We start from the raw sequence: 56,696 nt of genomic DNA on the forward strand, positions 1-56,696 counted from the left end.
CCAACGCCATCAAGTTCACCGAGCAGGGCGCGGTGACGCTGCACGTCGAGCCGCGCACCAGCGGCGTCGCCTTCATCGTCAGGGACACCGGCATCGGCATCCCGGCCGGCCAGCAGCAGCGCGTCTTCGAGGCCTTTCACCAGGGTGACGGCGCGCTGAACCGGCGCTACGGCGGCACGGGCCTGGGCCTGTCGATCTCGCGCCAGCTCGCCGGCCTGCTGGGCGGCGACATCGAGCTCAGCAGCGTTGAAGGCGAAGGCAGCCAGTTCACGCTGCTGCTGCCCCTGCAGACACCCGCCGCGCTCGCGTCACCCGCCGAGCCGCAATTGCCGCCGCTGCCCTTGCCTGCGCCGTCGCCGCTGCCGGCATCGTTGGGCGAGAACGCCCCGCCCGCCTTCGCCGATGACCGCGCCGAACTGGGCAACGACATCGGCGTGGAGACCCCGCCGCGCCGCCTTGCCCTCGTCGTCGAGGACGACCCGGCCTTCGCGTCCATCCTCTACGACCTGGCCCACGAAATGCAGTACCGCTGCATCGTCGCAACCCAGGCCCGCGAAGCGCTGGAGCTGGCCTCGGCCCACCTGCCCCAGGCCATCCTGCTGGACGTGCGCCTGCCCGACGGCTCGGGCCTGGCGGTGCTGCAGCGCTTGAAGGAAGACCCGCGCACCCGCCACATCCCGGTCCACGTCATCGCCGGCGAGGACTTCCGCGACGTGGCGCTGCCGCTGGGCGCCGTCGGCACCACCATCAAGCCGACGACGCGCGAGGAGCTGATCGACGTCTTCCGCAAGCTGGAGCGCCACGGCGCCGACGAAGTGCGGCGCCTGCTGCTGGTGGAAGACGACCCGCGCCAGCGCGACAGCATCGCCCAGCTGATCGGCGACGACGGCATCGAGGTCATCGCCGTCGGCCTGGGCAAGGAGGCGCTGGCCCTGCTGGACGAGCAGCCCTTCGACTGCATGATCATCGACCTCAAGCTGCCCGACATGGACGGCACCGAGCTGCTGGCCCGCATGGCCGCGCGCGGCCCGGATGCGGCGACGCCGCCCGTCATCGTCTACACCGGCCGCAACCTCAGCCGCGACGAAGAGGCCGAGCTGAACCGCTACTCGCGCACCATCATCATCAAGGGCGCCCGCTCGCCGGAGCGCCTGCTGGACGAGGTGACGCTGTTCCTGCACCGCGTCGAGTCGCGCATGAGCGGCGAGCGCCGCGACATGCTGCGCACGGCGCGCAACCGCGAGCAGGTCTTCGAGGGCCGCAAGGTGCTGCTGGTGGACGACGACCTGCGCAACATCTTCGCCATGACCAGCCTGCTGGAACAGCGCGGCCTGGCCGTGGAGCCGGCGCGCAACGGCGTGGAGGCGCTGGAAAAGCTCGAGGCGCATGCCGACATCGACCTCGTGCTGATGGACGTGATGATGCCCGTCATGGACGGCCTGGAGGCCACGCGCCGCATCCGCGCCGACCCACGCTGGCACAAGCTGCCCGTCATCGCCATCACCGCCAAGGCGATGCGCGACGACCAGGAGCAATGCCGCCGCGCCGGTGCCAATGACTACCTGGCCAAGCCCATCGAGCTGGATAGGTTGATGTCGCTGCTGCGCGTCTGGTTGCCAGGTCTTGATCGAGCCTGATCCATGCCACAAGCCTTGCTGGATCTGGAGGTGCGCCTGCTGATGGAGGCCATCTACGCGCGCTACAGCCAGGACTTCCGCGAGTACTCCTTCGCCTCGCAGAAACGGCGCGTGCTGCATGCGGTGCAGCAGCTGGAATGCGAGTCGGTGTCGGCCCTGCAAGCCCTGGTGCTGCACGACCCGCGCGCCTTCGCACAGCTGCTGCAGATCCTGACCGTGCCGTTCACGGAGATGTTCCGCGAGCCGGAGTTCTTCCTGGCGCTGCGCCGCCAGGTCGTGCCGCTGCTGCACACCTACCCGTCTCTGAAGATCTGGGTGGCTGGCTGTGCCAGCGGCGAGGAGGTCTATTCGCTGGCCATCCTGCTGCACGAGGAAGGGCTGCTGGAACGCAGCATCATCTATGCGACCGACATCAATCCCGCCATGCTGGAGAAGGCGCGCCAGGGCATCTTTGCGCTGGCCGACCTGCAGCAGTACACGCGCAACTACCAGGCGGCAGGCGGCAGCAGCGGCTTTTCCGACTACTACACCGCCGCCTACGGCGCCGCCCGCTTCGACCCCGAGCTGCGTCGCCGCATCACCTTCGCCGACCACAGCCTCGCCACCGACCACGTCTTCTCCGAGACCCACCTGATCTGCTGCCGCAACGTGCTGATCTACTTCAACCGCCAGCTGCAGGACCGTGCCATCGGCCTGTTCGCACAGTCGCTGTGCCACCGTGGCTTCCTGGGCCTTGGCAGCAAGGAGACGCTGGACTTCAGCGCCCACGGCACGCAGTTCGAGCCCGTGGCCGCACGCGAACGCCTCTACCGAAAACGATGAAGCCGCGCCCACCCATCGAGCTCATCGTCATCGGCGCCTCTGCTGGTGGCGTGGCGGCGCTGCTGGCGCTGCTCGCGCCGCTGCCCGCCAGCTACGCCCTGCCCATCGTCGCGCTGCTGCACCTGCTGCCCCGCCACGACAGCCAGCTCGGCCATGTGCTGTCGCACCGCCTCGCCCTGCCCGTCAGGGAGCCGCAGGACAAGGAGCCCGTGCAGGCCGGCCATGTCTACGTGGCCAGCGCCAACTACCACCTGCTCATCGAGGCCGACCGCTGCTTCGCCTACAGCAACGAGCCGCCGGTGAGCTTTTCCCGCCCCTCCATCGACGTGCTGATGAGCTCCGCCGCCGACGCCTACGGCCCGGCGCTCGCCGGCCTGCTGCTGACCGGCGCCAACATGGACGGCGCCGAGGGCATGGCCGCCATCCGCGCGTGCGGCGGCCTCACCATCGTCCAGGACCCACAGGATGCCGACGTGCCCACCATGCCCGAGGCCGCCATCGCGCGCAGCCAGCCCGACCACATCCTGCCGCTGCGCGGCATCGCGCCCATGCTGCTGCAACTGGCCGCCGGAAGGAACGCCGCGTGACTGAAATGGCTGAAGTGGCTGGTGTGGCATCACTCGACGTCATCAACGTCCTCGTCGTCGACGACCTGCCCGAGAACCTGCTGACCCTGCAGGCGCTGCTGCGTGACGAGCCGCTGCGCGTGATCCCCGCCGCGTCGGGCGAAGAGGCGCTGTCGCTGCTGCTGGAGCATGAGTTCGCGCTGGCCCTGTTGGACGTGCAGATGCCCGGCATGTCGGGCTTCGAGCTGGCCGAGCTGATCCGCGGCAGCTCGCGCACCCGCCACCTGCCCATCGTCTTCGTCAGCGCGGCGGACCGCGAGCCGGCCTACACCTTCCGCGGCTACGAGCACGGCGCGGTGGACTTCCTCTACAAGCCGCTGGACGCGCATGCGGTGAAGAGCAAGGTACGCGTCTTCACCGAGCTGCACGCCAAGAGCCGCGAGCTGCGCCGCCAGCTCGTCGAGCTGGAGGCCGCGCGCGCCGCGCAGGAATGCCTGCTGGCCGAGCTGCAGCGCACCCAGGACGACCTGAAGCGCGCGCTGAAGCTGCGCGACGAATTCATGTCCATGGTCACCCACGAGCTGCGCACGCCGCTGGGCGTGATGGCGCTCGAAGTCATGATGCGGCAGCAGCGCCTGGACAAGGGTGACCTGGCCTACTTCAGCCCCGAGCGCCTGYAGGCCATGCTCGACAAGGACGGCCGCCAGGTGCGCAGCATGACCCGCCTCATCGAGGACATGCTCGACATCTCGCGCCTGCAGCACGGCATGCTGTCCATCCGCCGCCAGCGCACCGACCTCGCCGAGCTTGCGCGCCGCGTGGTGGCCGACTTTGAGGCCCAGTATCAACAGGTGCCGCTGAGCCTCGTGACCCTGCCCGGCATCGTCGGTGACTGGGACGACAGCCGCATCGCCCAGGTGCTCATCAACCTGCTCAGCAACGCGCTGCGCTACGGCGGCGGCAAGCCGGTGCACGTGGAAGTCGACCTCACCGATGACGGCATGGCTCGCCTGGCCGTCACCGACCAGGGTCCCGGCATCCCGGCCGAGGACCAGCAACGCGTCTTCCAGCAGTTCGAGCGCCTGCCCACGGCGGGCAAAGGACCGGGCATGGGCCTGGGCCTGTACATCAGCCAGCAATTCGTCCAGGCCCACGGCGGCCGCATCGCCGTGCACAGCGAACCCGGCCAGGGCGCGTGCTTCGAGGTGCTGCTGCCGCTGACGCCAGGCTGAGCACCTGCAGCAGCCCAACGTCTGTAGGGGTTTTGCCCCACAAATCACGGCAGCTCCGCCCGGGCGCGCCGCTCAGAATGTCTGGCGCCCAGCATTTCTGATGAAATTTCAGCCAGTTACATCCGTCTCCGCCCGACCCCTTCAGAACGACAACCCGGGCGGCTTCGCTGCACCTCCCTCCAAGGCTGCCTCCATGAAGTTTTTGTCGAACATGCGCATCGGTCAGCGCCTCACGGCCGGCTTTGCCGTCGTGATCGTCTGCCTGATGGCCATGGCCGGTCTGGGCTATGTCGCCATCCAGACGCTGAACGCCGAGATCAGCCAGCTCATCAGCGGCGACTACAAGGCCGTGGCGCTGGCCAACCGCGCGAAGGCGGAAGTCGGCGACGCGACGCGCAGCATGATGACGACGCTCATCATGACCGGCGACGAACAGATCAAGAAGGAGCTGGACAACGTCGCCACGCTGATGGCCTCGCACGAGAAGACCATGGCCGAGCTGGAGCCCATGCTGACCGACGAGGCCAGCCAGGAGCAGCTCAAGGCGGTCAAGGAGGCCCACGCCAAGTTCATGCCCGCCCAGGCCGCCTTCGTGAAGACGGTGTCCTCGGGTGACACCGAAGGCGCGCCGCTGAAGTTCCAGTTCTCCGTGCGCCCGGCCCAGGGCAAGTACATGGCCGCACTCAGCAAGCTGGTCGACACGCGCAACGCCGCCATGGAAGAGGCCGGCCACAAGTCCAACCGTGTCGCCGGCAAGACGGCACTGATGCTGGGGCTGCTGGCGGCGGCCGCCATCATCGCCAGCGTGCTGACCGGCGTGCTGATCACGCGCGGCATCGTCGTGCCGCTGCGCGGCGCGGTGACCGTGGCGCGCAAGGTCGCCTCGGGCAACCTGACCAGCGAGATCGAGGTGCGCAGCCGCGACGAGACCGGCGAGCTGCTGCAGGCGCTGTCGGACATGAACGAGAGCCTGAAGGGCATCGTCGGCCGCGTGCGCGAGGGCACCGAATCCATTGCGTCCGCGTCCAGCGAAATCGCCAGCGGCAACATGGACCTGTCCGTGCGCACCGAGGCGCAGGCTGCCTCGCTCGAACAGACGCTGTCGGCGATGAAGACGCTGACCGACGCGGTGCAGCAGAACGCCCAGAACGCGCAGCAGGCCAACCAGCTGGCGCAGGCGGCGTCCACGGTGGCCGGCGAAGGCGGTGCCGTGGTGGCCAAGGTCGTGACGACCATGAGCAGCATCGACGCCTCGTCCAAGAAGATCGTCGACATCATCAGCGTCATCGACGGCATTGCCTTCCAGACCAACATCCTGGCGCTGAACGCTGCTGTCGAGGCCGCGCGTGCCGGCGAGCAGGGCCGCGGCTTCGCGGTCGTCGCCAGCGAGGTGCGCTCGCTGGCCGGCCGCAGCGCCGACGCCGCCAAGGAGATCAAGCGCCTCATCGGCGACTCGGTCGAGAAGGTGGCCCTGGGCAACGAGCTGGTCGCCAAGGCCGGCAGCACCATGCAAGGCGTGGTGGCGAGCGTGCAACGGATGACCGACATCATGGGCGAGATCACCCACGCCAGCGCCGAACAGAGCACCGGCATCGAGCGTGTCACGCATACCATCCACGACATGGACAAGAGCACGCAGCAGAACGCCGCACTGGTGGAAGAAGCCGCCGCCGCCGCCGATTCGCTGCGCGCCCAGGCCAAAGGTCTCGAGGAAGTCGTCAGCCTTTTCAAGCTTGAGGCGGCACGCTGACATTGGTTCACCCATAAAAGCAGGAGACACCATGAAGACGCATCCAGTCACCCGCTGCATTGCCGGCTTGGGCCTAGCGCTCGGCATGGCTGGTGCGGCCCAGGCCATCGACGTCGGTGGCCTGAAGTTCGACGACACCGTCAAGGTCGCCGGCAAGGAGTTGAAGGTCAACGGCGCCGGCATCCGCACGCGCGTCATCATCAAGGTCTACGCGCTGGTGCTCTACCTGCCCGAGAAGAAGGACACGGCGGCCGGCGTGCTCGACAGCCCCGGCCCGCGCCGCTTCAGCCTGGGCCTGCTGCGCGAGGTGACGGGCGACGAACTGGGCCAGGCCTTCCTGGCCGGCATCACCGCCAACACCGACAAGGCCGAGCGCTCCAAGTTCGTCAACCAGCTCTCCCAGTTCGGCGAGGCCTTCGTCAACATCCCGCAGGGCAAGAAGGGCGATGTCATCACCGTGGATTGGGTGCCCGACACCGGCACCGTCATGTTCCTCAACGGCAAGCCCATCGGCGAGCCCATGAAGGACCTGGCCTTCTACAACGCCGTGCTGAAGATCTGGCTGGGCGACAAGCCGGTCGACTCCTCGCTCAAGCCGCAGCTGCTGGGCAAGGGCTGACCCCGGAGCCATCTGGCGAGCCCAGCACGGGCCCCTACCCTGGCCGCATGACCTCATCTTGAGCCGCAAGCCTTCGACCTCCCTCTTTGCCGCCCTGGCGCTTGGCGCCAGCGTCGGCCTGCTGGTGCCGGCCCTCATCGTGGGCGGGCTCTTCATCGGCCTGCGCGAGTCCAAGGTCACCGAGCAGGCGCTGCAGCGCGACATCGACGCCAAGCTCGACGTGCTGGCCAGCAGCCTGCCCGAGCTGCTCTGGAACCTCGACGCCGTGGCCGCGCGTGAGGTCGTGTCGGCCATCGTCAAGTCGCCCGAGGTGGTGCGCGTCAGCGTCAGCGATGCGTCGCAGGGCCTGCCCTTCATCGAGAACCACCTGCCCGAGCGGCGGCTGGGCAAGACGCTGACCGGCGAGCGCGACATCATGCGCGGCGCGACCCGCATCGGCCACATCCAGATCGAGATCGACGACCACCTCAGCACCGCCGCGCTGCTGCGCCAGCGCTGGCTCTACGGCGCCACGGTGGGCGGCCAGTTGCTGGTGTCGCTGGCGCTGGTGCTGTGGCTGCTGAACTCGCGGCTGTTCCGGCCGCTGCGCGTGCTGGGCGGCTTTGCCAACGACCTGGCCCAGGGCCGCTTCACCGCCAAGCTGGAGCACACCCGCCAGGACGAGATCGGCCTGCTGGGCGGCCACCTGGAGCACATGCGCGACGCGCTGCAGCAGCAGTTCGACGCCCAGCGCGCCCTCATCGAACGGCTGCGTGGCATGGCCGAGACGGTGCCCGGCGTCGTCTTCCAGCTGCGCCTGGCGGTGAACGGCGAGTTCGCGTTCGCCTACGTCAGCGAGGCGGTGCGCGAATACTTCCCCGTCGGCACCGCCGAACTGAGCCGCAGCGCCGCGCCCTGGTTCGAGCGCATCCACCCGGATGACCGCGCCGCCGTGCGCGAGAGCCTGCTGGCCTCGGCACGCAGCCAGAGCCCGTGGCAACAGGAGTTCCGCACGCCCCAGCCCGATGGTGCCGAGCGCTGGATCTACGGCAACGCCATCCCGCAGCGCGAGGCCGATGGCGGCATGCTGTGGCACGGCTTCCTGACCGACATCTCGCGCCAGCGCCGCGATGCGCTGGAGCTGGAGCGCTACCGCCACCACCTCGAAGAACTCGTCGAGGCGCGCACCGCCGAGCTGGCAGAGGCCTCGCAGGCAGCGCAGGCCGCCAGCCTGGCCAAGAGCGCCTTCCTGGCCAATATGAGCCACGAGATCCGCACGCCGATGAACGCCATCATCGGCCTGACCTACCTGGCCCAGAGCGACGCCGTCGCGCCCGTGCAGCAGCAGCGCCTGCAGAAGGTGGCCAACGCGGCGGAGCACCTGCTCAGCGTCATCAACAACGTGCTCGACTTCTCCAAGATCGAGGCCGGCAAGGTGCAGCTGGAGCAGCGCCCCTTCACGGTCGACGAGGTGCTGGACAACATCGCCAACATGACGACGCAGGCCGCCGCGGCCAAGCGCCTGCGCGTGGAGACCGACATCGCGCCGGCGCTCTCGGGCCGCGTGCTGCTGGGCGACCCGCAGCGCATCGCCGAGTTGCTGCTCAACTTTGCCGGCAACGCCGTCAAGTTCACTGAAGCCGGCTTCGTGCGGCTGGCCGTGCGGCTGGACGGCGAACCGGTCACCACCCATACGGGCACGCGGCTGCCGCTGCGCTTCGAGGTGCAGGACAGCGGCATCGGCATTGCCACCGAGGCGCAGGCGCGGCTGTTCCGCGACTTCGAGCAGGCCGACAGCTCCACCACGCGCCGCTACGGCGGCACGGGCCTGGGTCTGGCCATCTGCCGCCGCCTGGCCGAGCTGATGGGCGGCCGCGTGGGCGTGGACAGTGATCTGGGCCGCGGCAGCCGTTTCTGGTTCGCGTTGACCGTCGAGGCCACCGCCCAGGCACCGGCCGCACCGGCCGTCACGCTGCGGCCGCATTCGGTGCGCGAGCGCCTGGCCGAGCTGGCCGGCAGCCAGTCGCTGCGCATCCTGCTGGCCGAGGACAACGCGGTGAACCAGGAGGTTGCCGTGGCTCTGCTGGGCAGCGCCGGGCTGACGGTGGACGTGGCATCCGACGGCCAGCAGGCCGTCACCATGGTCGAGTCCGGCAGCTACGCCCTCGTGCTGATGGACGTGCAGATGCCCGTCATGGACGGCCTGGACGCAACCCGCGCCATCCGCCGCCTGCCCCAGGGCGCGGCGCTGCCCATCCTGGCCATGACGGCCAACGCCTTCGACGAGGAGCGCCAGCGCTGCCTGGACGCCGGCATGGACGACCACGTCGCCAAGCCCGTCGTTGCCGAGCAGCTGTTCGCGACGCTCTACGAGTGGTTGTCGGGAACACGCACCACGGCCAAAGGCCGCGACGCCTGAGCCCACCGGCTTACTGGGATTCCTTGATCAATCGGCCTGATCCGGCCTGCAGCGGCCGCGCATTCATCGGGTAAAGCCGCGAGAACACGCCGATCTGCTGGGCCGTCAGCGGCACCGGCTGGCGCAGCACCATCCACAGCACGCCCTCGCTGCAGGGCGGCGTCGTCATGGAGCCCATGTAGGTCGCGTAGCCGCGCTCGGCGGGCAACAGCTGGTTCAGGTCGATCTGCGCCTGCGCCTGCAAGGCCTCGCCCTTTTCCAGCGGCAGATTGGCCCAGACGGTCTGCAGCAGCGGCTGGGCCTTGTTGTCGGCGCCGCGCTCCAGCAGCACGGCAACGATGGCCTGGCGGCCCTGGCCGTCCTTGTGCACAAGGTGGGCCGACATGTCGAACTGCTTGCCGTTCAGGCGCTCCTCGCTCGGCCGGTGGAAGTGGAACTCCACCAGCTCGTAGCGCTTGCCCATGACCGTGATGCCGTTGCCCGGTGCGACGTTGACCTGCACCGTGTGGCCGTCGTCCAGCACCGAGAAACCGCTGGCGCGGTAGTCGAAGGTGATCGGCTCCAGGTTGACGGCGATGGCGTCGCGGATATCGATGGGGCTCTGGCGCGTGCCCACGCCGCAGGTCTTGTTTTCCGGCGCCAGGCTGGCCCAGTGCTCGGGGCCGAGGTCGCCCGCGTAGCCCCAATGCACAGGCTTTTTGACATCGGCCTTGGCCGGCTTGGCGGCGGCCTTGGACGTTGCCTTGGCCGTGGCGGCGCCTTCGCCCTTGGTGGCGAGGCGCTCCGCCAAGCGCTGGCGTAACAGTTCGACCGGCTCCTTGCCGTCCTGCGCCTGCGCGGCCAGCGCGAGCAGGCAGGCGCCAAGGGTCAGATGCTTTTTCATGCTCATCCTGCTGATTTCGGCCGACGCCGCCCCAGCTTGAGCCAGTCCGGCAGGGCAGCCGTCAGATATCGCTGCCGACCTCCTCAGACGACGCAAGCGATTGATGCGTCAGTTCGCGATAGACCGCCTGACACCGTACCAGGCCACCAGGCCCACGCACATCAGCCCGGCCGACGTGACGGCCAGGGCGATGGTGGAGTGCATGACCAGGGGCACCAGCACGCCGGCCACCAGGCCGTTGGCCGCCGAGCCTATGCAGGCCTGCAGCGATGAGGCCATGCCGCGTCGCTCGGGCACCTGGTCCAGCACCAGCAGCGTGACGACCGGCACCATCAGCGCCCAGCCGAAGGAGAAGATACCGATCAGCGGCAACGCCCACCAGGCGCTCAGCGGCACGAACAGGTTGCAGGCGACGTTGACCACCGACACCGCCACCATGATGCGGAAGCCCCGCATGATCTGGCGCTGCGGCGACATCTTGCCCGCCAGCCGGCCGCTGAACGCCGCGCCCACCATGATGCCGCCGATGGTGCACAGGAAGAACCAGAAGAACTGCGTCGGCGCGAACTGCAGGTGCTCGCCCAGGAACACCGGCGTGGCCAGCACGTAGAGGAACATGCCGTTGAACGGGATGCCGCTTGCCAGCACCAGCATCAGGAACTTGGGGCTGCTGCACAGCCGCCGGTACTCCCGCATCAGCGCCGGCACATGGAAGGGCTGCACCATGTCCGCGTGCAGCGTCTCGGGCAGCAGCCGCCAGTTGGCGACGAACAGCACCGTGCCGACGAAGGTCAGGAACCAGAAGATCGAGTGCCAGTCGGCGTGCACGAACAGGAAGCCACCGACCATGGGCGCGATGGCCGGCGCGACGCCGAAGAACAGCGTCACCTGGGACATGACGCGCTGGGCGTCCGCCGGCGGGAACATGTCGCGGATGATGGCCCGCGACACGACAATGCCGGCACCGGCCGACATGCCCTGCACCGTGCGCCAGAAGACCAGCTGGCCGACAGAGCCGGCGAGCGCACAGCCGACGCTGGCCGCCGTGAACACCCCCAACCCGATCAGCACCACGGGCCGGCGACCGAAGCAGTCCGATAGCGCGCCGTGGAAGAGGTTCATGACGGCGAAGCCGAACAGGTAGGCAGACAGCGTCTGCTGCATCTGCACCGGTGTCGCATCCAGCGCCGCCGCAATGCCCGAAAACGCCGGCAGATAGGTGTCGATGGAGAAGGGCCCGATCATGCCCAAACCGGCCAACAGCACGGACAGGGCCCAGCGGGGCGCGCGCCAGAGGCGGCTGGCTTCAGGATTCATCGGGGGGCGGTCTGGTGAGACGTGCGGGAGCCGCGGGTTGCGGCAGCGCGCCAGTGTATCGACCGGTCTCCCGGCGCGGCGCCTCAGGCCACGAAACCCCTGCGCGGCTGGGCCGTCTTGAACTGCGCGATGACGTCCAGCAGGCCGGCTGCCTGCTGCTGCAGGCTCTCGGCCGCCGCCGCGCTCTGTTCGACGAGGGCGGCGTTCTGCTGCGTGCCCTGGTCGATGGACGCGACCGACTGGTTGACCTGGCCGATGCCGCTGCTCTGCTCGTTGGCCGAGGCGTTGATCTCGGCCATCAGGTCGGTCATGCGGCTGACCTGGCTGACGATGTCGCCCATGGTCGTGCCGGCCTCACCGACGAGCTGGCTGCCCGCCGCCACCTTCTCGACGCTGGCGCCGATCAGGCTCTTGATCTCGCGCGCCGCCTGCGCGCTGCGCTGGGCCAGCGCGCGCACCTCGCCGGCGACGACCGCGAAGCCGCGCCCCTGCTCGCCGGCGCGCGCCGCCTCCACCGCCGCGTTCAGCGCCAGGATATTGGTCTGGAAGGCGATGCCGTCGATGGTGCCAATGATGTCGGCGATCTTGCGGCTGGAGTCGCTGATCTCGCCCATGGTCGTGACGACGCGCTGCACCACGTCGCCGCCGCGCCCGGCCACCTCGGTCGCCGCACTGGCGAGCTGGCTGGCCTGGCGCGAGCTCTCGGCCGTTTGCTGCACGATGGACGTCATCTGCTGCATGGACGCCGCCGTCTGCTGCAGCGAGCTGGCCTGCTGCTCGGTGCGGCTGGACAGGTCGTGGTTGCCGCTGGCGATCTCCTGCGAGGCCGTGGCGATGCTGTCGGCCGACTGGCGCACGCGGCCCACCATGTCGACGAGACCGTCGTTCATGCGCTTGAGCGCCGTCAGCAGCTGGCCGGTCTCGTCGGTGCTGTCGATGACGATGTTGGAGCTCAGGTCACCCGAGGCCACCGCCTCGGCCAGGTGCACGGCGCGCGCCAGCGGCCGCGTCACGGCGTTGCTCAGCGTCCAGCCCAGCAGCACCGCAGCGGCCACCGCGACGGCACAGACCAGCAGCAGCACGACGCGGTCGCTGCTGTAACCCTGCTCCGCCAGCAGCACGCGCTCACGGCCTTGCTCTTCCTCGTTGTTGATGAATTCGTTGGTCGCCTTCAACAGCGCGGCCAGCAGCGGCCGGCATTCCTTGTTCATCTTGGCGATGGCCTCGTCGCGCTTGCCGTCCAGCGCCATGCCGACGATGGCCAGCGCCACCGGGCCGTACTGGGCCTCGACGCGCTCGATCTCGGCGAAGACGGCCTTGTCTCGCTCGGCCAAGTCCGTGGCCTTCGCCATGGCGGCCCTGAGCGTGCCCAACGATTTCTGCGTGTCTTCGTGGGCCTTCGTGACCGCCGCCTTCTCGACGTCCCGGTCGGCCGCCTCGGTGACCAGCACCAGGTTGCGCGCCGCGATCGCACGCCGTGTGGCAAAGCCGCGCAGGTCGGTCGCCAGGCGCTCGCGCTGGCCGACGCTGGTCAGGTAATCGGCAAAGCGGTCATTTGATCGGCTCAGCGAGTTGAGCGCCAGCCCGGACACCAGCAGCACGACGGCCGCCAGCAAGGCAAAACCAAGCATCAGCTTGGACCGCAGGCGCAAATTCTTCAGATTCATGACAACTTCCCTTGCTTGGCCCAAACGCAGCGCGACATCACGCCGCGCAACTCGGGGCGCTATGGCTCATTCACTTTCGGCGACGCATCGGCGAATCTCAAGCAGACCCGCAGCAGGGGGCGTGACTTAGGGCCACAAGGTGGGCGAGCCGCCGCAGGGATGCGGCCGCGGGAGCCCACGCGTCGCCTCCGGGGCACCGCCGTTGGTGCCGGGCTCAGCTGCCGGGTCTTCGCCCGGTCAACTCGACTGTCGGCGCAATGGCGGCATCGCGCCATGCCCTAACGTCACATCAACGTGAAATCCAGCGCATTCGCCTGGATGAAATGAAGAAAGAGTGAAGCAAGCCGATAGGCCGGATTCTGTGCACCACCCTAACCTTGCGGTTGAGATGATGTGACCGCCATTCCTCTGGGCCGGGACTCACGCCCCGGCTCGGTGCCACCTACCCGCCAGCTCTGCGAGCCGCATCAACGCTGGCCTACTTGGTGTTGCTGCGCGTAGAGATTGCCCGTTGCACCCGGTCTCGGTGACTGCGTCTCCGATCCCGCAGGGCTTACGCCCTGCCCGCCCCGCGCCTCCTGCCAAGAGCAAGCTCTCCACAAGAAGGAACCTTTGCGAAGTGGCTTTCGCCCCTTCGCAGGTCCGGACGACCGACTCGTCTCTGTTGCTCTGATCCTCGGCTTTCGCCGGGCAGCCGTTAGCTGCTACGCCGCTCTATGCAGTCCGGACCTTCCTCCAGGGCCATGTTTCCATGGTCGCCCCAGCGGCGGTCTGGCTTGCTTCACCAGCGCATTGTCCCTCACGGCACCAGGAAGTTGCCGATCTCGCAAGGTGCCGCGCCTCGCGGGCCGCAGCGCAACGTGGTCAGCGTCGCGCCGCCGTTGCTGTAGCGCTGCCAGCTGCCGTCACGTGTCTGCTCGCCGGCGCCATCCGCCTGCCAGGCCGCAAGCAGCTGCGCCTGCGTGGCAGCCACCCACACACGCAGGCCGGTGCTGGGGTTGGGCGAGTCATCATCCAGATCGATGCCTGTCTGCCATTCCACGCGCTGCGTCGGCCACCGCGCGTAACGAGCGCCCGTCAGCTGCACTTGCACTTGGGCGTAGCGCCGCACGTGGCCGCGCGACTGCGACTGCAGCTCGCATTGCCAGCCGGTCAGCGTCACGTGCGCGCGCAGCCGCGCCGGCAATGGCGGCAGCACGCGCGCCTCGGTGCAGCGGCGGCCGCCCTGGTCCGCCGCGGCCGACAACCAAGCATTCAGCGCGACGGCATCCGCCTGCTCCGGCGCCACCTGCAGGCTCGCCAGCGCGACGCCCGGCACCGTCAGCAGCAACGCGGCCCATCCTCGTTTTGAAATCATCCCCATCCGCCCAGCATAGGCGGCCCGGCGGCTAGCATCCGCACCACGCCCAAGGAGCCCACCCATGAAAGCCACCAGCATCCTCGACACCATCGGCAACACGCCCCACATCCGCCTGCAGCGCCTGTTTGCCGGTGCGGAGGTCTGGGTCAAGTCCGAGCGCAGCAACCCGGGCGGCTCGATCAAGGACCGCATCGCGCTGGCCATGATCGAGGACGCCGAGGCGCAGGGCCTGCTCAAGCCCGGTGGCACCATCATCGAGCCAACCTCCGGCAACACCGGCGTCGGCCTGGCCATGGTGGCGGCGGTCAAGGGCTACAAGCTCATCCTCGTCATGCCCGACAGCATGAGCGTGGAGCGCCGCCGGCTGATGCTGGCCTATGGCGCGAGCTTTGACGTGACGCCGCGCGAGAAGGGCATGAAGGGCGCCATTGCCCGCGCCCGCGAACTGCTGGAGCAGCACCCGGGCTCGTGGATGCCGCAGCAGTTCGAGAACGGCGCCAACCCGGCCGTGCACGCGAAGACGACGGCGCAGGAAATCCTGCGCGACTTCCCCGATGGCCTGGAAGCGCTGATCACTGGTGTCGGCACCGGCGGCCACATCACCGGCTGCGCCCAGGTGTTGAAGGCGGCCTGGCCCGATCTCAAGGTCTACGCTGTCGAGCCCAGCGCCTCGCCCGTCATCAGCGGCGGCCAGCCCAGCCCGCACCCCATCCAGGGCATAGGCGCGGGCTTCATCCCGGCGGTGCTGGACACGGCGGCGCTGGACGGCGTCATCCTCGTCGAGGCCGAGGCGGCGCGTGAATACGCCCGCCGCAGCGCCCGCGAGGAAGGTCTGCTCGTCGGTATCTCCAGCGGCGCCACACTGGCCGCCATTGCGCAGAAGCTGCCCGAGCTCGCACCCGGCGCGCGGGTGCTGGGCTTCAACTACGACACGGGCGAGCGCTACCTGTCGGTGGACGGCTTCCTGCCAACCTGAGCCCACCCCGTACCGGCTTCGCCGGCCCCCTCAAGGGGGCGCCGCTGGCGGCCTGGCAAAGCCAGTTCCGCGGCGGCCACTCGGAAATTCAACTATTCGCCAGCGTCTTCCGCGTCGACACCCTCGTTGTCCTTGCGTGCCTGCTTGGCCAGCTCGGCCTTCAGCGGCTTCAGCGCCTCGATGAGGTCTTCCGGCGGCTTGGGCGAGGCCAGGCGCAGCGCCGGGGGCGGCAAGCTGGCCAGGTAAGGCGGGCCGAAGACGTATTGCTGCTCCTGGCGGCCGCCGATCTGCAGGCCCAGGCCCAGCAGCAGCAGGGCGGCGATGCCGATGTTCAGCGTGCGCCGTGCGCCCGGCCAGACTAGGCGGGCATGCCAGGCGATCAGCGCCGCGCCGGCCAGCGGCACCGCCAGGCCATCCAGCACCATCAACCTCGGCAGCGACAGCGAATAAGCCACGGCGGGCAACAGCCACTCCAGCACCTGCAAGCTGACGATGACGAGCAGGGCCCGGCGCAGATGCGTCGTGAACGGGAAGCGGTGCTGGAAGATCTGGCTGGCCAGCGACCACAGCCCGGCCCAGCCGAGCAAGAAGGCCAGCGGCCCAAGCAGCGTCGCGGCGTAGTCGACCCAGCGCGTGTCGGGGTCGGACTCGCTCCAGCGGTCCACCCACTGGAAGAACAACATGGCGAGGATCAAGGCCGGCAGCAGCGCCCAGTGGCGCACCGGGTGCACGACGAGGGTCTGCTCGGGCGCAAGCTCGTCGGCGCTGGTGCGCAGGCGCAGCGAGCTGCCGGCGAGCTGGAAGGCGCCGCCGGCGGGCAGCGCGGCCTCTTCGCCCGCGCCCAGGCGCCGGCCGGCGACCGAGCCGCCGTTGCGCGTGTCCAGCAGCCTGAGCACGACGCGGCCCTGGTCGCCGACGTGCAACTCGGCATGCTCGGCAGCAACATGGGCGTCGTCCAGCACGATGTCGCAGGCCGGCGAGCGGCCGATGCGCACCGGCCACTGCGTCACGCGCTGCACGAGGGCGACACGGCCGTCGCGGCCCAGCAGTTCGACGACGGCGGCGGCTGGCGTGGCGGCGGGCATCACTTGGCCTTCGAGCTGTTCGTCCACGCGAAGCCCTCCAGGTAATGCGCCGCGAGCTTGAGCGCGTTGTCAAAGCTGACGCCACGGGCGTCGAAGCGACCGAGCGCACCCTGCTCGGCAGCATCCACCGTCGTCACGAGGACGCTGAGGTCATGCAGGCCGTCGAGCTTGCGGTAGGCGCGCAGGCAGACGACGGCGCGCAGCGGCAGGCCGTCGCGATCGACGAACTGCTCCTTGCAGTGGGCTGCGGTGCGGGACTTGTCCGAGCCGCCCAGGCGTTCGTTGCGGAAGCTCTTGGAGTACTGGCGTGCAAAGCGCAGCGCGCCCAGCTTGGCGCCGTCATAGGCTTCGTGGGACATGTCCAGCCAGCCGGTCTGCAGGTTGCCACCGACGAACAGGGCATGGTCCATGCGGCATTGCGAGCGCTCGAACTCCAGGCCCTTGGTGTCGGCCGGCGTGCTGCTGCCCCAGCAGCGCATGAAGTCCTGCTTGGGCACCGGCAGGCGGTAGCGGTCGTGGTTGGCGCTCTCCCAGGGCAGGGCCAGGAAGCGCGTGACCAGTTCGTCCTGGTAGCGCGTGAGCTGGTCGCGCAGCCGGCTCCAGGCCGCCGTGCGTATGGGCTTGGCGGCCAGGCTGCGCTTGACGATGGCTTCAGCGAACTGGCCGGGCACGAGGAAGCTGACCTGCTGCGCGAACAGCATCGTCGACACGTTGACGCCGACGACCAGGCCTTCTTCGTCCAGCACCGGTCCGCCGCTCATGCCGGGGTTGATGCCGCCGGCGTAATAGATGAGCGGGTCGAAGCTGCGCTCCACCAGGCCGTTGTAGTTGCCCTCGACGACGGCGAAGGCGACGTCGTGCGGGTTGCCCATGGAGTAGATGCGCTCGCCCTTGGCCAGCGGTTGGCTCTGCGGCCGGAAGGCCAGCGCGCCGCGGCCCTTCAGGCCAGCGCCCTTGCCGTCGTCCACCGCGCGCAGCAGGGCCAGGTCGCGGCGGGCGTCGAAGTCCAGCAGCTCCAGTGCGCCGCTCTGGCCATCGGTCGTCGCGTAGCGCAGCCGGTAGCTGTCAGGCTCCAGCGCGAACTGGCTGATGACGTGGTAGTTGGTGACGACATGGCCGTCGTCGCTGACGAGAAAGCCCGAGCCGACCGAGGCCTGGCTGTCCTGGGTCTTGATCAGCGTGCGGATCTGCAGCAGTTGGCCCTTGCTGCGCTCGTACAAGCGCCGCGCGCTGGCGGACACGGTCGCCGGCGGGGCCGGCTGCGCCTGTGCGGCGCTCGCGGGCGCCGAGGCCGGAAGCCCAGGCCGGAGTGGTAGCGACTGCGCGCCGACCACGCAGGCCAGGCCCGCGAGGGCGAGGCCCAATAACGGCTTCAAACAGAACTTCATCAACAAACGACACCTCCCGGGGTGGGCGCCGATGCTAGCCGCTTTGCGCGCCGGGCCCGGTCGTCAGCCCCCGGAACGCGCGTGACGCATTCGCCGGCCCGCAGCCGGCTGCGCTCATCCGTGCCCGAAACGCACCTGGTTGGGCGTCTTCTCGGGCTGCAGCTGGAAGGCTTGCGGGTGCTTGCGGAACAGCTTGGTCGACGGCGCCGTCTTGGGCAGCAGGCCGGCCTCCTTCAGCGCCTTGGCGGCGGCGCCGAGGTCGTGCCACTGGCCGTCGGCCAGCTTGGGCAGCAGGGCCAGGATGGCGTTGACCTCCCTGGCGGCGGCGACCTTGGCGTCGACCGGTGCGGCAGCGACGGCCGGCTTGGGCGCGGGCGCCGGGGCCGGCTTCTGTACCGACGCCGGAGCGGGGGCCGGCGTCGGCTTGGGCGCTGGCGCCGGGGCCGCAGCCTTGGGCGGCGCCGCCTTCTTGGCGGCGGGCCTGGGCGCGGCAGCCTTCCTGGCCGGCTCCCGCCTGGGCGAAGGCTTGCCGCTGTCATGGGCCAGTTCGTTGAACTGGTCGTAGATCTGGATGACGCCGTCGCCCGTCTTGCCCTGCTGGCCGAAGCCGCGCAGCCAGGCGCCCTTCTCGCGCAGCCTCAGCACCAGCGGCGCGAAGTCGCTGTCCGACGACACCAGCACGATGACGTCGGGCTTCTCGGTGATGGCCAGGTCCATCGCGTCGACGGCCATGGCGATGTCGGTCGAGTTCTTGCCGATGGCCAGGTTGACGATGGCGCGCAGGCCCAGGCGCTTCAGGAAGCCCTGGTGGTTCTGCGCCTGCTCGGCATTGCAATAGGCGCGGCGGATATGGACGGCTTCGTAGTCCTTGAAGGCCATCTGTAGTGCCTGTTCGATGACGTCGGTGGCGACGTTGTCGAAGTCGACGAGGAAGGCAACTTTCTTCATCAGATCAGTTTCCAGTTCAGTTGTTCGCCGCCGCGCAGCGGCTTGAGTTGCGCCTCGCCAAAGGGCACGGCGCTGGGCAGCGTCCAGGGCTCGCGCTTGAGCGTGACGGTGCCGGTGTTGCGCGGCAGGCCGTAGAAATCGGGACCGTGGTGGCCGGCGAAGGCATCGAGCTTATCCAGCGCGCCGATGCCCTCGAAGGCCTCGGCATACAGCTCCAGCGCCGAGATGGCCGTGAAGCAGCCGGCGCCGCAGACCGAGTTCTCCTTCAGCTGGGCCGCGTGCGGCGCGCTGTCGGTGCCGAGGAAGAACTTCGGCAGGCCCGAGGCAACAGCCTTCAGCAGGGCCTGGCGATGCTCCTCGCGCTTGAGCACGGGCAGGCAGTAGTAATGCGGGCGCAGGCCACCGGTGAAGATGGCGTTGCGGTTGTAGAGCAGATGCTGCGGCGTGATGGTGGCGGCGGTGAAGCGGTCGGCGGCAGTCACGTACTGAGCCGCTTCCTTGGTCGTGATGTGCTCGAAGACGACCTTGAGCTCCGGCATGGCCGCGCGCAGCGGTTGCATGACACGCTCGACAAACACGGCCTCGCGGTCGAAGACGTCGATGTCGCCGTCGGTCACCTCGCCATGCACCAGCAGCAGCAGGCCCTCGCGCTGCATGGCTTCCAGCGTGGCATAGGTCTTGCGGATGTCGGTGACGCCGGCATCGCTGTTGGTCGTCGCGCCCGCGGGATAGAGCTTGAGGGCGACCACGCCGGCATCCCGGGCGCGCTTGATCTCGTCGACCGGCGTGTTGTCGGTCAGGTAGAGCGTCATCAGCGGCTGGAAGTCCAGGCCTTCGGGCACGGCTGCCAGGATGCGCTCGCGGTAGGCCACGGCCTGCGCGGCGGTCGTGACCGGCGGGCGCAGATTGGGCATGACGATGGCCCGTGCGAACTGGCGTGCCGTGTAGGGCAGCACGCTGGCCAGCGCCGCTTCGTCGCGCAGGTGCAGATGCCAGTCGTCCGGCCGGGTGAGGGTGAGGATGTCGGTCATGGGGCGCGATTGTCGTTCGCCCCATGGCTGAGCAGGGGCATGCATCCACGCGCCGGGGTCGGCGCGTATAAACCCACCGCCCCACCCCCCCGGAGATGTCATGACCCGCCCTGCCCTCGTGCTCGTCACCGCCACCGCGCTGCTCGCCGCCTGCGCCACCGAACCCATGGAGCCTCTCGGCCCGCTGGCCAAGGAGACGATCTACGCGGTCACGACGACCAACCAGTTGGTCCAGTTCAACGCCGGCCAGCCGCAGAAGACGCTGTCCACCAAGGCGCTGACCGGCCTGGCCGCCGGCGACACCTTGCTGGGCATCGACTACCGCGTCGCCAAGGGCCAGCTCTTCGGCCTGGGCGCCAGCGGCCAGCTCTACCGCATCGACACCAAGACCGGTGCAGCCAGCGCCGTCGGCACGCCCGTGGGCCTGCCCGTGGGCGCGACCGAGTGGGGTTTCGACTTCAACCCGACGGTGGACCGCATCCGCGTCGTCAGCGACAGCGGGTTCAACATGCGCCTGCATCCCGACACGGGTGCCGTCGTCGACGCCGACCCCAACACGCCCGGCCTGCAGCTGGACGGCCGGCTGGTGTTCGACGCGAGCGACGTGAACGCCGGCAAGGCGGTCAGCATCGTCGCGGCCGGCTACACCTACAACAAGGACAACGACAAGATCACCACCAACTACGCGCTGGACGGACGCCAGGGCGTGCTGGTGCATCAGGGCAGCAAGGAAGGCGTGCAGCCGCCCGTGTCGCCCAACACCGGCCGGCTGTGGACGGTGGGCTCCCTGGGCGTGGGCTCGTTCGACAAGGCGACGCTGGACATCTCGGACCTGTCCAACGCGGCCTACTCGGCCATCACCACCGGCGGCAAGTCGGTCTGGTATCGCGTTGATCTGGCCACCGGCAAGGCGACGCGCATCGGCAGCATCGCGGCCGGGCCCGTTGTGGGCGCAGCCATCGAGCCCTGATCAGGCGGCGCCGCGCGCCTGCTGGCTGGCGAAGTAAGCCACCTTGCGGGCGCGCATGACCTCACCCAGAGGCCGGTGCGCGGCGAGCGACTGCCAGGGGTCGAAGACACCAGCCTCGACGTGGGCGGCGAAGTCCGCGTCGGCCGACGGTGCCGCCAGCGTCAGCTCGGCCACGTCGACGAACGGCGCGACGGACTCGGTCCATTCGACGCTGGCGTCCTCGACGGGCGTGCGCGCCTCGTCGACAAAGAACTGCAGCTGCAGCCGGTACCTCAGCGGCCCGGCGGCGGCATGTGCGGCGAGGTCGCCAGCCCAGTCGCCGTTGACGTCGGCACGCGGCTTCAGCGCCGACGGCGGCAACAACCGCAGCTTGACGGCAGCAGGGCCGCAGCTGATGGGCAAGGTGCTGGCAAAAGCCTCGGTGGCAAAACCGCTGAAGGGCTTGCCGGCCGTCGCGGCCAGGCGTTTGAGCTGCTTGAACCCACCGACCAGGCCGAAGGTCTTGAACACCCAGGCCAGCACCGCCGCAGGACCGTTGCCGGCGGCCAGCACGAGGCCGAAGAAGTGGCGGCTGTCGGGGAAGGCAAAGGCCGTCTGGTTGATCAGCGACAGGTCCTGATGGTCGGTGCGGCCACCAAGGGCCGACTCGCCATCGACACCGAAGACACGCATCGCAAAGCCGCGGATGTCGGGCCGACGGTTGCTTTGCTTGTCCATCGCGCCGTTGGACAGGCGCACCCAAACTTCATGCTCGCCCGGCGTGGCGAAGAGACCGTGGCGGGCATGCGCGGGCAGGCCGTCCAGCACGCGCAGCCGGCCGCGCACGGCGGCCACCGCCTTGCGGTGCAGCGCGCGGCCGGCGCCGAAGTGCTCGTCCTTGCGCTTCTGCATGTCGGCCATGGCCCGCGCGGCTTCAGCATGACGGGCCGCCTCGTCGGCTGAAATGACTTCCTTCCATCCCGTGCCGACGCTGCTCATGGCGCGCTCCTGATCAGTGCTGAAGGATCTTGGCCAGGAAGTCCTTGGCGCGCGGCGAGCGCTCCTCGGGCTTGTTGAAGAAGTCGCTGCTGCTGCAGTCCTCGATGATCTTGCCCGCGTCCATGAAGATGACGCGGTGGCTGACCCGCTTGGCAAAGCCCATCTCGTGCGTCACGCACATCATGGTCATGCCCTCATGGGCCAGCTGCACCATCACGTCCAGCACCTCGCCCACCATCTCGGGGTCCAGCGCCGAGGTGGGCTCGTCGAACAGCATGACGATGGGGTCCATCGACAGCGCCCGCGCGATGGCCACGCGCTGTTGCTGGCCGCCCGACAGCTGACCGGGGAACTTGTCCTTGTGGACCGTCAGGCCCACGCGGTCCAGCATCTTCAGGCCACGCGTCTTGGCGTCTTCCGCCGAGCGGCCCAGCACCTTGATCTGGGCGATGGTCAGGTTCTCGGTCACCGACAGGTGGGGAAAGAGCTCGAAGTGCTGGAACACCATGCCCACGCGCGAGCGCAGCTTGGGCAGGTTGGTCTTGGGGTCGGCGATGGAGATGCCGTCGACGACGATGTCGCCCTTCTGGAAGGGCTCCAGCGCGTTGACCGTCTTGATCAGCGTCGACTTGCCGGAGCCCGACGGCCCGCAGACGACGACGACCTCACCCTTCTTGATGGACGTGGTGCAGTCGGTCAGCACCTGGAAGGCGCCGTACCACTTGGAGATGTTCTTGATGTCGATCATGGCGGACTCAACTCAATTCAACGAATGATGGCGATCTTCTTCTGCAGCCTGCGCACCAGTTGCGACAGGCCGAAGCAGATGACGAAATAGACGACGGCAGCGACGAGATAGGTTTCGACCGGGCGGTTGAAGTTCTTGCCCGCGACCTCGAAGCCCTTGAGCAGGTCGTACTCGCCGACCGCGTAGACCAGGGAAGTGTCCTGGAACAGGATGATGGTCTGGGTCAGCAGCACCGGAAGCATGTTGCGGAAGGCCTGGGGCAGCACGACCAGCTTCATCGTCTGGCTGTAGGTCATGCCGACGGCATAGCCGGCGTTGACCTGGCCCTTGGACACCGACTGGATGCCGGCCCGCATGATCTCGGAGAAGTAGGTCGCCTCGAACAGCGTGAAGGTGATGAAGGCCGACATCTGCCCGCCCAGCGGCCCGAGCAGCTTGGGGATCAGCAGGAAGAACCACAGGATCACCATCACCAGCGGGATGGAGCGCAGCGTGTCGACATAGAAGGCCGCCGGCACCGACAGCCACTTGTGGCTGGACAGCCGCATCATCGCCAGCAGCGTGCCGAGGATGATGCCGCCGATCATGGACACCAGCGTCAGCTGAATGGAGAACCAGAAGCCCTTGGCGACAAAGCTCTGGATGACCGCCCAGTTCAGGAAGGAATAGTCGAGATTGAGCATCACTTGGCTCCTGCCTGGCCAGGGATGCGCACACGCGCCTCGATGAACTTGGCGATGCGGTTTATCGCAAACGCCGAGATGAAGTACAGCGCCGTGACGGGGATGAAGATCTCCTCGAAGTGAGACGTTTCCTCCGAGGCCTGCTGCGCGAACTGCGCCAGCTCCGGGATGCTGACCGCAAAGGCCACGGCCGAGTTCTTGACGATGTTCATGCTCTCGCTCGTCAACGGCGGGATGACGATGCGAAACGCCATCGGCAACAGCACGTAGCGATAGGTCTGGGGCAGCGTCATGCCCACGGCCTGGCCGGCGTACCGCTGGCCGGTGGGCAGGGTCTTGATGCCGGCCTTCACCTGCTCGCCGATCCGGGCGCTCGTGAAGAAGCCCAAGGCAAAGACGATCAGCACCGACGGCGGCACCGCCTCACGCAAGGTCGGGAACAGCGCGGGCAGCACGTGGTACCAGAGGAAGACCTGCACCAGCAGCGGGATGTTGCGGAACAACTCCGTCCACGCCTCGCCGAAGCGCACCAGCCATTTGTTGGGCGCCGTCCGGATGATGCCGATCAGCGAACCCACGACCAGCGCCAGCAGCAGCGCCAGCAGCGAGACGCTCAGCGTCCAGCCCCAGGCGCCCAGCATCCATTGCAGATAGGTCTGCTCCTTGCCGCCGGGGCCGAAGCAGCCGGCGATGGCCTCCCCGGTGGCGGTGTCATTGCAGTAGAACTGCCAGTCCCAACTCATGGCGACTCCCTCAAGCCTGTCGTCTAAAGCAAAGCGGGTGCCAGGCACCCGCTTTGCGGTGGTTCAGAGCAACGCGCGCATCACTTCTTCGCGGCGTAGTCTTCCATCGGCTTGTCGTTGGGGTTGGCCCAGGCGTCCTTGGTCGCCGGGGACAGCGGCAGGCCGATCTTGGTGTTGGTCGGCGGGATGGGCTGCAGGAACCATTTGTCGTAGGTCTTGGCCAGTTCGCCCGACTTGATCTGCGCCTTGATGCTGTCGTCCACGGCCTTCTTGAACGCCGGGTCGTCCTTGCGCATCATGATGGCGATGGGCTCGACATTCAGCACCTCGCCGACGATCTTGAAGTCCGCCGGGTTCTTGGACGTGGCGATGTTCTTGGCCAGGATGGAGCCGTCCATGACGAAGGCATCGGCGCGGCCGGAGTCCAGCAGCAGGAAGCTGTCGGCGTGGTCCTTGCCGAACACTTCCTTGAAGTCCACGCCGGTGGCGCGCTCGTGTTTGCGCAGCGTCTGCACCGAGGTGGTGCCGGTGGTCGTGGCCACCGTCTTGCCGTTGAGCTGATTGATCGCGGTGATGCCCGAGTTGGCCTTCACGGCGATGCGCACTTCCTCGACATAGGTCGTCACGGCGAAGGCAACGTCCTTCTGGCGTCCGACGTTGTTCGTCGTCGAGCCGCACTCCAGGTCGATGGTGCCGTTGACCGTCAGCGGGATGCGATTGGCCGACGTGACCGGCTGGTACTTGGTTTCGAGCTTGCGGCCGAGCAGCTTTTCCAGGTCGGCGACGACCTTGGTGCAGACGTCGATGTGATAGCCGACGTACTTGCCGTCACCGATGGTGTACGAAAGACCCGAGGACTCGCGAACACCCATGGTGATGACGCCACTGTCCTTCAGCTTCTTCAGCGTGTCTTCGGCATGCGCGGCGGAAACACCGGCCAGCAGGGCTGCGACGAGCAAAACTTTCTTCATGGAGACTCCAACAACAGGTAGTGAAATCGATAGCAGCCCTGAGCAGACCACGCCGTGCACTCAGCCCGAATACGGGTTTTCACGATCCATGCACAGCTGCAATGACCTCATGCCGCCGACGCAAGATAGTCCCACAGCGCCTGCGCCGCAGGCTTCTGGCGGCGCGACGCCTCGGGCCGCTCGCGGTAGATGCGCAGTTCCATGCTGACGCTGAACGTCCCCGGCGCCGCCGCCGGCACCAGCCGACCGCCAGCCAGCTCCTTCTGCACCGAACTGGCCGGCAGGAAAGCCAGGCCATGCCCTTCGACCGCCATGGCCTTCAGGCCCTCGGCCATGTCAGTCTCGTAGATCGCGTCCAGGTTGAGCGCGCAGTCGGCCTGCTTGACGATGAGTTCGACGATGCGGCCCAGATAGGCGCCGGCCGCATAGCTCAGGAAGGGGATCTTCTGCCCCGGCCGTCCCGGCAGCCGGAACATCGGCTCGCCCTGGGCGTCTGCCCGGGCGTAGGGCGACAGGGTCTCGTGACCCAGCGAGACCATCTGGTAGCGCTCCGGGTCGAGCTGCAGAGGCTGGCTGGCGTGGTGGTAGACCAGCAGCAGGTCGCAGTTGCCTTCGCTGAGCTGCAGCATCGCGTCATGCACATTGGCCGCATTCAGCCGGCACTTGATCGCCCCGAAGCCGCGGCGCAGGCTCATCAGCCAGTGCGGGAAGAAGCTGAAAGCCAGCGAATGCGGCACGGCGAACTCAATCATGTCCTGGTCGGCCGCCTGATGGCTGCGCAGCATGTTGCGCGTCGCCTGCAGATTGCCCAGCAGATCCACGGCCTGAGCCAGCAGCGTCGCGCCGGCGGCCGTCAGTCGGGTCGGGTAGGACGAGCGATCCACCAGATCCACGCCAGCCCAGGCCTCCAGCGCCTGGATGCGGCGCGAGAACGCCGGCTGAGTCACATGACGCAGCTGGGCCGAGCGGGAGAAGCTGCGCGTCTCAGCCAGGCTGACGAAGTCTTCAAGCCATTTGGTTTCCACCCAGGGCAGTGTAGCCACGGCGATAGCCCCCCCTAAGCCAGGTCCCCGAAGGCCTTTGCCCCCTTAACTGAAGGGGCGCCGCGCCGCGCAGGAAGGAAGGGCTTGTTTAAAGTCCAGATCACAAACCCAACTCGAAATCCACGGACGGAGAACGCCATGCGCGCAACGAGCAAACTTTTGGCCCTGGCCTTGACGGCAGCACTGCAGCCGGCCGTCGCCGGCGTGGTTCCGCTGACCTTTGAAGACTTCAAGGCTACCGAAGATAACGACGGCCTCCTCAAACTGACGGATCAATACATCAAGGATGGCATCGTGTTCTCCGGCGCCGCCTGGGCTCAGGTCCATTCGCCGTACCCTGGTTCTGATCCTGTGTGTGGCAGTGACGGTGTCGCGAAGTTCGTCCCTCACGATGGCGGCTGCGTTGCACTGGCATTGAACGGCGGCGGCAGCTTCCGTCTCAACTTCGCGCCGGGCTTCATTTCGGGCACGTCGATGTTTTACTCGGCACTCGAGGGCGCCGGCGTCAAGATCAGGCTGTACGAAGGCGAGAACGGCACCGGAAACAGCACGCTACTGCAAGGCCTAGGTCTGACGGAGGCGAACTGCACCACCGTCCGTGGCGCCCGCTTCTGCAACTGGGATCTGTTGACACTCACCTTCGACGGCATCGCGCGCTCCATGGACGTGTCGGCCACCGATCAATCACTGATGCTGGACGATTTCAGCTTCGTTCAGTCCGGCACGACCACGCCCCCCGGCCGCCTGCCGGAACCCGCCAGCCTCGTGCTCGCCTTCAGCGCCCTGGGTGCCCTGGGCTGGGCCCGCAAGCGCGCGGCTCGCTGAACCAAGCAGGCCCCTTGCCTCGCCAGAACGACCGCCACGGCGGTCGTTTTTCATTGGCGGCGCACTATTTCTTCTTCTGCGGATAGATGGTCTCGCCGCGCTTGAGCATCTCGACGAAGGTTTCGATCTTGCGTTTGCGACCGGCTTCCGTCTTCAGGTTGTGGACGCGGAAGGCCAGCGCGATGCGGTTCTGCTCACTGAGACCGGCGAGCATCTTGCGCGCCTTGGGCTCGGCGTCGATGGCGGCCTGCAGGTCGTCGGGAATCTTCATGGCCTGACCGCTGGCATAGGCGCGCGCCCACCGCCCGTCGGCCTTGGCGGCCTCGACTTCCCGCAGCCCGTGAGGCGTCATGCGGCCTGCCTTGATCAGCCTTTCGACATTGGCGATGTTGATCTGGCTCCAGATGCTGCGGCTGCGGCGGGGCGTGTAGCGCTGCAGGAAGCTGGTCTCGTCCAGCCCCTTGCGGATGCCGTCGATCCAGCCCCAGCACAGCACCACGTCGATGCCCTGCTTGGCCGTGATCGAGGCCAGCCCCGAGCCGACCTTGTGGATCTTGACCCACACCTCGGCCCGCTGATCGTGATGAGCCGCGAGCCAGTCATAGAAGGCCTGCTCATCACGAAACTCGCGCACGCTGTCCGGGTTGATCACTGTCGGGGCCACGGGCTTCCTTCCATCCGCACTGAGGGCGGCGCCAGTCTACTCAGCGCCCGGAGCTCAGCATCGGGAACGGGTCGGGATAATCCGCCTCGACCTCTTTCCAGCCACTCGTCGGGCCTCGATGCGCCATCTGCACCCAAAGGCGAGTCCTAGCCTTGGTTAGCCCCCGGATGAATATTTCAGACGCCATACCCGGCACGCCCGCCCGCCTGCGCAACCAGCGCGACTACGTGCGCCTGCTCGGTGCCCGGGTGACAGGCGGCGCGGCCAACCAGATGCTGATGGTGGCGCTGGGCTGGCAGATGTACGACCTGACCGCCAGCGCCTGGGACCTGGGGCTGGTGGGCCTCGCGCAGTTCCTGCCCGCGCTGCTGCTGACGCTGCCGGCGGGCCACTTGGTGGACCAGCGCGACCGCCGCCTGCTGCTGGCCGCCAGCCTCAGCCTGCAACTGCTCACGGCCGCGAGCCTGGCGTTTGCCAGCGCGGGCGGCTGGGTAGGGCCGAACCTCATCCTGATGCTGTCCGTGCTGCTGGGCTGCGCGCGCGCGTTGCAGATGCCCGCCCAGCAGGCGCTGATGCCCTCGCTGGTGGCGCCGGCCCTGCTGCCGCGCGCCGTTGCCGCCGCCAGCTCGACCATGCAGGCCGCCATCATTGCCGGCCCGGCCCTGGGCGGCGCCCTCTATGCCCTCGGGCCCTGGGCGGCCGGCCGCATCGCGCACAGCACGTCGGCCAGCGCCGCCGCGCACTGGGGCGCGGCCATCGTCTACGGCGTGTCGCTGCTGCTGCTGGCCGCCGCCGTGGCCGCCGTGCTGACCATCCGCCACCGGCCCGCGCCGGCCCGCCGCAACGCACCTGGCTTTGCGCAACTGACGGCCGGCATCCGCTTCATCTGGCAGCGGCCCGTCGTGCTGGGCGCGATCTCGCTGGACCTGTTCGCCGTGCTGCTGGGTGGCGCGACGGCGCTGCTGCCCATCTTTGCGCGGGACATCCTGCACACCGGTCCCGAGGGCCTGGGGCTGCTGCGCTCGGCGCCCGCGCTGGGCGCTGTTGTCGTGGGCCTGTGGCTGGCCCGCAATCCCATCGCCCGCCGCGCCGGCCACTGGCTGCTGGGCGCCGTGGCGGTGTTCGGCTTCTCGATGATCGCCTTCGCGCTGACGACGACCTTCCTCGTCGCCTTCGTCGTGCTGGCCGTCAGCGGCGCGGCCGACATGGTCAGCGTGGTTATCCGCCAATCGCTGGTGCAGTTGGAAACCCCGGACGACATGCGCGGCCGCGTCGGCGCCGTGAACTCGGTCTTCATCGGCGCCAGCAACCAGCTCGGCGAGTTCGAATCCGGCGCCACGGCCGCGCTGATCGGCCCGGTGGGCTCGGTGCTGCTGGGCGGCGTCGGCGTGCTGGCCATCGTCGCGCTGTGGTGGCGGCTGTTCCCGGCGCTGGCGCAGCGAGACAGCCTGCAGCCCCAAGTGGCCTAGGGGAATCCTCACCGCGAGCCGTCCTCCTTCTGCACGAGGACTCGCAGACGTGGGGGTATGAATCCAGCATGTCGCGGCCTACTGTCCCCAGACACAAACGCCCGCTTCGGGCACTTGGAGACATCGATGGCCACAAGTCGCTACCCGGAAGCCCAGCTCATGATCGCCCGCGAGGAGCTCGTCGAGCACGCCCTCGTCGGCGTGCTCAAGAACGCCACGGCGGGCATCCCGGTGCTGCGCGACTGGGTGGCCGGCACCGTCCGCAAGACCCCGCTCGTCATCTACGACATCAACGGCCAGCCGCTGTTCTACGACTTCGAGGTCGGCAAGACCGGCCAGGTCTTCGGCAACGTGCGCGTTGCGGCCAGCCAGGTGCTGGGCACGGGCGTCGTCTCCTCCGAGATCGGCGAGCGGGCGTGGAACTTCGACGCGGCAGTGAAGAAGCTCACGCCGCTGGTCAAGCGCGAGTTCAAGGGCGCCAAGATCGCCGAGCCCAAGCTCGTCTGCTACAGCTACCCCAAGCTCGGCGTGATGTTCGAGATAGACGGACCGCAGGGACCCGCCCGGGCCATCTACGACGTCGCCTCCTTCGCCCGCGTGCCCGAGCGCAAGGACGACAGCCGCGAGGGCTTCTATGCCTGGTCGGTCTACGACGCCATTCCCGACCCCGAGCGCAAGCAGCGCGTCGCCCGCTTCAAGAAGATCGAGGCCGAGCGCGTCAGCATCAAGCCCGCGCTGCGCAAGGAGATCACGGCGGCCCGTGTGCTCACGCCGGTGGTGGGCAAGCTCGGCGGGACGGTGGCGCAGAACGTCACCCACCTGCTGGAGTTCTGCAACCACTACGGCCACACCCACGCGCGCTCGCRCCACTGTTTCGCGCTGCACGGCCAGCAGGTCAACGACTACTGTTCTGTCGCCACCTGCCAGATGATCCTGTGCTTCTACCGCTACTACTACACGCAGGACCAGATCGCCCCGGCCCTGGGCTACAGCGCCGGCGACGGCTGCCCGCGCGACGTCAGTGCCGGCTACAAGTCGCTGACCTGCAACCACCTGGATTCCAGCTTCGACGAAGACGCCACCTGGGAGAAGGCGCGCGACCAGATCAACCTGCACCGGCCCTTCAAGAGCGGCATCTCCGGCCATGCGCGTGCCTGCGCCGGCTACTCGCATGCGCGCTGGTCCTTCGGCGGCAGCACCACCGACAAGAAGCTCTACATCTACGACCCGTGGCCATGGAACGCCGACTACGCCCTCGGTGGCGCGATCACCTGGGAGGATTGGGACGCCGTGACTCACACCAACTATGTCTACGCAAACATCGATTGCGCCTGAGGATCCAGAGCAACTTCGCCAGGCCGTCGCCCGCGCTGTAGGTGCCGAACCCGTCGCCAGCGACCCGCGCATGGCGGCCTTGCGAGATGCAGAAATCGGCACGCCACTGCTGGCGGGCGACGACGACGGCATGCCGGCGTTCTGGCTGGTGCCCCTGCTGCAAGGGGACAGTGCCTGCGGCTACGCGCGCGTCGATCTCGGCGGGCGCGTGGCGCAGGTCAGCGCCTTTGGAGCCGGGGCTGGTGACACGGCAGCGTGGCCACCCGCGCAGTACTTCAGCGGGCCGCCTCGGCGGCTCGTCGACGAAGTGCAGGCCCGACACCCGGATGTACCGCTGAGCGCTGCAAGATTTTCCTTCGACGCCAGCCCGGCACGCTGGGCCTGGCGCATCGCCATCGGCGAACCGGCAGACAGAATCGCCTACCTTGCCCACGACGGCTGGTACGAGAAGCCGGCGCGCGCCGTCCGCTCCGGCCTGCGCTAGATTCCTGGTCGGGTTTGCAAAGCAACGGCCGGGCACGTCGCCCGAACTTTCCTGAGCGTCATTCATGCGCATCGCCACCTACAACATCAACGGTCTGAACGCCCGCCTTCCCGTGCTGCTGCGCTGGCTTGAGAAGACCCAGCCCGACGTCGCCTGCCTGCAGGAGTTGAAGTCGCCGCAGGAGCGCTTTCCAAGGGAGGAGTTGAAGGCGCTCGGCTACGAGGCGGTCTGGCACGGCCAGAAGAGCTGGAATGGTGTGGCCGTCCTCGTGCGCGGACAGGCGCCCATCGAGGTCCAGAGAGGACTGCCGGAAGACCCTGACGACACCCAGAGCCGCTACCTCGAGGTCGATGTGGGCAGCCTCAAGGTGGTGTGCCTTTATCTGCCGAACGGCAACCCGGCCCCTGGCCCGAAGTACGACTACAAGCTGCGCTGGATGGAGCAATTCATCCTGCACGCCGCGAAGCTGATTGAAGGCGACATGCCGGTGGTGCTGGCCGGGGACTACAACGTCATCCCCACAGCGCGCGACGTGTACAAGCCCGAACGCTGGGTCGATGACGCGCTCTTCCGCACGGAGACGCGCGAGGCGTTCGAGCGGCTGGTCTCACAGGGCTGGACCGATGCGATCCGGGCGCTCCATCCCGACGCCACGATCTACACCTACTTCGACTACTTCAGGAACGCCTTTCAACGCCACGCCGGCTTGCGCATTGATCACCTGCTGCTGAACCCGTCGCTGGCGCCGCGGCTGCGTGCAGCGGGCGTTGACCTTGATGTGCGCGGCTGGGAAAAGTCCAGCGACCATGCGCCAGTGTGGATCGAGCTGGACTGAAGCCTCGCGCGTCAGCCCCGCTTGCCCTGTAGATATTGCTCCACCTTGGCGGCTCGGTCGCCCACCTCGGCAACCGCCTGCTTGAGTTGCTCGGGAGTGACGCCGAACCTTGTGGCCCAGTCGCGCAGCTCATAGTCCTCGTTGACATTGATGCGTTGACGGTCCTGGCCGCCGGTCTCTGACTTGTTGTCTGGCATGTTCGTGCTCCGGCTTGTGGGTGTCGATAAAGGGCAAGGCCCGGTGGCCGGGCCTTGCCGAGTCGGTCAGTGCGGGTCGCCGGCCAGGCCCATCAGTTCGGCCTTGCGCGCGGCGATCTCCTCGCCGAGCGCATCCAGGTCGAGGTCGGACTTGCGGATCTTGGGAAACATCTCGCCCTCCTCTTCCTTGACGTGGTGGTCGATGTACTCGCCCAGGACCTTGACCTTGGCGTCGTACAGCGGATCGTCCGGCGAGCCGGATTCGATCTGGGCGATCAGCTCCTTCGCGCTGGCATGCTCGACGTCGGCCTCGTCGACCAGGTCCTCGTCTTCGCCCAGCACCTCGCGAGCGCGCGGATAGAAGAGTTCCTCTTCGGCGGTCGCATGGGCGGTCAGCATCACGCAGATCTGCGCGGCGACGACTTGCTTCTCTCCCGCCTCGGCTTCGGCCTTGACGAGCTTGTCGTAGGCCTTGAAGAGCGCCTTCACTTCGCGGTGGTCGGTGATCAGGAGATCGATCGCGTCGGGAGCTTCACCGCCACGGGCCTTGGAACCGGTGACGGGTTTGGTGGATGCGCCCTTGGACGCCTTGGCTGAGGTTTTCGTTGTGGTTGGCATGTGATTTCCTACTGGCTAGTGGCAAAAGTGCCGCGCGCGCCGGCGAGCCGCGCGGCTCGAAGGTCAGTCCGTATCCGCAGAGATCGCGGCACGAAGCCGCGATGCATCCGACGGCAAAAGACGTTCCTGCGTTGCCGAGATCAACTCTGTCGCTCGCCGGAAAGTGGCTGCGTCCTACAGGTCGGATCGGGACGCTTGTTCGATGCTTTGCGCTCACTTGATCGCTGCTGCAAGGGCGCAATTGGGCGCGATGTCAGTTGAGCCGCACAGAAAGGAAAGCCATGACCGAAAGCCTCATCGACGTTCACAACGGCATCACCTTCAAAGTGGAAGCCGTTCCACAGGGCGACCTGTTCGCGGGACGCTTCACGCTGCTGGGCGCGGTTGCGGCTGTGGCCAGTGGGGCGGACGACAGCTATCGCCCCACGACGGACAACGCCTGGGCCACGCCCGCTGAAGCGTTGACCTATGCCACCGAGGCTGCTCACCACGCCATCGAAGGCATTCCCGCGTTTGAAGGTCGACCGAGATAGGCGCACGCACAAACAAGGGTGCTCTGGGAACGAGCCTTGCCACGCCCATGTTGCGACCGCAGGGCCACTCGTCGGCCTCGCGGCAGCCAGGGCGCTCCCGTTTCGAGGGGCGTTCCACCCACCGCTTCCCAAGGAGATTTCCATGAGCGATGTCAGCACTACCGGCCCCGTCATCTCGTCCTCGGACGTCGAGGGCACCCAGGTCTACAACCGTCAGGGCGACACGCTCGGCTCCATCGATGACCTCGTCATCGACAAGGTGTCCGGCCGTGTGCGCTATGCGGCGCTTGAGTTCGGCGGCTTCCTCGGCATGGGCACCGACCGCTATCCGGTGCCGTGGAACACGCTCAAGTACGACACCGGCAAGGACGGCTTCGTGGTCGACATCGACAAGTCGACACTGGAGAACGCACCCCGCTACACGGACGACGCCCGACCGGAATACACCGAGGAGTACGGACGCAAGGTCTACGACTTCTACGGCGAGACCTGGGTGTAAGCCAACGAACGTCGACCTGCAGATTTTGCTGTCGACTTTGGAAGAAATCCTCGCCGGCGCGCCCTCGGGGCGCCGCTCGCGAAGTTGCTCGCGCTAAAAACAACGCGCCTGCCTTGTGACGCCGGCGCTCAAGCGCTCCACGGCGCTGTTGATGAAGCTTGTGCGAGAGCCGCGCTCCGCCCAGGTCACAGCGCGTGCTTTCTCGGTTCAGCGGTTTAACTATTAAATGAAGTAAGCACTAGGCAGTGTCCAGTGCGCGACGTTGTGCGTGATGAACTGCGGCTTTTTCTCTAGATATACCTGGGGAGTTCGCGACGCCTGTCGAGCTGTTTGGCCCCATAATCGCCAAAAAATTCATTACGTTTGATAAGCAAATGACCRCCGTGACCGAACCCGTTGCCGAGGCCCTCCTCGCTGGACTGGAGCTGTTGAGCTTCGCCCGGCACGGTGCCGTGCTGCACATCGCCCTCAACCGGCCCGCCAAGCGCAACGCCCTCAACGACCCGTTGATTGCCCAGTTACACACCGCCTTCCTGCACCTGCCGGAAGACGTGAAGGCCGTATTGATCAGCGGGGAGGGTTCGCATTTCTGCGCCGGGCTCGATCTGTCGGAGCTGGTGCACCGCCAGGTCGATGAGGCCGTGCTGCACTCGCGCAGTTGGCATGCCGCTTTCGATGCCATCCAGTACGGCCGCGTGCCGGTCATCGTGGCGCTGCACGGCGCCGTGGTGGGTGGCGGGTTGGAACTGGCTGCGGCCTGCCACATCCGCGTGGCCGACGACTCGGCCTACTTCGGTTTGCCGGAAGGCCAGCGCGGCATCTTCGTCGGCGGTGGCGGCTCGGTTCGCATCCCGCGCCTGATCGGCGTGGCGCGCATGACGGACATGATGCTCACCGGGCGCGTGCTGGATGCGGACGAGGCGGAGCGGGCCGGGCTGGTGCAGTACCGCACGCCCGCTGGCGACGCGGTTCGGCGAGGCCTGGCGCTCGCGCAGAAGGTCGCGGGCACCGCGCCGATGACGGTCTTCGCGGTCATGCATGCGCTGCCGCGCATCGCGGAGCAAGCGCCGGGCGAAGGTCTGTTCACCGAGTCGCTGATGTCTGCCGTGGCGGCCAGCACCTCGGAAGCGCAGACGGCGCTGCAGGCCTTCCTGCAGGGCAAGGCCGGCAAGGTGCTGAAGGCCTGAGGGCTCAGGCCACGCGTCGCAACTTCAACCACGGCAAAGGACAAGCCATGAAGATTCAAGGACAGGCAGCGCTCGTGACGGGCGGCGGCTCGGGGCTGGGCGAAGCGGTGGCGCTCGAGCTGGCGCGGCAGGGTGCGAAGGTCGCTGTGCTGGACATCAACGCCGCCGGAGCGCAGCGCGTGGCGCAGGACATCGGCGGCCTGGCCTTGCTGTGCGACATCACCGACAGCGCCTCGCTGGAGGCGGCGCTCGACGCCGCCGAGTCCGCCCATGGCCCGGCGCGCATTCTCATGAACATCGCCGGCATCGGCACGGCCAAGCGCGTGATCGGCCGGGACGGCAAGCCGGCGCCGCTGGAAGACTTCGAGCGCGTGGTCCGCATCAACCTGATCGGCACCTACAACGCCGTCCGCCTGGCCGCGGCCCGCATGGCCCGGCAGGACGGCCTGGAGGACGGCGAGCGGGGCGTGATCGTCTGCACCGCCTCGGTGGCCGCGTTCGACGGACAGGTGGGCCAGGAGGCCTACGCGGCGTCCAAGGCCGGCATCGTCGGCATGACGTTGCCGCTGGCGCGGGACCTGGCCCAGCACGGCATACGCGTCTGCACCATCGCGCCGGGCCTGTTCGCCACGCCGCTGCTGAAGGAACTGCCCGAGGAGGTGCAGGCCAGTCTTGCAGGCTCCATCCCGTTCCCGAAGCGCTTGGGCCGCCCTGATGAGTTCGCTTCGCTGGCGGCGCACGTCGTCACCAACGGGCACCTCAACGGCGAGGTGATCCGCCTCGACGGCGCGCTGCGCATGGCGCCGCGCTGAGGCGGCGTCGCAGCGAAAGTCGGCACCTTCACTTCATGACCGCGCCCAAAGACAAAGAGCCCGTGCTGGAAGAAGGGCGGCTGCAGAGCCTCATCGGCTATCGCATCGCCAAGGCACGCCTGGCCACGCAGACGCTGTTCGCCCGCCACATCGGCACCCCGTTCGGCTTGCGGGCGGTCGAGTATTCGCTGCTGATGCTGCTGCACGCGAACCGCGTGCTGACGCCCAAGCAATTGAGCCGCGCCCTGGCGCTGCCTGGGCCCAACCTCACCATCCTGATGGACCGCATGCAGGCGCGCGGGCTCATCGAGCGCGTGCGCAGCGAGGTGGACCGTCGCTCGCAACAGGCGCTGCTGACGCCCGAAGGGCAGGTCCTGGCCCAGCAACTGGACGAGCAGACGCCAGGCGTTGAAAGAGACCTGGACGGGCCTCTCAGCCGCGGCGAGCTCGTGATGCTGGCGGAGCTGCTGGACAAGGTGGCGAACGCCACGCGCGACCGCAGCGCAGACGCCGCCGAATCCGACGACTGATTCGCGGCTCAGCTGAGGTCGATGCCGACGTCGCTCAGGTGTGAGGCGAGCATCTTCTTCACCAGGCGCACGAGCTCCGTTCGTTCAGGCTCGTCCAGCACGCCGAGCAGCATCTCGCTGTGAGCGCAGACCAGCTGACCCGCGCGTTGCCACAGCGCATCGCCTTCCGGCGTCAGCGCCAGCTTGAGATAGCGGCGGTCGGCGCCGTGCTCTTCCCGGGTCACGAACCCGCGGGACACCAGGTCCTGGATCAGCGTCGTGACCTGGGACTTGCGCATCAGCATCGCGCGGGCGATCTCGTTCTGCTCCACCCCTTCGTTGGCCGTGATCAGGCCCAGCATCGTCAACTGCCCCGCGGCCAGATCCAGCTCGCCGACGTAGGCCTCGGCCGACTGCACCGCCATGTTGCGCATGACGCGCGACAGAAAGCCCATGTTGTCCCGCAATACCCCGAGCTTGAGCTGCCGGCGCGGCGTGGGTCGTCTGGGCGTTTTCTGATGAGTCATAACCAAATTATCGAATGGCGCGCCGCTTCGGGGCTGCAGGCAGCTGAGGTCATCGCGCGATGCGGGAAATCACCAACGAGACAGGCGCGGATTCTTGTTGATGTCGACGCGGCAATGGTTCACACTTTAAACAGTTACTAGTTATAAGTAATTCAACGAGACAACATGGACCAACGTCCTCCAGCCCTGCGCCTGCGGGGGATCGTCAAGCGCTACGGCAAGACCGTCGTGCTGGATGGCATTGACCTTGACGTGGCGGACCGCGAAGTGGTCGCCCTCATCGGCCCCTCCGGCTCGGGAAAGTCGACGCTGGTCCGCTGCATCCATCAGCTTACGTCTATCGATGGCGGTGCCGTCTACGTTCACGGCGTGCTGCAGGGCTACGAGCGGCACGGCGACGGCTTGCGTGCGTTGAGCGAGGTGGCCATCGCGGCCCAGCGCCAGCGCATCGGCATGGTGTTCCAGCAGTTCAATCTTTTTCCGCACATGAGCGTGCTTCGCAATGTGATGGAGGGGCCCGTGCAGGTGCTGCGAGAGAACCCGGTCGCGGCCCAGGCCCATGCCGAGGAATTGCTGGACCGCGTCGGCCTGCGGAACAAGAAGGACGCCTATCCACGCCAGTTGTCCGGCGGCCAGCAGCAGCGCGTGGCCATTGCGCGCGCCTTGGCGATGCGGCCGCAGGCGATGCTGTTCGACGAGCCCACCAGCGCCCTCGACCCGGAACTGGTGGGCGAGGTGCTGGCCGTCGTGCAGGACCTGGCAAGGCAAGGCATGACGATGATGGTCGTGACGCATGAAATCCAGTTCGCCCGCGACGTGGCGGATCGCATCGTCTTCATGGAGGCCGGCCGCATCGTCGAGCAGGGCCCGGCGCGCGCCACGATGGCCGCGCCCGCCACCGAGCGGTTGAAGGCCTTCCTGTCGCGATCGGGGCAAGCGGCATGACCGGCGCATCCCCTTTCTCGCTGCTGGAGCAGGCCTGCGAGGACCGCCTGGCACTGGTGCGCAAGCAGCAGCGCCCGGTGGTCGGCTACGTCGGCAACACCGTGCCCGTTGAGTTGATCGTCGCGGCCGGCTGCATGCCGGTGCGCATCGCGCCGGTGCAAGGCGACCCGACGCTGTCGGACCGTTTCATCGAAAGCGTGTCGGACACCGATGTCCGCCTGATCTTCCAGCTCTACTGCAGCGGCGCGCTCGATGCGCTGGACCTGCTCATCGTGCCGCGCTCCACCGAGTCGCAGCACAAGCTCTACCTGGCGCTGCGCGAGGCGCGCCGCGCGGGCGTGACGAGCCACGGCCCCGGCCTCTGGCTCTACGACATCCCCCACACCCAGCGCGCCTCCAGCCATGCCTATGGCGTCACGCGCACCCACGCGCTCTGGCAGGCCTTGGCGGACATCGGCGGCACGACGTGCGACAGCGCCGCGTTGCAGCAAGCCATCCACGCTGCCAACAGGTCGCGCGCGCTGCTGCGCAGGATGCACGATCAGCGGTGGCAACAGCCTGTGTCAGGCCGGCAGGCACACGTCGCCACTGGCGCGCTGCGCTTCATGCCGCCCGACGCAGGGCACGCCGCCTTGCAAGCCTGGCTCGATGCTGGCGGCCCGGCCCCGGTGTCGCCGGGCCCCCGCCTGCTCGTGCGCGGCGTCCCGCAAGACCACGCCGAACTGCACCGGCTCGTCGAGTCGCTGGGCGCGCGCATCGTGGCCGAGGACGACGACTGGGGCTCACGCGCCGGCGACCCGTTGATCTCGGAAGACGCCGAGCCGCTCGAGGCCGTGTTCGAGCATCACTGGCGCGACGTGCCCTGCGTGCGCGTGCATCCCAACCCCGACGCCTGGTTCAAGGCCGCCGTGGCCAGCCCCGGGCTGGACGGCGCGCTGTTCTACCTGCCGCGGCCGGATGACGTCTACGGCTGGTCCTATCCCGGTGACCGCGAACTCGCCGAGCGGCACGGCCTGCCGTCGCTGCTGATCCGCGATGACGCGCGCAAGCCCGAACTGATCAAGCCGGCGCTCCAGGCGTTCATCGCCTCCCTGCCGGCGCGCTGAAAACCATCATGTCCAACGACAAGCAACTCCACTGCACCCAGGCCGTCGGCGACAAGCAGAGGACCTGGTTCGCCGAACTCCGCCGCGACGTCTTCGAACAGAGCAAGCCCTACGCCATCATCAACGCGGACACGCCGCACGACCTCTTCCATGTGATGGGCGTGCCGGTGGTCACCAACCAGTGGTGGGCCGCCGTCGTGGCGGCCAAGCGGCTGTCGCAGGAGTACCTCGATGGCATGAACGAGCTGGGCTACAACGAGAGCCTGTGCCGCTACTGCAGCATCGGCCTGGCCACCAGCAAGATCGACCTCGGCGAACGCGCCCCGTGGGGCGGCCTGCCGCAGCCGGCGCTGTTCTGCGCCCGTGTGACCTGCGACTGCATGCAGCGCATCTTCCAGCAGTGGGCGGACCTGATGGCCGCGCCGTTCTTCGCGCTCGAAGCGCCGGGCTCCAGCGTGCTGCCGGCCAACTGGTGGGAGCTGTCCCGCCACCGCTGGGCCGAGCTGTGCGAGCCCGAGCGCCTGGACCTGGCCGTGTCCGAACTGCGCCAGCTCATCCAAGTGCTGGAGCGCATCAGCGGCCGTGCCTTCGATGAAAACGCGCTGCGCGCCTTCCTGCAGCGCGTGAACCAGCAGGAAGAGTATTTCGAGGAGGCTCGCCAGTTGATCGCCGACGCGCCCAAGAGCCCCGTGCGCATCGGCGAGCAGATCACCAACGTGATGGCCACGCAGTGGCACCGCGGCAGCGAATGGGCGCTGAACCATGCGCGCCAGTTCAGGGACGAAGTCAAGGCGCGGGTGGAGGCCGGCATCGCCGCCTGCCCGGGCGAGCGCAAGCGCCTGATGTGGGTGGGCGCCGGGCTCTGGCACAACACGGCCTTCTACAACGCCTTCGAGGAAAGCCACGGCGCGGTGTTCGCCTGGTCGATGTACCTGCCCTTCGGCCCCGACTGGTACATCCGCTACGGCCTGGACGACCCGCTGCGCGCACTGGCCAGCCGCGTCGTGTCGATGAACGAGGTGCTGCACAACCCGCCGTATGCGCCGTCATGGATCGTGCGCGAGGCCAGGCGCAGCCGCATCGACGGCGCCGTCGTCCTGATGCCCAAGGGCTGCCGCCCCGCGGCGTCGGGCAAGTTGTTCATCGCCAATGCGCTGGAGAAGGCCGGCATTCCCGCGCTCATGATCGAGTCGGACATGGTGGACGGCCGCGACTGGGACGAAGCCGCCATGCAGGCCCGCATGGCGCAATTTATCGAGGAGCGCCTGTGAGCAAGAACGACATCACCCTGCTGATGGTCGGCGACATCATCCTGGACGAGCCGGAACCCGGCCTGCTGTTCGACCCCTGCCGCGCGGTGCTCGCTGCGGGCGACGTCGTCATCGGCCATGTCGAGGTGCCGCACACCCGACGCGGCGTCGAGCAGAGCACCGACATCCCTGCGCCGCCCGCCGATCCCGCCAACCTCAAGGCCCTGGCGCAGGCCGGCTTCCACGTCGCCACGCTCGCCGGCAATCACATCGCCGACTGCGGCCCGGCCGGCATCCTGGACACCGCGAGGACGCTGCAGGACCTGGGCATCGCGACAACGGGCGCCGATGCCAACCTGGCCTGGGCCCGCAAGCCGGCCATCGTCAAGCACAAGGACTTGCGCATCGGCGTGCTGAGCTACAACTGCGTCGGCCCGCGCGAGTCCTGGGCCACGTCGAAGAAGGCGGGCTGCGCCTACGTCAAGGTGCTGACCCATTACGAGCTGGACTACGCCAGCCCCGGCGGCCCGCCGAACATCTACACCTTCGCCGCGCCCGACAGTCTGGCGGCCATGGAGGATGACATCGTGGCCCTGCGCCGGGCGGTGGACGTCGTCGTCGTCGCCCTCCACAAGGGCGTGGGCCACACGCCCGCCAAGATCGAGATGTACGAAGGCCCCGTCAGCCGCGCAGCCATCGATGCCGGCGCCGACGTCGTCATCGGCCACCACGCCCACATCCTGCGCGGCATCGAGCTCTACCGCGGCAAGCCCATCTACCACGGCCTCGGCAACTTCGTCACCGTCACGCGCGCGCTGTCCGTCAGCGGCAACGACAGCCCCGAGCGCCTGGCCTGGGCCAAGCGCCGGCAGAAGCTGTTCGGCTTTGCGCCCGACCCTTCGATGCCGACCTATCCCTTCCATCCGGAAAGCCGCAACACGGCCATCGCCAGCTGCCGCATCAAGCCCGGCGGCGAGATCGCGCCGGGCCTCGTCCCCTGCTACATCGACAGCGATGCGCGGCCCGTGCCATTGACGCGCTCGGGCGGCGGCGAAGCGGTGGTCGAGTACATCCGCGGCATCTCGCGCGCGGCTGGCCTGCCTGTGCGCCTTGAGTGGCAGGGCGAGGACTGGGTCGCCGTGCTGTCCGCCTGAACGAACCCCGGAGCTCCCTTGCGAACCAACACGGACAACCTGCCACGCCCGCTCGAGGGCGTGACCATCCTCGACCTGACCACCGCGCTGGCCGGCCCCTACGCCACCCTGCTGCTGGCCGGCCTCGGCGCGCGCGTCATCAAGATCGAGAACCCCAAGGTGCCCGACACCGCACGCAACAACGCGCCCTTCCTGGGCCGCGACGGCGTGGCCATGGTGCGCCGGCATGACGACGACATGTCCCTCGCCATCATGGAGCGTGCCCGCAACAAGCAGTCCATCACGCTCAACCTGAAGGACCCTAAGGGCAGGGCCCTGTTCGAGAAGCTGGTGGCCAAGGCCGATGCCGTCGTCGAGAACTTCAGCGCCGGCACGGCCGACCGCCTCGGCACCGGCTATGCCGCCTGCGCGGCCATCAACCCGCGCATCGTCTACACCTCCATCAGCGGCTTCGGCGCCAACATGGTGTCGCGCCAGAACAAGGCCATGGACACCATCGTCCAGGCGCTCTCCGGTTTGATGATGACCTCGGGCGACGCCGGCTCACCGCCCGTGCGCGTGGGCGTCCCGTTCGGCGACCTGACGGCACCACTCTTCGCCGTCATCGGCACGTTGGCCGCGCTGATGCAGGCGCGCGCCACGGGGCAGGGCCAGCACGTGGACGTGTCGCTGCTGGGCGCCATCACGGCGCTCGTGGCTTCCGAGCCTTTCGAGGTGATGCGCAAGGCCGGGCAGCAGACCCGCTCCGGCAACACCATGCCGCGCCTGGCACCGTTCGGCGTGTTTGCCACGCAGGACGGCTATGTGGCTGTCTGCGCACCCACCGACGGTTTCGCCAACGCCTTGTTCAAAGCGATGGGCCAGCCGCACCTCGCCGACGACCTGCGCTTCGCCAGCCGCGACCAGCGCGTGCAGCACAGCAGCGAACTGCATCGCCTGCTCCAGGTATGGATGAGCACCGTGTCCACCGACGATGCCGTGGAAGCCCTGGAGGCCGCCGGCGTGCCGTCGGGCCGCGTGCGCGACCCCGGCGAGGCCACGCGCGACGAGCGGCTGCTCGCCCGCGGCGAGACCGAGCGCATCGAGCACCCGGTCTATGGCGCGGTGGACGACATCATCGTCGGCGGTCTGCCCATCCGCATGACGGGCGCGTTTGCGGGCTTCGACAGGCCGGCGCCGAACCTCGGCGAGCACAACGGCGCCATCTACGGCGAACTGCTTGGCCTGGACGCCGCCGAGCTCGGTGCGCTCAGCGCCGAGGGCGTGATCTGACCATGGCCGCCCGCTTGCTGCTCCTGCTGGCGCTGGCTGCATGGCAGCCGCTCGCCTGGGCCGCGGGCCTGGCCGCGCCCGACCCGCGTGCGCCGCTGTATGCGCAACTGCCGGCGGAGATCCGCAAGGCCGGCGTGCTGCGCTTCGTCGGCGACTCGCATCCGCCCTACCGCATCGTCAGCGACGACCGCCGCATCAGCGACGGCATCGAGCCCGACATGGCGCGTGCGCTGGAGAAGCTGCTCGGCGTGCCCATCCATCACCACGTCGTGAACAGCCTGTCTGCCACGCTGGCCGGCCTGGAAGCGGGCCGCTACGACGTGGCCCTCGGCCCCGGTGTTGCGACGGAGGCTCGCCAGAAACGCTTCGACGGCGTGTCGTGGATGACCACCCGCCCGTCCTTCGTCTACCCCAACGACAAGCCCAGGCGCTACGCCCAGGTCACCGACCTCTGTGGTCGCAAGGTCTCCTACGTCGCCGGCAGCGTCACCGAGCGCGTCTTGAACCGGCTCATCGATTTCTGCGAGAAGCAGGGATTGCCGCCGGCCATCCACGTGCCGCTGGTGGACACCAACATGACCCTCGTGGCGACACAGGCCGGGCGCTCGGAGCTTGCCGGCATGACGCTGACGGCCGCGCTCCACGCCGTGCACGAGAACGGCGACCGCTTCGGCATGTACAGCGACGCGGGCGGCAGCCTGGGCCAGGACGTCCTCAGCCTCTTTATCACCAAGCGCTCGGGCCTCGGGCCGGTGATGCTGGCGGCGATGAACGCGTTGATCGACAGCGGCGAATACGACCGCATCACCAACCACTGGGGCGTCTCGGCCGTGCGGGTGGCGAAGTCGCAATTGAACGTCGCGAAGTGATGAGAGGACACCACAGACCATGAACACCGCCTCGCCCGAATTCCTCAACTCCCCGCACGACGACGTGGCCCTCGCCAAGCCGCGCCTGCGTGTCGGGCGCTGGGTCGCCAACGCGCTCGTTGCCGGCGTCACGCTGCAGGTGGTGTGGTTCCTCGCCACCAACCCGCGGTTCGAGTGGAGCGTCGTCGCCGAGTTCCTCACCGCCAAGGCCGTGCTGCACGGTCTGGGCATCAGCATCCTGCTGACCTTCTTCGGCATGACGCTGGGCACCGTGCTGGGCACGCTGCTCGCGCTGATGAAGCTCGGCCGCTTCGCGACCGGCCGTGCGGTGGCGGGCTTCTACACCTGGCTTTTCCGCGGCACGCCGCTGCTGATCCAACTGCTGTTTTGGTACAACCTGGCGTACCTGATCCCGCGCATCGGCATTCCCTTCGGCCCGGACTGGGACACCAACGAGCTGATCACGCCCTTCATCGCGGCGGTGCTCGGGCTGGCGCTCAACGAGGCGGCCTACATGGCCGAAATCATGCGGGCGGGCATCCTGTCGGTGGACAGCGGCCAGCACGACGCGGCGCGTGCGCTGGGCTTTACGCCGGCGCGTTCGTTCTGGCGCATCGTCTTTCCGCAGGCCATGCGCATCGTGCTGCCACCGGCGGGAAGCCAGGTCATCGGCATGTTGAAGGGCACCTCGCTCGTCAGCGTCATCGCCATCACCGACCTGCTGTTCTCGGTGCAGACCATCTACAACCGCAACTTCAAGGTCGTGCCGCTGCTGCTGGTGGCCATGGTCTGGTACCTGTTCGTGTTCAGCCTGCTGTCGCTGCTGCAGCGGCGCATGGAAGCCCATTTCTCGCGTGGCCATGCCGTGCAGGCAGCCGAACTGGCCACAGACAAGGAGGCGCCATGACTTCGCTTCGCGGTGCGCCGCGCCATGCCTTCGCCATGCGCCGTCGCCGATGGCGACGCTCCGTCGCCTTTCTGACCGCCAACCGCTAACCCCCCAGCGCCCTGCCGCAGAACCCCGCTCGACCGGGGAGGGGCGGAGCCTTGCCTAAAAACATCCAGGAGACCGCATGAACCCCACTCGCACATCCATCCTTCCCGCACTCCGGCCCACCTGCATTGCCGTGCTGGCGCTGCTGTCGCAAGCCACGGCGCAGGCGCAATTGACAGACGCCGCGAAGGCCGAGAAGGCTGAAGAGAAGGAGCAGCTGCAAACGGTCGTCGTCACCGGCAGCCGCATCCGCGGCGTCGTGCCGGTGGGCGCGGTCGTCAACGCGCTGTCCCGCGAGGACATCGAGACCTCCGGCGCCACGACGACGGCGCAGCTCGTGCAGCAGCTGCCGCAGGTGTTCAACCTGGGCGTGTCGGAGAACTCGCGCGGCCAGACCGGCGGCTCGCAGAACATCACCTACGGCTCGGCCATCAACCTGCGCGGCATCGGCCCGTTCGCGACGCTGGTGCTGATCAACGGCCACCGCTCGGTGGGACAGGGCACCGTGGCGGCGGCGGTGGATCCGTCCATCCTGCCGTCGCTGGCGCTGGAGCGCGTCGAGATCGTCGCCGACGGCGCTTCCGCACTGTACGGCTCGGACGCCATTGCCGGCGTGGCCAACCTCATCATGCGGCGCAACGAGAACGGCGCGCAGGGCTATGTGCGGTTCGGCGCGGGTGACCGCTACCACGAGCGCCAGATCGGCGGCCTCTTCGGCCACAAGTGGAGCGGCGGCCAGATCACCATCACCTTCGAGAACACGCTGCGCAGCGCCCTCAACGGCCAGGACCGCGACTTCTTCAGCGGCAATCTGACCTCGCAAGGCGGCGGCGACTTCCGCGCCACGCAGTGCGCACCGGGCAACATCGTCATCGCTGGCGTCACCTACCCCATCCCGGCCGGCGGCGTGACGACAGCCAACGCCAGTTCCCTCGTCGCCGGCACGGCCAACAAGTGCGACAACCTGAGGTACGCCGACCTGCTGCCGCGCCAGGAGCGCAACAGCGTGGCGTTCACGTTCAACCAGAAGTTGTCCGACACGGTCAGCATCTACGCCGACGGCCTCGCCTCGCGTCGCGAGTACGCGATCCGCCCGCAGGCCACCGCCTCCACCCTGAACGTGCCCGCCACCAACCCGTTCTACGTGCGTCCCCCGGGCGCGCCGGCCGGCACGTCCGAGACCGTCGCCTATTCCTTCGCGAACGAGCTGCCGCTGAACACGAACACGGGCAAGTCCTCCACCTTGCAAGGCACCCTCGGTGTCGACGTGAAGGTCTTCGGCGACTGGACCGCTGGCGCGATGGTCACCCGCGGCGACAACCGCGACATCAACATGAACACCCGCGGCCTGAACAACGCCGCCGTCGGCCCGGCACTGGCCGACACCAACCCCGCCACGGCCCTCAACGTGTTCGGCGGCAAGAACAACCCGGCCACGCTCGAGGCCATTTCCAACCAGGTCGACTACGCGCCGGGCAACACCACCTTCGACAACATCGTCGCCAAGGCCGACGGGTCATTGTTCGAACTGCCGGGCGGCAAGCTGCGCGCGGCCGTCGGCCTGGAATGGCAACGGGTGAAGAGCGTCGGCGGCCAGACGCGCGGCCCCGCCGCCAACCCGGTCAAGTTTGAAGTCGAGTTGAACCGCACCGTGAAGTCGGCGTATGCCGAACTGCTGGTGCCCATCGTCGGCGAGCGCAACGAGCTGCCCGGGGTCCGCCGCCTGGCCCTGAGCCTCGCGGCTCGCACGGACCGCTACAGCGACGTCGGCGGCACCACCAACCCGAAGGTCGGCATGACCTGGGAGCCCGTCAAGGACTTCTCGCTGCGCGGCAGCTACGGCGAATCCTTCCGCGCGCCGGGCCTCACGCAGATCACCCCGTTCACCAACGGCGGCCGGGGCGGCCTGTACGTGCAGAACTATTCCGACCCCACCAACGGCGGCGCGCTGCGTGTCGGCGTCGCACTGTCGGGCCCCAACCCCGGGCTGACGCCGGAAACGTCCAAGACCAAGACGCTGGGCCTCGACTGGCAGCCGGTGAGCGGCACCAAGCTGAGCCTGACCTGGTTTGACATCGCCTACAACAACCAGGTGGTCAGCTACCTGTCGGACCTGACCATCCTGAACCGCGAGCCCGCCTTCGCCGGCACGCCCGTCATCCAGCGCAACCCGTCCGCCGCCACGGTCGCGCAACTGATCGCCACCTACCCGCTGTCCGCCGGCGTGCTGCCCACCACCTGGACGCTGTTCGCCGATGGCCGCAACTACAACCTCGGCCGCTCCCAGACCAACGGCTACGACTTCCAGGCCACCAGCCGCATCTCCACGCAGGGCATGGGTGACTTCCTGCTCGGCCTCAACGGCACGGTGTTCACGAAGTACATGGTGGCGCAGACGCCGGCCGGCGCGTTGGTCGACCAGCTCAACAACATCTACAACCCGCTGAAGTTCAAGGCGCGCGCGTCGCTGGGGTGGGCGCTGGGGCAATGGCAGACGAACCTCGCCTTCACCTACCTGAACGCCTACAACAACAACCTGACGACGCCCGTGCAGAAGGTGGCCGCGAGCACGACGATGGATGCGCGCCTGGCCTATGCCTTCGAGACCGACGGGCCGCTGAAAGATGCAACGGTGGCCATCGGTGCGGTCAACCTGTTCGACAAGAAGCCGCCTTTCGTCAACGTGGCGCAGAGCCCCAACGGCGGCGGCGGTTTCGACCCGACGCTGACCAGCCCGGTGGGCCGCATCCTTTCCATCTCGCTGGACAAACGCTTCTGAAGATGAAGGCATTGAAGCCGCTGCGCTGTGTAGTGCTGGCCGTCGTGTTCGCTGCGGCGAATGCCGCGGCGCAGCCCGCGCCTTTCGGCCAGTACCGCCCGGCGCCGGCCTATGCCGAGACGGTGACGACCTCGCTCTATCTGCCGATGCGCGACGGCGTGCGGCTGGCCGTCAGCATCTCGCGGCCGGCCCAGGGCGGGCGGGCGGTCGACGGCCGGTTTCCCGTCATCTGGCAGCACACGCTCGGCATTTCCGGCCCCGGCGCGGACGGCGGGCCCGTCGGCGACACCCCGCGCGGCTACCGCGAACTGGGCACTCTCGTGCGCCAGGGCTATGTCGTCGTGCAGGTGGCGCGGCGCGGGCACGGGCCGTCCTTCGGCAAGCGCCGCGGCTACAACGACCGCACCGAGGCCTATGACGCCTATGAGGTCATCGACTGGCTCGCGGCGCAGCCATGGTCCACCGGCGATATCGGCGTCTACGGCTGCTCCAACACGGGCGACGCGGCCATGCATGCCGTGACCGCCGCCCACCCGCGCCTGAAAGCCGCGTGGGCGGGCTGCTTCTCCTGGGAGAAGTACGACGGCTTCCTGCGCGGCGGCATCTTCGCCAACTGGGGCACGGGGCCCGAGCGCACGGTGGCTGAGGACCTGGCCAACACGCCCGTGCAGGGCGATGAATCCAAGGTGCTGCTGCACCAGGCCGCGCAGGAACACCAGGGCGCCACCGTGCTGCGCAAGATGTGGGAGGGCATGCCCTACCGCGACGATGACGCGGAGGGCGTCGGCTCGCGCTTCTGGTACGAAGGCAGTGTCGCCAGCTACCTGCCGCAGCTGCGCGCCTCCGGCACCGCCGTCTACGTGCAGGGTGGCTGGCGCGACGACCTGCGCGGCCAGGGCCTGCTCGCCTGGGCCAACCTGAGCGGCGCCCGCCTCGTCGTCGGGCCCTGGGGCCATTGCGAGAACGGCGACTTCGACCTGCTGTCGGAGATGCAGCGCTTCTTCGACCAGCACCTGAAGCGCCTCGACACCGGGCTGCCTGGCCTGGACCCGGTGCACTACTTCACTGTCAACGCGCCGGCCGGCCAGGCCTGGAAGTCGGCCAGGCGCTGGCCCGTGCCGGGCAGCACGCCGGTCCGGTTCTTCCTCGCGGGCGGGGAGCTGGCAGCGCAGCCCCCCGCGCGAGCGTCGAGCGTGAGCTTCGAGGTTCGCCACGACATCGATTGCCCGGCCATGCCGAGGCCCGCCAACGGCCTGATGACGGGCTGGCCGCCTTGCCCGCAGGAGAACGCCGGCCCGCGCTTCATCACCGCGCCACTGGCGACCGACACCGAGGTGACCGGCGACGCGGTGGCGGACCTCTGGATCTCGTCGACCACGTCCGATGCCAATGTGTTCGTCTACCTGGAAGACGTGGCGCCCGATGGCCGCGTGCAGCAGGTCACCGATGCGCGGCTGAAGGCGTCGCTGCGCCAGCCCGCCAAGCCGGCCTACGAGAACTTCGGCCTGCCGTACCAGCGCGCGCACCGCGAGGACGCGCAGCCGCTGAAGCCCGGCGAAACCGTGCAGATGCGCTTTGCCTTCCTGCCGATCTCGCACCTGTTCAAGGCCGGCCACCGCCTGCGCGTGTCGGTCGCGGGTGCGGACTACCGCGAGCGCAATCTCAAGCCCGTCGTGCCGGCGCCGGTGCTGACGATCCTGAGCAAGTCCTCCGTCACCTTGCCCATCGTCCGGCCCGCCGTGCCGGCCGACACCACCCAGGGCAAGCTGCCGGACGGCACGCCCTACCGCATCGACGTGCCTTTGAGGTGGAACGGCACCGTGCTGGTGGGGCTGGACTACGCCGGCCGCGACCCCATGGCGCCGGACGACGGTGAAACCACGAATCGCGCGCTGATGGCCGCCGGCTACGCGCTCGCGGGCACGACGCGCACCATCACCGGCTGGGCCATCCACAAGTCGGCCGAGAACGCCGTCCGCACGCTGGACCTGTTCGAAGCCCGCTACGGCAAGCCCAGGCATGCCGTTCAGTTCGGCAGTTCGCAGGGTGGGCACACGGCCGCCGTCTCGGTGCAGGCCTATCCCTCGCGGTGGAGCGGCGCGCTGGCGCAGTGCGCCGGTTTGGCCGGCTCCATCGGCCAGTGGCATGCGAAGTCCGATGCGCTCTTCGCGGCCAAGGCGCTGCTGGCGCCCGGCTCCGACCTGCCGGTCGTCGGCATTCCCAAGGATTGGCGCACGACCGCCTTGCCGGCCTGGCAGAGCGTGCTGGCCGAGGCGCGCCAGACGCCCCAGGGGCGCGCCCGCGTCGCCCTCGCCGCCATGCTGGGCCAGCTGCCCGACTGGGCCGACGCGGCCGTGCCACCTCCGCGGCGCGACGACCTGAACGCGCGCGAGGCGGGGCTGGGCGACAGCCTCGCCCTCGCGCCGCCGCGTGGGCTGATCGGGCAGGCCATGAGCAGCCGTTCGCAGATCGAGGCGCTGGCGGGCGGCAACATCACGGCGAACGTCGGCGTGGACTATGCGCGGGTGCTGCGGGTGGCCGACGTCGATGGCCTGGTAGCTCGGCTGTACCAGCGCGCCGGCCTGGATCTCGCCGCCGACCTGGGCCGGCTGGCGCGTGCGCCGCGAGTGGTCGCGGACCCGCAGGCCGTCGCCTACATGGCGACGGGCGTATTCGATGGCCGGCTGCAGGTACCCGTGCTGACGCTCAGCGGCATCGGCGACGCCATCTCGGGCATCGCCGCGCAGCAGGCCTACGAGAGCGTCGTGCAGGCCGCCGGCAAATCAGCGCTGCTGCGCCAGACTTACGTCGAGAGCGCGGGGCATTGCGGCTTCAAGCCCGCAGAGACCGTGGCTGCCGTGCAGACGCTGATGCGGCGCATCGAGACCGGCGCCTGGCCGCGCACCGACGCCGCCGCCATGAACCAGGCCGCCGCAGCCACGGGCCTCGGCGACTCGCGCTTCATCGTCTTCGTGCCGCCACCGTTCGCGCGCCCGTTCACGGCCTGCGATCTGCAGGCTACGGGCGCCGACCCCGTTCACGCTGAAGGCCAGGCATTGCCCGTCTGCCGTGCACTCAAGAGAGGAAAACAGTGAAGAGCTTCAGACTTGCCGCCCTATTGACGTTGGCACTTGCCATCACCAGCGCAGTTGCGCAGGACGCCCCCTATGTCACCCCCGACACGCCGCTCGGCACCGGCCGGCATCCCGCAGTGATGCTGGCCGAACCGACACTGCCGACGCACACGGTCTACCGGCCCAAGGCCCTCGCCACGCTGGGCGACGAGAAGCTGCCCGTCGTCGTGTGGGGCAACGGGGCCTGCGTGAACACCGGCAACCGCTTCCGCCACTTCCTCACCGAGATCGCGTCGCACGGCTTCCTGGTGGTGGCGCTCGGCCCCATTGGGCCCGCCGAAGTGGAAAGCTCGGCCGGCGGCATGCGCGCCATCTCGCGCGGCCAGCCCGCAGCCGGTTCACCCGCCGCGGTGATGGCCGCGGGCGGGCGTCTGCTGCAGCTCACGCCGGGCGTCATGCCGCCGCCCTACACGACGGCCAACCAGTTCATCGACGCCATCGACTGGGCCATCGCCGAGAACCAGCGCGCCGGCAGCCCGCTGGCGGGGCGCATCGACACCCAGGCCATCGCCGTGATGGGCCAGTCCTGCGGCGGCCTCCAGGCCATCGATGCCGCACGCGACCGGCGCGTCAAGGCGCTGGGCGTCTGGAACAGCGGGCTGTTTCCCGAGGACGGCCGCGCCTGGCAGATCGCAGCCGCCCGCTTCACCAAGGCCGACCTGGGCCGGCTGCACACGCCGGCCCTCTACGTGAGCGGCGACCCGTCGGACATTGCCTTCGCCAACGCCGACGACGACTTCGACCGCATCGCAGGCGTGCCCGTCGTGCGCGCCTGGCGCGACAAGACCGGCCACGGCGGCACCTACAACGAGAGCCACGGCGGCGCCTTCGGCCCCGTGGGCGTCGCCTGGCTGCGCTGGCAGCTGAAAGGCGATGACGCCGCCGCCCGCATGTTCACGGGCGAACGCTGTGGCCTGTGCACGCAGCCGGAGTGGCACGTCCGCAAGAAGCGGCTCGACTGAAATCGCCGGCTGGCGCGTGTGGGGCGCCTCCTTCGGCTCGCGCCGAAGCGCCGCCTGCCCGAGTAGGCCAGGCGGCTGGCTGAGTTGCGCCCATTGCGCTGACGTGGTGGCACGACAGCCCGTGCCCCTGCTCGGGTTTGTCCTCAGCGCGCAGGTCTGACGCGACCCTAGACTAGTTTGAATTGATAACTAGTTCATCGCCACGTCGCCTTGTTGTTAATAGTTGAGTGCGGCAAATTGAATTGGTAGTTAATTAACTAAACAAATTAACTGGCGCCGCAGCCTGTCTTCGGCGCCGCACACGACTTCGGAACAACAAAGAGGAGACACCGCATGAAGATGATTTCGACCCACGTGGTCCTGGCTGCCTGGCTTGCGGCGTCTGCCGGCATCGCCACCGCGCAAAGCTCGGTCTCGCTGTACGGCATCCTGGACGCGGGGGCGTACTCGAAGCAGCTGGCCGGCGAGACGCGGCTGAAGACCCTGAGCAGCGGGGTGATGAGCACGTCGCGCTGGGGCTTTCGCGGCAGCGAAGATCTCGGTGGCGGCGTGAAAGCCCTGTTCGACGTGAGCAGCTTCCTGCGCGCCGACACCGGCGAGCAGGGGCGCTTTCCGAACGACGCGATGTATTCGCGGTACTCCTGGGTCGGCCTCTCGACGCCGACGCTCGGCCGGCTCCGCCTGGGGCGCGTCACGACGCCCGGTTTCCTGCTGGGCATCACCACCAGCCCGTTCGGCGACTCGACCACGGTCGGCCCCTACCTGCTGCACACTTACCTCGGCAGCGCCTCGCAGCCGCTGATGACCGGTGGCGGCGTGACGGACTCGGCCTGGAGCAACTCCGTGGCCTACAACACGCCGGTGTTTGGCGGCTTCTCGTTCTCGGCGCAGCTCGCCGCCGGCGAAGGCACGACGGCTGGCCGGCGCAGCGCGGTCGGCGCGAACTATGCCAACGGGCCGTTCACCCTCGGCGTGGCCTATGACAAGCTCGACAAGATGTCGCTCAGCTTCTCCAAGCCGCCCGCATCCATCCTGATGGAGGACGGCTCCACGCTGCAGGCCGCCGCGACCTACGACTTCAAGGTGGTCAAGCTGTTTGCCAAGTACGGCAGCACCCAGCTCGAACGGCCCGGCACGGAGATCAAGCTCGGCACCGTCGCCTTCGGTGCGCTGATGCCGCTGGGCTCGGGGCGCCTGATGTTCGAAGGGGCGCGCACGAACAAGGAGCAGACCCTGCTCACCGACGTGAAGCGCACGACCATCAGCTTCGGCTATGGCTACGACTTCTCCAAGCGCACCGACCTCTACGCGGTCGTGATGTCCGACAAGCTGACGGGCGTGAAGAGCGGCTTCGGCTACACGCTGGGCATCCGCCACAACTTCTAGGCGCCTGCGCGGCAGAGGGCGGGGGCCACGCCTGCTGCCGCGCAGGCTCCTGGCGGAGCTCGCGCTGCAGGATCAAAGCTATCCTGCGGCGCCATGAGTTCATCGCGCGAGAAGTCCCCTCCCCTCGATCAAAGCCGCCTGGCCGACACGCTGGGCTACGCCATCGCCCGCGTGGCGGTGACGACCCATCAGCTTTTCAATCGAGGCGTCGGGGAGCCGCTGGGCCTGCGGCCCGTCGAGTTCACGCTGCTGCAGTTGATTCTCGCCAACCCCAACACCACGCAGAAACGCTTGTGTGACCTGTTGCGGGTGCCGGCCCCGCAGATGACCTTGATCCTGGACCGCCTGCAGGAGCGCAACTGGGTCGCGCGTGAGCGCGATGCCAATGACCGCCGGGCCCTGCACCTGCGGCTCACGGCCGAAGGTATGCAGCTCGCCGAACGCAGCCTGTCGACCTTGGCCGAATCCGAGAAGGCGCTGGACGACGTGCTCACCGGCGGCGAGCGAATGATCCTGCTGGAACTGCTCCGCAAGATTTCGGGCTGAGCCCCGGGTCACGTTCACCTCGGGGTGAAGCCGTCCACCGGCCCGCGCGCTGAGCCGGGCCGGCATGCCGCATGGCCGCCGCGAGGGCGGAGCTTGCGCGACCGCGCCGTCGCGGCGCCCATGACGATTCACAAACGATTATTTTTACAAATCATTTGAGCGGCGGGCTCGATGCCTGGTTCCTGGTTGCCCCTGCACAGGAAGGATCTGCCAGCATGGCGCCGGGTTTGCACCTAACGACGACCGCATTAATACTTATATAGTTTAACTAAATGCCGTGCGGAGCTGACGCAGATCAGCACCACAGCCACCACCACAACGACGGAGACGACCCATGAAGAAGCTTCACTTGCGGACGAGCCTTGCCGCTGCACTCCTCTCCCTGGTTGGGGTCGTGCATGCCGACATCACGGTGGGCGTCAGCCTGCCGCTCACGGGGCCCGCCAGTGCGCTGGGCATTCCCATCGCCAACGCGATCAAGCTCTGGCCGACGAGCATTGCCGGCGAGAAGCTGAAGGTCATCGTCATGGACGACGCGACCGATCCGACCAAGGGCGTGCAGAACGCGAATCGCCTCGTCACCGAGGACAAGGCCGACCTGGTGGTGGGTTCTGCCGCAACGCCGGTGGCCATCGCGATGGCCGGTCCGCTGGCCGAGTCCGGCACGCCGCAGCTGATGCTGTCGCCGGGCGTCCTGCCTCCGGGCAAGGACGGCTGGACCTTCCGACTCGCGCAATCCAACGCCGTCATGGCCCACGCCATGGTCAAGCACATGGTGAAGCAGGGGGTCAAGACGCTGGGCTTCCTCGGCTATGCCGATGCCTACGGCGAGAGTTGGCTCAAGGACTTCCAGGCCGAGGCTGCGCGCGCTGCGCCGGGCCTGAAACTGGTGGGCGTCGAGCGTTTTGCGCGGTCCGACACCTCCGTCACCGGCCAGGCGCTGAAGCTGGTATCCAGCGCACCCGACGCCATCCTCATCGTCGCGTCCGGCTCTGGCGCCGCCATGCCGCACATGGCCGTCATCGAGCGCGGCTACAAGGGCAAGGTCTACCAGACCCACGCGGCCGCTTCGCGCGATCTGATGCGCGTGGGCGGCAAGGACGTGGAAGGCGCCTTTGTCGTGTCGGGGCCGGCCGTCGTGGCCGAGCAGCTCGGTGCAGACAACGCGTCGAAGGCCATTGCGCTCGAGTACGTGCAGGCCTACGAGAAGGCGTACGGCGCCGGCTCGCGGAATCAGTTCGCGGCGCACGGCTTCGATGTCGCCCTCCTTCTGCAGAAGGCCGTGCCCGTCGCGCTGAAGTCGGCCAAGCCCGGCACGCCAGAGTTCCGTACCGCGCTGCGCAACGCGCTGGAAAGCCTGGGTCGCACGGTGGTGTCGCAGGGTGTGCTGACCTACAGCAAGGACGACCACTGGGGCTTCCAGCCCGAGACCGGGGTGATGCTGAAGATCGTCAACGGCGACTGGAAGGTCGAGTAAGCCGCGCGCTCCGCGCTCCACGCACCGCCTCTTCCGAGGCGGCGGAAGAAGTACCCATTGCCTGGAGGCCGCATTGGACGCGTCCATCGCCAGCATCCTCATCGTCGATGGCATCTCCAATGGCGCGATCTACGCGCTGATGGGGATGGCCACCGTCCTGCTGTTCGCCGTCACCCGCGTCATCTTCATCCCCCAGGGCGAGTACGTCGCCTTCGGTGCGTTGACGCTCGCCATGCTGGAAAAAGGCCAGATTCCCGGCACCGTCTGGTTGCTGCTGCTGGCGGCGGGTGCAGTTGCCCTCGGTGACGCCGTGCGCGCCGCGCTTCAGCGCGAGACGGTCCTGCGCATCCTGGTCGGCGCCGTGCGCACCCTCGCGGTACCTGGCGCTGTTTGCGCGGTCGCCTGCGTCGTGGCGCCCATGAAGCTCGGCCTGCTGCCCGAGGCCGTGCTGTCCGCAGCCCTGGTGGCCTCGCTGGGCCCGCTGGTGTACCGGCTGGCCTACGAGTCGATTGCGGACGCGCCGGTGCTGGTGCTGCTGATCGTCTCGGTCGGCGTCCACTTCGCGCTGACGGGGCTGGGGCTGCTGTTCTTCGGCGCGGAGGGCTTTCGCAACCCCAGCTTCCTCGACGTCCGCTTCAGCCTCGGCCCCGTCACGCTGGCGGGGCAGTCGCTCATCATCATCGTCGCGGCGGCCGTGCTCATGGCCATGCTGGCGGTGTTCTTCGAATACACGGTGCGCGGCAAGGCGCTTCGCGCCACCGCCGTCAACCGGCTGGGCGCCCGGATGATGGGCATCTCCACGTCCAGCGCCGGCCGGCTGTCGTTCACGCTGGCGGCCTTGATCGGCGCGCTGTCGGGCCTGCTGATCGGCCCGACCACCACCGTCTTCTACGACACCGGCTTCCTCATCGGCCTCAAGGGCTTCGTCGCCGCCGTGTTCGCAGGCCTGGCGAGCTTCCCGCTGGCGGCGGTGGGCGCCATCCTCGTCGGCGTCATCGAGGCCTTTGGCTCCTTCTGGGCCAGCGCCTTCAAGGAGGTGATCGTCTTCACGTTCATCCTGCCCATCCTGCTGTGGCGATCGATGCGCGACCCGCACCGCGAGGAGCATTGACTTGCGCCGGTATCGCCTGCCTTTCCTCGCGTTGTGCCTGGCGGTGGCCGCGCTGCCGCTGCTGCCGGTGCCGGCGCTGTGGATCATCCACATGAACTTCATCGGGCTGTCGGCCATCACCTGCCTGGGCCTCGTGCTGCTCACCGGCGTGGCCGGGCTCACCTCGTTCGGCCAGGCCGCCTTCGTGGGGCTCGGGGCCTACGCCACGGCCTATTGCAGCACCACGCTCGGCTTGTCGCCGTGGCTGGGCCTTGCCGTCGCGCTGGTCCTCACGGTGGGTGTCGCGCTGGCGCTGGCCGCCATCACGCTGCGCATGTCGGGGCACTACCTGCCGCTGGCCACGCTGGCGTGGGCGCTGTCGCTGTACTACCTGATGTCCAACCTGGACTTCCTCGGCAAGTACGACGGCATCCTCGACATCCCGGCGCTGTCCATCGCCGGCTGGAAGGTCACCGGCGCACGCGGCTATTACGGCGTGATCTGGATCGCGGCGCTGGCCTCCGCTGCGGCGGCCATGCGGCTGCTGGACTCGCGCACGGGCCGCGCCATCCGCTCGCTCAGCGGCGGCACGGCCATGGCGGAATCCATGGGCATCTCGACCTACCGCTACAAGGTCCTGATCTTCGTGCTCGCCGCCATGCTGGCCTGTCTGTCGGGCTGGCTGTTCGCGCATTTCCAGCGCACGGTGAATCCATCGCCGTTCTCCGCGTCCAAGGGCATCGAATACCTGTTCGTGACGGTGCTGGGCGGGGCCGGCAGCGTGTGGGGCGCGTTCACCGGGGCGGCCGTCGTGCGGCTGCTGGACGACCAACTCCAGGTGCTGCTGCCGCGGCTGCTGGGCAACAACGGCAACTACCAGCTGATCCTGTTCGGCATCGTGCTCGTGGCAGTGCTCAAGTACTCGCCGCAGGGACTCTGGTCGTATGTGTTGCGCCTCGCCCGCCGCCGCTGGCCAGAGCAGGCCCGGGTGCATGACTGGCAGGACGCACCCGCGCTCGCCGCTCGCAGCAAGCCGGCTGCCGGCGAGGTGCTCCTTGAAGTCCACGCGTTAAGCAAGCGCTTCGGCGGGCTGCTCGCGGTCAACGACGTGAGCTTCGCGGTGAACACGGGCGAGATCGTCGCCCTCATCGGGCCCAACGGCGCGGGCAAGTCCACAACCTTCAACCTCATCTCCGGCGTGGCGGTGCCGAGCCAGGGGTCCGTCGTCTTCCGTGGCGATGGGGTTGGCGGCTTGCCGTCGCGCGAGGTGGCGCGCCGTGGCATGTCGCGCACCTTCCAGCACGTGAAGATGCTGCCCGACATGACGGTGCTGGAGAACGTGGCCCTTGGCGGCCACCTGCGCAGCCGCGCCGGCGCCTTGGGCGCGATGCTGCGGCTGGACCGGAACGAGGAGCGCCAGCTC

At 68.2% G+C, this 56,696-nt stretch carries 52 protein-coding genes and 1 other RNA gene (2 of these 53 cut by a window edge); 34 read left to right on the top strand and 19 right to left on the bottom strand.

From position 1 onward, the window contains the following. From ACXRVZ_RS10765 to ACXRVZ_RS10795, 7 genes are all read left to right on the top strand, one after another. Window positions 1-1,637: the final stretch of a response regulator gene (locus tag ACXRVZ_RS10765; protein WP_457419293.1), read on the top strand. Its footprint begins 1,858 nt before the window's first position; only the last 1,637 of its 3,495 coding nucleotides appear in the window; the start codon falls outside the window, past its left edge; its stop codon occupies window positions 1,635-1,637. A 3-nt stretch (window positions 1,638-1,640) separates the two neighbouring features. Then, window positions 1,641-2,459: a CheR family methyltransferase gene (locus tag ACXRVZ_RS10770; RefSeq protein ID WP_458232410.1), complete on the top strand. Its 819-nt coding sequence runs from the start codon at window positions 1,641-1,643 to the stop codon at window positions 2,457-2,459. Next, window positions 2,456-3,046, top strand: coding sequence for a chemotaxis protein CheB (locus tag ACXRVZ_RS10775; protein WP_457419297.1), 591 nt, complete (start codon window positions 2,456-2,458; stop codon window positions 3,044-3,046). Before ACXRVZ_RS10770 ends, ACXRVZ_RS10775 begins: the two co-directional genes overlap by 4 nt. 5 nt (window positions 3,047-3,051) lie before the next feature. Beyond that, window positions 3,052-4,257, top strand: a complete 1,206-nt coding sequence (locus ACXRVZ_RS10780; protein WP_458232411.1) for a hybrid sensor histidine kinase/response regulator — start codon at window positions 3,052-3,054, stop codon at window positions 4,255-4,257. A gap of 193 nt (window positions 4,258-4,450) precedes the next feature. Continuing rightward, a complete protein-coding gene (locus ACXRVZ_RS10785) occupies window positions 4,451-6,007 on the top strand; it encodes a methyl-accepting chemotaxis protein (RefSeq protein WP_457419299.1) in 1,557 nt (518 codons plus the stop codon). A gap of 31 nt (window positions 6,008-6,038) precedes the next feature. Next, on the top strand, window positions 6,039-6,626 hold the full coding sequence (locus tag ACXRVZ_RS10790; protein ID WP_457419301.1) for a chalcone isomerase family protein: 588 nt from the start codon (window positions 6,039-6,041) through the stop codon (window positions 6,624-6,626). A gap of 58 nt (window positions 6,627-6,684) precedes the next feature. Further along, window positions 6,685-9,024 carry a response regulator gene (locus ACXRVZ_RS10795; RefSeq protein ID WP_457419303.1) on the top strand — a complete coding sequence of 780 codons (2,340 nt, stop codon included), beginning with the start codon at window positions 6,685-6,687 and terminating at the stop codon, window positions 9,022-9,024. 10 nt (window positions 9,025-9,034) lie between these two features. Here the strand turns inward: ACXRVZ_RS10795 and ACXRVZ_RS10800 are convergent, their stop codons facing one another. The 5 genes from ACXRVZ_RS10800 to ACXRVZ_RS10820 form a co-directional block, all read right to left on the bottom strand. Then, window positions 9,035-9,907 (bottom strand): carbonic anhydrase, encoded by an 873-nt coding sequence (locus tag ACXRVZ_RS10800; protein ID WP_457419305.1) that lies wholly within the window; start codon window positions 9,905-9,907, stop codon window positions 9,035-9,037. Between the two features lie 108 nt (window positions 9,908-10,015). Beyond that, complete coding sequence (locus ACXRVZ_RS10805; RefSeq protein WP_457419307.1) at window positions 10,016-11,224, bottom strand: multidrug effflux MFS transporter; 1,209 nt, start codon at window positions 11,222-11,224, stop codon at window positions 10,016-10,018. Between the two features lie 83 nt (window positions 11,225-11,307). Continuing rightward, a complete protein-coding gene (locus tag ACXRVZ_RS10810) occupies window positions 11,308-12,891 on the bottom strand; it encodes a methyl-accepting chemotaxis protein (RefSeq protein WP_458232412.1) in 1,584 nt (527 codons plus the stop codon). Between the two features lie 332 nt (window positions 12,892-13,223). Further along, window positions 13,224-13,674: RNase P RNA component class A (rnpB, locus tag ACXRVZ_RS10815), an RNA gene on the bottom strand. A 16-nt stretch (window positions 13,675-13,690) separates the two neighbouring features. After that, window positions 13,691-14,248 (bottom strand): hypothetical protein, encoded by a 558-nt coding sequence (locus ACXRVZ_RS10820; protein ID WP_457419311.1) that lies wholly within the window; start codon window positions 14,246-14,248, stop codon window positions 13,691-13,693. A gap of 64 nt (window positions 14,249-14,312) precedes the next feature. Here ACXRVZ_RS10820 and cysK point away from each other — a divergent pair, with 64 nt between their 5' ends. Continuing rightward, a complete protein-coding gene (gene cysK / locus ACXRVZ_RS10825; RefSeq protein ID WP_458232413.1) occupies window positions 14,313-15,227 on the top strand; it encodes a cysteine synthase A in 915 nt (304 codons plus the stop codon). Window positions 15,228-15,319: 92 nt separating this feature from the next. Here cysK and ACXRVZ_RS10830 read toward each other — a convergent pair whose 3' ends face one another. From ACXRVZ_RS10830 to pyrC, 4 genes are all read right to left on the bottom strand, one after another. After that, on the bottom strand, window positions 15,320-16,339 hold the full coding sequence (locus ACXRVZ_RS10830; RefSeq protein WP_457419315.1) for an FHA domain-containing protein: 1,020 nt from the start codon (window positions 16,337-16,339) through the stop codon (window positions 15,320-15,322). Next, the gene (locus ACXRVZ_RS10835; RefSeq protein WP_457419317.1) at window positions 16,312-17,553 is read right to left on the bottom strand and encodes a S1 family peptidase; all 1,242 of its coding nucleotides are present in this window, start codon (window positions 17,551-17,553) and stop codon (window positions 16,312-16,314) included. Before ACXRVZ_RS10835 ends, ACXRVZ_RS10830 begins: the two co-directional genes overlap by 28 nt. A gap of 261 nt (window positions 17,554-17,814) precedes the next feature. Then, window positions 17,815-18,648 carry an NYN domain-containing protein gene (locus ACXRVZ_RS10840; protein ID WP_457419319.1) on the bottom strand — a complete coding sequence of 278 codons (834 nt, stop codon included), beginning with the start codon at window positions 18,646-18,648 and terminating at the stop codon, window positions 17,815-17,817. Next, window positions 18,648-19,679, bottom strand: a complete 1,032-nt coding sequence (gene pyrC, locus ACXRVZ_RS10845; protein WP_457419322.1) for a dihydroorotase — start codon at window positions 19,677-19,679, stop codon at window positions 18,648-18,650. Before pyrC ends, ACXRVZ_RS10840 begins: the two co-directional genes overlap by 1 nt. A 100-nt stretch (window positions 19,680-19,779) precedes the next feature. Between pyrC and ACXRVZ_RS10850 the strand changes: the two genes are divergently transcribed. Next, window positions 19,780-20,649 (top strand): DUF4394 domain-containing protein, encoded by an 870-nt coding sequence (locus ACXRVZ_RS10850; protein WP_457419324.1) that lies wholly within the window; start codon window positions 19,780-19,782, stop codon window positions 20,647-20,649. Here ACXRVZ_RS10850 and ACXRVZ_RS10855 read toward each other — a convergent pair whose 3' ends face one another. The 6 genes from ACXRVZ_RS10855 to ACXRVZ_RS10880 all read right to left on the bottom strand — a co-directional run bounded on the left by ACXRVZ_RS10855 (window position 20,650) and on the right by ACXRVZ_RS10880 (window position 25,797). After that, on the bottom strand, window positions 20,650-21,627 hold the full coding sequence (locus ACXRVZ_RS10855; protein ID WP_458232414.1) for a catalase: 978 nt from the start codon (window positions 21,625-21,627) through the stop codon (window positions 20,650-20,652). Window positions 21,628-21,640: 13 nt separating this feature from the next. Then, entirely contained in the window at window positions 21,641-22,375 is a 735-nt protein-coding gene (locus tag ACXRVZ_RS10860; protein ID WP_457419328.1) for an amino acid ABC transporter ATP-binding protein, read from the bottom strand. A gap of 17 nt (window positions 22,376-22,392) precedes the next feature. Further along, window positions 22,393-23,058 (bottom strand): amino acid ABC transporter permease, encoded by a 666-nt coding sequence (locus tag ACXRVZ_RS10865; RefSeq protein WP_457419330.1) that lies wholly within the window; start codon window positions 23,056-23,058, stop codon window positions 22,393-22,395. Next, window positions 23,058-23,801, bottom strand: a complete 744-nt coding sequence (locus ACXRVZ_RS10870; RefSeq protein ID WP_457419332.1) for an amino acid ABC transporter permease — start codon at window positions 23,799-23,801, stop codon at window positions 23,058-23,060. The genes ACXRVZ_RS10865 and ACXRVZ_RS10870 overlap by 1 nt, the downstream gene beginning before the upstream one ends. An 80-nt stretch (window positions 23,802-23,881) precedes the next feature. Beyond that, the gene (locus ACXRVZ_RS10875) at window positions 23,882-24,772 is read right to left on the bottom strand and encodes an amino acid ABC transporter substrate-binding protein (RefSeq protein WP_457419334.1); all 891 of its coding nucleotides are present in this window, start codon (window positions 24,770-24,772) and stop codon (window positions 23,882-23,884) included. Between the two features lie 107 nt (window positions 24,773-24,879). Continuing rightward, window positions 24,880-25,797 (bottom strand): LysR substrate-binding domain-containing protein, encoded by a 918-nt coding sequence (locus ACXRVZ_RS10880; RefSeq protein WP_458232420.1) that lies wholly within the window; start codon window positions 25,795-25,797, stop codon window positions 24,880-24,882. 156 nt (window positions 25,798-25,953) lie between these two features. Here ACXRVZ_RS10880 and ACXRVZ_RS10885 point away from each other — a divergent pair, with 156 nt between their 5' ends. Further along, entirely contained in the window at window positions 25,954-26,640 is a 687-nt protein-coding gene (locus tag ACXRVZ_RS10885; RefSeq protein WP_457419336.1) for a hypothetical protein, read from the top strand. A 64-nt stretch (window positions 26,641-26,704) separates the two neighbouring features. Here the strand turns inward: ACXRVZ_RS10885 and ACXRVZ_RS10890 are convergent, their stop codons facing one another. Further along, the gene (locus ACXRVZ_RS10890) at window positions 26,705-27,304 is read right to left on the bottom strand and encodes a YdeI/OmpD-associated family protein (protein ID WP_457419338.1); all 600 of its coding nucleotides are present in this window, start codon (window positions 27,302-27,304) and stop codon (window positions 26,705-26,707) included. A 167-nt stretch (window positions 27,305-27,471) separates the two neighbouring features. Between ACXRVZ_RS10890 and ACXRVZ_RS10895 the strand changes: the two genes are divergently transcribed. From ACXRVZ_RS10895 to xth, 4 genes are all read left to right on the top strand, one after another. Beyond that, complete coding sequence (locus ACXRVZ_RS10895; protein WP_458232415.1) at window positions 27,472-28,773, top strand: MFS transporter; 1,302 nt, start codon at window positions 27,472-27,474, stop codon at window positions 28,771-28,773. Between the two features lie 126 nt (window positions 28,774-28,899). Then, a complete protein-coding gene (locus ACXRVZ_RS10900) occupies window positions 28,900-30,108 on the top strand; it encodes a hypothetical protein (protein WP_458232416.1) in 1,209 nt (402 codons plus the stop codon). A 70-nt stretch (window positions 30,109-30,178) separates the two neighbouring features. After that, window positions 30,179-30,592, top strand: coding sequence for a hypothetical protein (locus tag ACXRVZ_RS10905; protein WP_458232417.1), 414 nt, complete (start codon window positions 30,179-30,181; stop codon window positions 30,590-30,592). 64 nt (window positions 30,593-30,656) lie between these two features. Then, window positions 30,657-31,427, top strand: coding sequence for an exodeoxyribonuclease III (gene xth / locus ACXRVZ_RS10910; RefSeq protein ID WP_457419346.1), 771 nt, complete (start codon window positions 30,657-30,659; stop codon window positions 31,425-31,427). A gap of 11 nt (window positions 31,428-31,438) precedes the next feature. Here xth and ACXRVZ_RS10915 read toward each other — a convergent pair whose 3' ends face one another. Then, window positions 31,439-31,624, bottom strand: coding sequence for a DUF3606 domain-containing protein (locus ACXRVZ_RS10915; RefSeq protein ID WP_457419348.1), 186 nt, complete (start codon window positions 31,622-31,624; stop codon window positions 31,439-31,441). Between the two features lie 66 nt (window positions 31,625-31,690). Continuing rightward, window positions 31,691-32,242, bottom strand: coding sequence for a hemerythrin domain-containing protein (locus ACXRVZ_RS10920; RefSeq protein ID WP_457419350.1), 552 nt, complete (start codon window positions 32,240-32,242; stop codon window positions 31,691-31,693). Between the two features lie 281 nt (window positions 32,243-32,523). On the opposite strand from ACXRVZ_RS10920, the gene ACXRVZ_RS10925 reads away from it, so the two are divergent. The 5 genes from ACXRVZ_RS10925 to ACXRVZ_RS10945 all read left to right on the top strand — a co-directional run bounded on the left by ACXRVZ_RS10925 (window position 32,524) and on the right by ACXRVZ_RS10945 (window position 35,803). Next, window positions 32,524-32,775: a hypothetical protein gene (locus tag ACXRVZ_RS10925; RefSeq protein ID WP_457419352.1), complete on the top strand. Its 252-nt coding sequence runs from the start codon at window positions 32,524-32,526 to the stop codon at window positions 32,773-32,775. 142 nt (window positions 32,776-32,917) lie between these two features. Next, window positions 32,918-33,274: a PRC-barrel domain-containing protein gene (locus tag ACXRVZ_RS10930; RefSeq protein ID WP_457419354.1), complete on the top strand. Its 357-nt coding sequence runs from the start codon at window positions 32,918-32,920 to the stop codon at window positions 33,272-33,274. A 374-nt stretch (window positions 33,275-33,648) separates the two neighbouring features. Further along, the gene (locus ACXRVZ_RS10935; RefSeq protein WP_458232418.1) at window positions 33,649-34,461 is read left to right on the top strand and encodes a crotonase/enoyl-CoA hydratase family protein; all 813 of its coding nucleotides are present in this window, start codon (window positions 33,649-33,651) and stop codon (window positions 34,459-34,461) included. Window positions 34,462-34,508: 47 nt separating this feature from the next. Further along, window positions 34,509-35,273 (top strand): SDR family NAD(P)-dependent oxidoreductase, encoded by a 765-nt coding sequence (locus ACXRVZ_RS10940; protein WP_457419358.1) that lies wholly within the window; start codon window positions 34,509-34,511, stop codon window positions 35,271-35,273. Window positions 35,274-35,308: 35 nt separating this feature from the next. After that, window positions 35,309-35,803: a MarR family winged helix-turn-helix transcriptional regulator gene (locus ACXRVZ_RS10945; RefSeq protein ID WP_457419360.1), complete on the top strand. Its 495-nt coding sequence runs from the start codon at window positions 35,309-35,311 to the stop codon at window positions 35,801-35,803. A gap of 8 nt (window positions 35,804-35,811) precedes the next feature. On the opposite strand, the gene ACXRVZ_RS10950 is transcribed toward ACXRVZ_RS10945, so the two are convergent. Continuing rightward, a complete protein-coding gene (locus ACXRVZ_RS10950) occupies window positions 35,812-36,309 on the bottom strand; it encodes a MarR family winged helix-turn-helix transcriptional regulator (protein ID WP_457419362.1) in 498 nt (165 codons plus the stop codon). Window positions 36,310-36,474: 165 nt separating this feature from the next. Here ACXRVZ_RS10950 and ACXRVZ_RS10955 point away from each other — a divergent pair, with 165 nt between their 5' ends. The 15 genes from ACXRVZ_RS10955 to ACXRVZ_RS11025 form a co-directional block, all read left to right on the top strand. Continuing rightward, window positions 36,475-37,254 (top strand): amino acid ABC transporter ATP-binding protein, encoded by a 780-nt coding sequence (locus tag ACXRVZ_RS10955; protein ID WP_457419364.1) that lies wholly within the window; start codon window positions 36,475-36,477, stop codon window positions 37,252-37,254. Beyond that, complete coding sequence (locus tag ACXRVZ_RS10960; protein ID WP_457419366.1) at window positions 37,251-38,360, top strand: 2-hydroxyacyl-CoA dehydratase; 1,110 nt, start codon at window positions 37,251-37,253, stop codon at window positions 38,358-38,360. Before ACXRVZ_RS10955 ends, ACXRVZ_RS10960 begins: the two co-directional genes overlap by 4 nt. Before the next feature lie 8 nt (window positions 38,361-38,368). Then, a complete protein-coding gene (locus tag ACXRVZ_RS10965; protein WP_457419368.1) occupies window positions 38,369-39,631 on the top strand; it encodes a 2-hydroxyacyl-CoA dehydratase subunit D in 1,263 nt (420 codons plus the stop codon). Further along, window positions 39,628-40,764 carry a CapA family protein gene (locus ACXRVZ_RS10970; protein WP_457419370.1) on the top strand — a complete coding sequence of 379 codons (1,137 nt, stop codon included), beginning with the start codon at window positions 39,628-39,630 and terminating at the stop codon, window positions 40,762-40,764. The genes ACXRVZ_RS10965 and ACXRVZ_RS10970 overlap by 4 nt, the downstream gene beginning before the upstream one ends. 18 nt (window positions 40,765-40,782) lie before the next feature. Continuing rightward, window positions 40,783-42,036 (top strand): CaiB/BaiF CoA transferase family protein, encoded by a 1,254-nt coding sequence (locus tag ACXRVZ_RS10975; protein WP_457419372.1) that lies wholly within the window; start codon window positions 40,783-40,785, stop codon window positions 42,034-42,036. Between the two features lie 2 nt (window positions 42,037-42,038). Continuing rightward, entirely contained in the window at window positions 42,039-42,905 is an 867-nt protein-coding gene (locus tag ACXRVZ_RS10980; RefSeq protein ID WP_457419374.1) for a transporter substrate-binding domain-containing protein, read from the top strand. A gap of 19 nt (window positions 42,906-42,924) precedes the next feature. Then, a complete protein-coding gene (locus ACXRVZ_RS10985) occupies window positions 42,925-43,812 on the top strand; it encodes an amino acid ABC transporter permease (RefSeq protein WP_457419376.1) in 888 nt (295 codons plus the stop codon). 166 nt (window positions 43,813-43,978) lie between these two features. After that, complete coding sequence (locus tag ACXRVZ_RS10990; RefSeq protein WP_457419378.1) at window positions 43,979-46,678, top strand: TonB-dependent receptor plug domain-containing protein; 2,700 nt, start codon at window positions 43,979-43,981, stop codon at window positions 46,676-46,678. A 2-nt stretch (window positions 46,679-46,680) separates the two neighbouring features. Beyond that, window positions 46,681-49,773 carry a CocE/NonD family hydrolase gene (locus ACXRVZ_RS10995; RefSeq protein ID WP_457419380.1) on the top strand — a complete coding sequence of 1,031 codons (3,093 nt, stop codon included), beginning with the start codon at window positions 46,681-46,683 and terminating at the stop codon, window positions 49,771-49,773. Next, entirely contained in the window at window positions 49,770-50,774 is a 1,005-nt protein-coding gene (locus ACXRVZ_RS11000) for an alpha/beta hydrolase (RefSeq protein WP_457419382.1), read from the top strand. Before ACXRVZ_RS10995 ends, ACXRVZ_RS11000 begins: the two co-directional genes overlap by 4 nt. Window positions 50,775-51,107: 333 nt before the next feature. Then, entirely contained in the window at window positions 51,108-52,160 is a 1,053-nt protein-coding gene (locus ACXRVZ_RS11005; protein ID WP_457419385.1) for a porin, read from the top strand. A 93-nt stretch (window positions 52,161-52,253) separates the two neighbouring features. Beyond that, entirely contained in the window at window positions 52,254-52,706 is a 453-nt protein-coding gene (locus tag ACXRVZ_RS11010) for a MarR family winged helix-turn-helix transcriptional regulator (protein WP_457419387.1), read from the top strand. Window positions 52,707-53,040: 334 nt separating this feature from the next. Then, window positions 53,041-54,183 carry an ABC transporter substrate-binding protein gene (locus ACXRVZ_RS11015; RefSeq protein WP_457419389.1) on the top strand — a complete coding sequence of 381 codons (1,143 nt, stop codon included), beginning with the start codon at window positions 53,041-53,043 and terminating at the stop codon, window positions 54,181-54,183. Between the two features lie 73 nt (window positions 54,184-54,256). Then, window positions 54,257-55,294 (top strand): branched-chain amino acid ABC transporter permease, encoded by a 1,038-nt coding sequence (locus ACXRVZ_RS11020; RefSeq protein WP_457419391.1) that lies wholly within the window; start codon window positions 54,257-54,259, stop codon window positions 55,292-55,294. After that, window positions 55,290-56,696 carry the 5' portion of a branched-chain amino acid ABC transporter ATP-binding protein/permease gene (locus tag ACXRVZ_RS11025; protein ID WP_457419536.1) on the top strand. It continues 378 nt past the right edge of the window, so only the first 1,407 of its 1,785 coding nucleotides appear in the window; its start codon is at window positions 55,290-55,292; the stop codon falls past the right edge of the window. Before ACXRVZ_RS11020 ends, ACXRVZ_RS11025 begins: the two co-directional genes overlap by 5 nt.

It is taken from the genome of Roseateles sp. P5_E8 (assembly GCF_054177665.1).

Bases quoted from the DNA above. Each gene is read 5' to 3' on its own strand.
- ACXRVZ_RS10985 (WP_457419376.1), top strand. From the start codon at position 42,925: ATGAACACCGCCTCGCCCGAATTCCTCAACTCCCCGCACGACGACGTG.
- ACXRVZ_RS10950 (WP_457419362.1), bottom strand. From the start codon at position 36,309: ATGACTCATCAGAAAACGCCCAGACGACCCACGCCGCGCCGGCAGCTC.
- ACXRVZ_RS10785 (WP_457419299.1), top strand. From the start codon at position 4,451: ATGAAGTTTTTGTCGAACATGCGCATCGGTCAGCGCCTCACGGCCGGC.
- ACXRVZ_RS10810 (WP_458232412.1), bottom strand. From the start codon at position 12,891: ATGAATCTGAAGAATTTGCGCCTGCGGTCCAAGCTGATGCTTGGTTTT.
- ACXRVZ_RS10980 (WP_457419374.1), top strand. From the start codon at position 42,039: ATGGCCGCCCGCTTGCTGCTCCTGCTGGCGCTGGCTGCATGGCAGCCG.
- xth (WP_457419346.1), top strand. From the start codon at position 30,657: ATGCGCATCGCCACCTACAACATCAACGGTCTGAACGCCCGCCTTCCC.
- ACXRVZ_RS10905 (WP_458232417.1), top strand. From the start codon at position 30,179: ATGGCGGCCTTGCGAGATGCAGAAATCGGCACGCCACTGCTGGCGGGC.
- ACXRVZ_RS11010 (WP_457419387.1), top strand. From the start codon at position 52,254: ATGAGTTCATCGCGCGAGAAGTCCCCTCCCCTCGATCAAAGCCGCCTG.
- ACXRVZ_RS10805 (WP_457419307.1), bottom strand. From the start codon at position 11,224: ATGAATCCTGAAGCCAGCCGCCTCTGGCGCGCGCCCCGCTGGGCCCTG.
- ACXRVZ_RS10965 (WP_457419368.1), top strand. From the start codon at position 38,369: ATGTCCAACGACAAGCAACTCCACTGCACCCAGGCCGTCGGCGACAAG.
- ACXRVZ_RS10860 (WP_457419328.1), bottom strand. From the start codon at position 22,375: ATGATCGACATCAAGAACATCTCCAAGTGGTACGGCGCCTTCCAGGTG.
- ACXRVZ_RS10770 (WP_458232410.1), top strand. From the start codon at position 1,641: ATGCCACAAGCCTTGCTGGATCTGGAGGTGCGCCTGCTGATGGAGGCC.
- ACXRVZ_RS10940 (WP_457419358.1), top strand. From the start codon at position 34,509: ATGAAGATTCAAGGACAGGCAGCGCTCGTGACGGGCGGCGGCTCGGGG.
- ACXRVZ_RS10945 (WP_457419360.1), top strand. From the start codon at position 35,309: ATGACCGCGCCCAAAGACAAAGAGCCCGTGCTGGAAGAAGGGCGGCTG.
- ACXRVZ_RS10820 (WP_457419311.1), bottom strand. From the start codon at position 14,248: ATGATTTCAAAACGAGGATGGGCCGCGTTGCTGCTGACGGTGCCGGGC.
- ACXRVZ_RS10925 (WP_457419352.1), top strand. From the start codon at position 32,524: ATGACCGAAAGCCTCATCGACGTTCACAACGGCATCACCTTCAAAGTG.
- ACXRVZ_RS10850 (WP_457419324.1), top strand. From the start codon at position 19,780: ATGACCCGCCCTGCCCTCGTGCTCGTCACCGCCACCGCGCTGCTCGCC.
- ACXRVZ_RS10855 (WP_458232414.1), bottom strand. From the start codon at position 21,627: ATGAGCAGCGTCGGCACGGGATGGAAGGAAGTCATTTCAGCCGACGAG.
- ACXRVZ_RS11015 (WP_457419389.1), top strand. From the start codon at position 53,041: ATGAAGAAGCTTCACTTGCGGACGAGCCTTGCCGCTGCACTCCTCTCC.
- ACXRVZ_RS11005 (WP_457419385.1), top strand. From the start codon at position 51,108: ATGAAGATGATTTCGACCCACGTGGTCCTGGCTGCCTGGCTTGCGGCG.
- ACXRVZ_RS10840 (WP_457419319.1), bottom strand. From the start codon at position 18,648: ATGAAGAAAGTTGCCTTCCTCGTCGACTTCGACAACGTCGCCACCGAC.
- ACXRVZ_RS10790 (WP_457419301.1), top strand. From the start codon at position 6,039: ATGAAGACGCATCCAGTCACCCGCTGCATTGCCGGCTTGGGCCTAGCG.
- ACXRVZ_RS10995 (WP_457419380.1), top strand. From the start codon at position 46,681: ATGAAGGCATTGAAGCCGCTGCGCTGTGTAGTGCTGGCCGTCGTGTTC.
- ACXRVZ_RS10775 (WP_457419297.1), top strand. From the start codon at position 2,456: ATGAAGCCGCGCCCACCCATCGAGCTCATCGTCATCGGCGCCTCTGCT.
- ACXRVZ_RS10870 (WP_457419332.1), bottom strand. From the start codon at position 23,801: ATGAGTTGGGACTGGCAGTTCTACTGCAATGACACCGCCACCGGGGAG.
- ACXRVZ_RS10885 (WP_457419336.1), top strand. From the start codon at position 25,954: ATGCGCGCAACGAGCAAACTTTTGGCCCTGGCCTTGACGGCAGCACTG.
- cysK (WP_458232413.1), top strand. From the start codon at position 14,313: ATGAAAGCCACCAGCATCCTCGACACCATCGGCAACACGCCCCACATC.
- ACXRVZ_RS10955 (WP_457419364.1), top strand. From the start codon at position 36,475: ATGGACCAACGTCCTCCAGCCCTGCGCCTGCGGGGGATCGTCAAGCGC.
- ACXRVZ_RS10895 (WP_458232415.1), top strand. From the start codon at position 27,472: ATGAATATTTCAGACGCCATACCCGGCACGCCCGCCCGCCTGCGCAAC.
- ACXRVZ_RS10800 (WP_457419305.1), bottom strand. From the start codon at position 9,907: ATGAAAAAGCATCTGACCCTTGGCGCCTGCCTGCTCGCGCTGGCCGCG.
- ACXRVZ_RS10915 (WP_457419348.1), bottom strand. From the start codon at position 31,624: ATGCCAGACAACAAGTCAGAGACCGGCGGCCAGGACCGTCAACGCATC.
- ACXRVZ_RS10920 (WP_457419350.1), bottom strand. From the start codon at position 32,242: ATGCCAACCACAACGAAAACCTCAGCCAAGGCGTCCAAGGGCGCATCC.
- ACXRVZ_RS10990 (WP_457419378.1), top strand. From the start codon at position 43,979: ATGAACCCCACTCGCACATCCATCCTTCCCGCACTCCGGCCCACCTGC.
- ACXRVZ_RS10930 (WP_457419354.1), top strand. From the start codon at position 32,918: ATGAGCGATGTCAGCACTACCGGCCCCGTCATCTCGTCCTCGGACGTC.
- ACXRVZ_RS10875 (WP_457419334.1), bottom strand. From the start codon at position 24,772: ATGAAGAAAGTTTTGCTCGTCGCAGCCCTGCTGGCCGGTGTTTCCGCC.
- pyrC (WP_457419322.1), bottom strand. From the start codon at position 19,679: ATGACCGACATCCTCACCCTCACCCGGCCGGACGACTGGCATCTGCAC.
- ACXRVZ_RS10960 (WP_457419366.1), top strand. From the start codon at position 37,251: ATGACCGGCGCATCCCCTTTCTCGCTGCTGGAGCAGGCCTGCGAGGAC.
- ACXRVZ_RS10865 (WP_457419330.1), bottom strand. From the start codon at position 23,058: ATGCTCAATCTCGACTATTCCTTCCTGAACTGGGCGGTCATCCAGAGC.